Here is a 55,544-nt window from a genome sequence, read left to right on the forward strand (position 1 = left end):
CCGGCATGAAGGACAGCAAAACCATCATCGCCATCAACAAGGACGAGGATGCTCCCATCTTCCAGGTAGCCGACATCGGCCTCGTCGGGGATCTCTTCAAGATCGTCCCGGAACTCACAGAAAAACTGTAATCCGGTCATCTGCAAACGCAATCAGCCCCGGCCTAGCCCGCCGGGGCTTTTTCGTGTTTGATCATCAAGGCGATATTCGCGGTTAACGGCGTTGGCGGATATCAACGCTCCCGCTATTTTAACGAAATGTTAACTAGGATTCGCCGCCTCTTCACGATCAGGACCAAGTTCGAGGCCTTTGCCGTGATTTACGCGCTGGCTCTGGGCGCGACGGACCGGGGTATGCATTATGTTGCGCATTATCCAGGTGCAGGCGGCAAGCTGTTGTTCCTCGCCTGCTGTGCGGCGGTGATGATGGGGGGCGGCAAGATTATCGACGCGGTCGAAATGCAGGCTCAGCTCGGCTATCTGGACTGAGCAACGCTTGACAGCGCCGCCTCGGCCTGCGCCAACGCTTCCGGCGTATTGATGTTGTAAAATGCGGCCTCCACCGCCACCATGCGCGCACCGCATGCGCGCATCCAACCCCGGATCGAGCGATCCGGTTGGTCATCCAGCCACCTGTCAAGCTGCCCCGCGAGCATGGCAGGCCAATAGCCCATCAGCCAGTGCCCCTCCACCACCGCGGGGCCGGGGGCGAGCCGCAGGCCAAGGTCGGGCGGCAGGGGCATCGTGTCGCACCCTGCGCACAAAACCGCTTCATGCCCCTGTTCGTGCGCGAAATGCAGTGCAGCGTTGAGGCCACCCAATGGCCCCTCGCCGCCGCGCGGGCGATCCGGGACCGAAGGCAAGCCACCCCACTCCCGCCCGACGACGACCAGCGCATCGGTCTGGCCCCCAAGTGCCCGCGCAACATGATCGATCAGCGCCAAGCCATTGAGCCGTGCCGCCGCCTTGTCCGCACCGAAACGCCGCGCCTCCCCGCCCGCAATGATTGCGCCGAGCAGGGTCATGGTAAGCCGCTTCGCTTATTCCTCGATCGGCGCGCCCGGTCCGTTCTTGAGAATCGACTCGATGGCATTTTTTGCTGAGGCCTTGCTCTTGTAACCCTCGGTCCAGAAGATGACTTCGGCGTTGTATTTGAATTTGGCGACATATTCGCCCGCCTTGTTCTGCTCAATCACAAATTTGTGCGCCATTATCCTGACTCCAGCTGTTCAACGCGAAGAGCAGACTATCTGGCTGCCTCCGCTTCGCAAGGTCAAAAGCGCGCGGGCGCGTAAATCTTCGTATCGAGGGCTGCGATGAGCGGATCATCCCGCCCCAGGATCAGCGCCGCCCCCAGCCGCGCCGCCGCAGGAGCAGTCTGTATACCAAAGCCACCCTGCCCCGCGAACCAGAAGAAGCCAGGCGCTTCTGCATCTGGCCCATAGACCGGCAACCGATCCGGCGCGAAGCTGCGCAAGCCTGCCCATTTGCGCTCCACCGCCTCCACGCGCCAGTCCACCACCTGGCTCAGGCGGTCGATCGCGATGGCAACGTCAAGTTCGTCCGGCGCGACATCGCCCGGCTCGGCGGGCTGCTCATCATGCGGAGTCAGCCAGATGCGCCCGCCGCCAATTGGCTTGAAATACAAGCTCTCCTCCAGATCGAGCACCAGCGGCAGGTCATCAGGCACTGCCGGGGCCATCCGCAATTGCACGACTGTGCGCAACAGCGGCTGGATACCGAGTGGGCGCAGACCGCAGAGGCGCGCGACGTCATCTGCCCACGCACCCGCCGCGTTGACGAGTAGGGACGTGCGTACCTCCTCGTCACCGGACAGGCGCACCGCCCAGCCGCCATCGGATAATGCCTGTGCCCCCTTCAAGCGCGTGGAGCAGGCGACATTGCCACCGCGCTGGCGTAGCTGTTTCAGATAAGCGCTGTGCAGCGCCGCGACATCAATGTCACACATGGTGGGTTCGGCAAGGCCAGCCGTCCATTCTTCACGCAGACCGGGGATCGCATCGCGCAAGGCCGCCGCCTCCACCGGCTGAAACAACGCATCATCGGCAAAGGCGGCGATCTTGGCGTCTCTTAGCGGCGCATGCTCCACCCGCCCGATATGCAGCGCGCCGCGCGGGCTGAGGAAGCCCTGCTCGGCAAAATCCGGTGCCGGGCTGGAAAGCAACGGATAGGACGCGCGGGTGAGCGGGCGGACGTTCGGCCCGCCATAACTCTCCGACCAGAAGGCGACCGAGCGCCCGGTAGCATGATAACCCGGTTGCGCCTCGGCCTCGACCACCAGCACAGACATATGCCCGGCAAGCTCTGCGCCAAGGCTGGCGCCCGCCATCCCCGCGCCGACAATCACGGCGTCATACTGGCTGGCAAGGGCGGTCATGGGCGGGAGGCGTACTCGGCAAAGAAGGCGTCTATACGGGCCAGCGCATCATCGCGCACCGCATCTACCTCGCGCAATATTTCATGCGCAACATCGGCGCCATAGACATGAATCCGGGCGCCCGGCACCCGCGCCGCCGCACGGATGATCGCGGGGGTGGAGACCACCCGGTCCCCCGCGCTGGCGAGGATCAGCATCGGCGCGGTGATCCGTTCGAGAGTATCGGGCCGCGCCATCCACGCGAGCGAACGAAAAGCCGCGCGCAGCCATCCCCATGTCGGCGGGCCAAGCGCGACGTCCGGTCGCTCCAGCTCGAACCGTGCCTCGCGCAACAGGCGCTCCCGGTCATGGGTGAGCACTGTGGGTAAGGCAGTGCCTTCGTCAACGCTCAGAGCCTCGCGCACCCGCCCCACCGCCTTGCGCCCCAGCCCCACCGCGCACGCCGCCGCCGCGATCCCGCCCGCCAGCCATTGCGGCAGCGGCCCGGCGCGTATGCCCAGCATCGGTGCGGAGAGCGCCACTGCATCCGCCGTTATCCGCCCTTCCGCCAGCGCGCGGAGTACCAGATGGCCGCCCATGGAATGTGCGACGATGACATGCGGCGCGCTCGTGCGTGTGTGCCAGTCCTCCGCATAGGCCTCGATATCCTCCAGCCAGCAGCCGAAGTCCTCCGCATGGCCCAGCGCGCTGCCCTGTATCAACCGCCCGGATCCGCCCTGCCCCCGCCAGTCCACGCTTTCAACATCCCAGCCCTGCTCCGCCCAGCCGATCAGCGCCTCGTCATATTTCTCGATATGGTCTGCCCGCCCGCCGATGAACAGCAGGGAACCACGCGCCCCGCCCCGGCCAGACAGCCGCACGCGCCGCAATGGCCAGCCATCGGGCGCGGGCCAGCTCTCCATCATGGCGTCATCAAGGGTGGGCACTGCCAGTCGCATTAACGCGCTGTTTACGAGTTGGTAAGGCATTGCGTCTAGACCTGACGTCATGAGCGGGGAAATTATCCGGATTATCTTGCTGTGCGCACTGGCTGGCTTGCTGGTGGCCGCCGCTGTTACGGATATACGCGCGCGCATCATTTCCAACCGGCTGAACCTCGCAATTGCTTTGCTTGCGCCGCTTTATTGGCTGGCGAGCGGGATTCCCGCCTGGCCGGATATGGCTCTGCAAGTCGGGTTAGGCATCGGCATGTTCGGCATTTTCGCGGCGCTATTCGCGCTCGGCATGATGGGCGGAGGCGATGTGAAGCTGCTTGCCGCGGTCGCCTTGTGGTTCCCGTGGCAGGCACTGGTGCTGTTGCTTGTGCTGATGTCGGTCATCGGCGGCGTGGTGACACTGGTGACAGTGATCCACCACCGGATCAGCAAAAGGCTGGGCCAGCCGGAGGTGCCTTATGGCGTCGCCATCTCGCTCGCGGCGATGTGGCTGGTCGGTGAACGGATAATTAACCAATTTGCGTAACATTTACGCTCGGAAGACCCGCTTTTCCGGGCTTGGAGGACGAGGTTCGTCATGGATGTGAAAAAAGCAGTGCTGCTGGCAGGCGCGCTCATCATCGCAGTGGCAGCGGCACTAATGGCCCGCTCTATGTTCAGCGAGACACAGGCGCCAGCGCCGCAGGCAACCGCCTCCGCCGTGCCGCAGCAGGCGCTGGATGGCCCGCAGGTGCTGGTCGCGAAACGCGCGCTGCCCGTGGGCACGATCATTGATGCCGAGAGTTTCCGGTTTCAGCCCTGGCCGAAGGATCTGGTCGAGGAACCCTATTATCTTCAGGGCAAGGCAGACCCACAGTCGCTTCAGGGCGCTGTCGTCCGCAATGCCATCACCGCAGGTCAGCCTGCGACGCGCGGCGCACTCATCATGCCGGGCGAGCGCGGCTTCCTTGCCGCCGCTCTTGGCCCCGGCATGCGTGCTGTGACAGTGCCGGTCTCTATGCAAAGCTCGGTCGCGGGGTTCATCTTCCCCGGTGATCGCGTCGACGTGCTGGTGACGCAGACCGTGAACGGTGAAGACGCCAACAACCCGCTGCGAGTCACGGAAACCATTGTGCGCAACCTGCGCGTGCTTGCCACCGATCAACGCACCAATGCGCTCGATGAAACAGGCAAGCCTGATGTGCGCACCTTCTCCAACGTTACGCTGGAGGTAACACCGCGGATCGCGGAAAAGATCGCCGTATCGCAAACCATGGGCCAGATTTCGCTCACGCTGCGCGCGCTGGCAGACACCAAGCAGGATCTGGACGCAGCCATCGCCAATGGCAATGTCGCACTGCCTAACAGCAACGATCCCGCCGCTGAAAAACGCGCGCTCACCACTATTGCCTCGCGCCCAGAGGATGGCCGCTTCGGCTATTCCACCGGCGGCGATGTATCCCGCTTCGCCCGCCGCTCCATGCCGCCGCGCAAGGTTGTGCCGCAGGTCGGCGCGCTCGTCCGCGTGGCGCGGGGTACAGCGGTCGAGCAGGTAGAGATCAGGGGGAACTGAGATGAACCATACACGCTCATCGCTGCGCAAGGCAGGCGGTCTCGCCAGTGCCCTGTTGCTCGCCAGCGCCAGCCTGATCGCACCCGCCGGGATAGCTGGAGCTGCTCCGGACGCGGCAAAGTCAGCAGAAAACGGCGTCATCCTGATGTCGGTCGGCGCCAGCCGCGTCATCAACCTGCCGGGCAGCATGACCGATGTGGTCGTCGCCAATCCCGGCGTGGCGGACGTGCATGTGCGCTCGCAGAACCAGATCTATATCCTCGCGAAGAGCGCGGGGGAAACCAGCATTTCCGCCACGACTGCGGGGGGCCGCGTATTGTGGAGCGGCATGGTCCGCGTCGGCAACAACCTCACCAGCATCGATCAGATGCTGAAACTCGCGATGCCGGATTCGGACATCACCGTCTCCAAGATGAACGGGCTGATCCTGCTCACCGGCACGGTGAAAGCGCCGGAAGACGCCGCCGAGGCCGAACGGCTGGTGCAGGCGTTCTCTGCCCCGCCTCCGGGGCAGCCGGTTCCCACCGTCGTCAGCCGCTTGCGCACCGCGACGCCGCTTCAGGTCAACCTTCAGGTCAAGATCGCCGAAGTCAGCCGCAATCTGATTCACCAGATCGGCACAAACTTGAGTAGTGCCGACTTTACAAACGGTTTCAAGTTCGGGGCTGCAACGGGTCGGCAAATCGTCAGCGGCCAATGGACGCCGGGTGGATTTCTCGGCACCGGCAATGGCCTTGTGCCCGGAACTGGGGGCAGCGTCGCGTCGCAGCAGATTGGCGCTACCACGATCGCCGCGGACACCAAGCTGTTCGGCATGAACATCCTCGCCGCGCTCGATCTGGCGGAGATCAGCGGCCTCGCCACCACGCTGGCGCAGCCCAACCTCACCTCGCTTTCAGGCGAGACGGCGAGCTTCCTTGCGGGCGGCGAATATCCCTACACGGTGTTTAATGGCGCCAACAACGGCAACAGCATCGAGTTCAAGCAATATGGCGTGCAACTCGCCTTCACCCCCGTGGTGCTGGCGGATGGGCGCATCTCGATGCGCGTGCGTCCCAGCGTCTCGACGCTCGATTTTTCGATCAACAGCAGCGTTCCGGCGCTGAAAACCCGCACCGCCGAAACCACGGTGGAGCTTGGCTCCGGCCAGGCCTTCATGATCGCGGGGCTGCTGAGCAACGACACTGCCAACAATATCAACAAGGTGCCCGGCATCGGCAACGTGCCGATCTTGGGCAGCCTGTTCAAATCGCGCAAATTCCTGCGCGACGAGACCGAGCTGGTGATCGTCGTCACGCCCTATTTGGTGAAGCCGATCAACGCCAGCGACGTGCGCCTGCCGACTGACGGCTTCCGCAACGCGACGGAGCTTCAAGGCTTGCTGCTCAACAAGGGGTCAGACGGTGTGAGCGGCGCCAACCGGCCCATGCCGTCCGTCGCGCCCAAAGCGCCACCGGCCAGCCCGGCAGGCGCGCCACAAGCCGCCATAACCCCCGTTCCCGCGCCAGCGCCTACGGGTGACAAGCGCAAGCCCGCCCGCACCGCTGCTGCGGAGGCTGTCGGGCCGGGCTTCACATTCTGACGGGAAGGATCATCATCATGACTAGCTCACATACCCGCTCCTTCCTCCGCCGCTTCGCCCTCGTCGGAGCAATCGCGCTGCCACTTGGCGCGTGCGGCGCTGAAACCGCTGTCAATCGCGGCGTCGAATCCGTGCATCAGCCGGTCGTCAGCTACACCAGCTTCGTGCTGGATCTGCGCGCAGACAGCGGTGCGGGAGTTTCCACCGACGAAAAGGCACGGCTCAATGGCTGGCTCGATTCGCTTGGCATAGGCTATGGCGACAGTGTAGCTCTGGCCGGGGCATATAGCGCCGCCGCCAAGGCAGACATCGCCGACGTGCTCGGCCAGCGTGGCATGCTGGTGCGCGATGACAATGCAGTCACCGCCGGAACGCCGCCTTATGGCTCGGTTCGGATCGTCGTGCGCCGCGCGACCGCTGCCGTTCCCGGTTGCCCCGACTGGCGGACGAAACAGGAAAACACCATGTCCGGCGGCACCAGCTCCAACTTCGGATGCGCGGTCAACAGCAATATTGCCGCTATGGTCGCCAACCCGGAAGACCTCGTCCGCGGCCAGACCGAGAGCAATGGCGGCCTGCGCACCGCGACATCCAATCGCGCGATCAAGGACATGCAGGCCAAGCCGACAACCGGCTCCGGCGGCCTCGTGAGCCTGGGAGGAAACTAAGCGATGAACGCTCCCTTCAAAATGGGCATGGGCGCCGGGCGCGACATGTTTCAGGCCTATGCGTGTGACGACAACACCGCCGCCATCACCCGCTCCGTCGCGGTTGAGATGGGCTGGGATGCAGAGCGCGTCTATAAGGGCGGCCTGCGCAATGCGGTGCAGTCTCTCTCCGTCAGCGCCAGCCCGCATGTGTTGTTCGTCGACATGTCGGAATCGATCGATCCCCTGAACGACATCAATGGCCTCGCCGAAGTATGTGAGCCGGGCACCATCGTCATTGCCTGCGGGCAGGTAAACGATGTGCGGCTCTATCGCGATCTTCTGGGCAGCGGTATTCAGGATTATCTGCTCAAACCGCTCAACGCCGAACATCTGCGCGAGACATTTGCCAGTGCGCAGGCCGCGTTTCTTGCGCCCCGTCTGGAAGGCGGCGATATGCACAGCCACATCGCCACCGCCGTCATCGGCGTGCGCGGCGGCGTGGGTGCTTCGACGGTCGCAACGTCGCTCGCGTGGCTGCTCTCGGAAAATGCCAAGCGGCCGACCGCGCTTCTCGATCTAGACCTGCACTTCGGCACCGGCGCGCTGACGCTTGATCTGGAGCCGGGCCGAGGCCTGATTGACGCGATCGAAAACCCCAGCCGTATCGATGGACTTTTCATCGAGCGCGCTATGGTGCGGGCATCAGACACGCTGGCCCTTCTTTCCGCCGAAGCGCCGATCCATCAGCCGATGCTGACCGATGGCGGCGCGTTCCATCAGCTTGAGGAGGAATTCCGCAGCGTGTTCGGCGCCAGCGTCATCGATATGCCGCGCCATATGCTGATCCAGTTTCCTCATCTCATGGTAGATTATAATGTCGGTGTAGTAGTGACGGAAATCACGCTGGCCGGCGCGCGCGACACCATCCGGCTGCTGTCTTGGCTGCGCTCCAACGCGCCGCAGATGAAGGTGATCGTGGTCGCCAACAAGGTGCAGGCCAATGCGCTGGAAATATCGCGCAAGGATTTTGAACAGTCCATCGAGCGCAAGATCGACATCAGCCTGCCTTACGACATGCGCCTTGCAGCGCAGGCCGCCAAGCTGGGCAAGACGCTTGCCGAGGTATCCAAATCCAGCAAGCTAGGTGCGTCTTATGCCGAGGCGCTGAGCCAGGTTCTGGAGCTGGGCGGGGCAGATGGCACAGTGGCCGAACCCAAAAAGGGCGGCTCGCTGATCGGCAAACTGGAAGGTCTGAAAGGCATGCTGCCCAAAAAGGGCGGCAAGGCCAAGGCGGAAGCATAAGCAGGCCATGACATTTGGCAGGCGTGGATAGGACTTCATGGATCCCAAACTGATCCTCCTTGTCATGATGGTGGGCGGTGCGCTCATGCTGGCGGCGCTCGCCTTCTCCGGCCCGTCGCTTGCAAAGGCACAATCGCGCCGTCTAGCGGCCGTGCTGGGTCGCCATAGCGGTGCCGCCGAAAACCAGGTCGAGGCGCGGATGCGCAAGGCGATTGCCTCAACATCCGCCCAAAAGGCCAATGCCTTCATTTCTTTGATCCCCGATCCCGAAAAGCTGGCGAAGCGCCTGAGAATGACCGGCAAGAAATGGACGCTCAATCAATATATGATTGTCTGCGCCAGCATCATGGCGGGCATTGCGGGCTTTGGCCTGCTGCGTGGCTGGTCGCCGATCACCGCACTCCTCGTCGGCACCGCCGCTGGACTCGGCCTGCCGCATAAATATGTGAGTATGGTCATCGCCAAGCGCATCAAGAAATTCACGCAGAACTTCCCTGACGCGCTGGAGCTGATGGTGCGCGGTCTGCGCTCCGGCCTGCCTATTGCCGAAACGCTCAACATCGTCTCGACCGAGGTGCCTGCGCCGGTGGGGGAAGAATTCAAACTGGTGACGGAGCGGATCAAGATCGGCAAGACAATGGATCAGGCGCTGATCGAAACCGCCGAGCGGCTGGGGACAGCGGAGTTCCAGTTTTTCTGCATCACGCTCAATATCCAGCGCGAGACAGGCGGCAACCTTGCCGAAACCCTCTCTAACCTCGCCACCGTGCTGCGCCAGCGCGCGCAGATGAAGCTCAAAATCAATGCTATGTCGTCAGAATCCAAGGCATCGGCCTGGATCATCGGCTCTCTGCCGTTCATCGTGTTCGGCCTCATCAGCTGGATCAATTTCAATTACATGGCAGCATTTTTCACGCCCGATCCCAACGGGCTGTTCGGACTCAGCCTGATGCAGCTCATCGGCCTGGGCGGCATGGGATGGATGGGCATTGGCGTGTTCATCATGGCCCAGATGATAAACTTCGAGATCTGACGCACCATGCCCGGCAAAACCCTCTTTGGTATGACTGGCGCGGACCTCGCGACCCTGCTCGCCGCCGTGGCGACGCTGGCTGTTCTGTATGCCATGTATATGGCCACGACGGCGCGCGATCCGATGACCAAGCGGGTCAAGGCCCTCAACGAGCGGCGCGAACAGCTGAAGGCGGGCATTACCGCTTCCACCGCCAAGCGCCGCGCCAAGCTGGTGCACCAGCGCGAGAGCACAGACCTGATGCGCACGCTGCTCAAAAAGCTGCAGGTGCTTCAGGACGATCAGCTCCAGGTGGCGCAGAAGAAACTGGCGCAGGCAGGTATCCGCTCAAAGGATCTGGCGGTTGCCGTCATTTTCGGGCGTCTGGTGATGCCCATCGCTGTCGGGGGCCTTGCGGCCTTCATGCTCTATGTCGTTCGCGCCTACCCGGAATGGAGCGATTTCAAGCGCTTCATGGCGTTCGCCACCTGCTTGCTCGCCGCCTACAAGGCACCGGACATCTATATCTCCAACCTCATCTCCAAGCGCGCTGCCGCGATCCGCAAGGGTCTTCCCGATGCGCTTGATCTGCTGGTGATCTGCGCCGAGGCGGGGTTGACCGTCGACGCCGCCTTTGGCCGTGTTTCCAAGGAACTGGGCCGCGCCTACCCTGAGCTGGGTGACGAGTTTCAGCTCACCGCCATCGAGCTGAGCTTCCTCACCGAGCGGCGGCAGGCTTTTGAAAACCTCGCTACCCGCGTAAACCTCGACGCACTGAAGGGCGTGGTCACGACAATGATCCAGACCGAGAAATACGGCACGCCGCTTGCGTCGGCATTGCGCGTACTCTCTGCCGAGTTCCGCCACGAGCGCATGATGCGCGCAGAGGAAAAGGCCGCGCGCTTGCCCGCGATTATGACCGTGCCGCTGATCCTCTTCATCTTGCCGACGCTGTTCGTCGTCATCCTCGGCCCGGCTGCCTGCTCGATCAGCAAGAATCTGTAAAATTCTTCCATTGCGTCGAACGCAGCGCTCCGGCCATAACCGGAGCGGGGAGACATGCGCATGTTTGAGGAAGTGATCGAGACCCGCTGCCCACTCATCAAGTGGAGCGGCGACAAGGCGAGCTGGTTCTTCATCATACTGTCTGGCGATGTGGTGGGCGAGATCCACTATGCCGCGATGGGCCGCACCGGCGGCTTCGGCTCGGTCAAGGTGCGCGCAACCATTGGCGATACAACTTGGGAAACATCGCTATTCCCCAGCAAGGAAATGGGCGGCTTTATGCTGCCGGTAAAGGCGGCGGTGCGCAAGGCGGAGGGGCTGGCCGAGGGTGACGAAGTAGCGCTAACCCTCCGGATTTAATCCACGTCTTCGACATCGACCTTCTCGCCCGTCACCTTCTGGCTCAATGCTGCCGCCATATAGGGATCGAGCGCGCCGTCGAGCACATCATCGGGCGAGGACGAGACGACCCCGGTGCGCAAATCCTTCACCATCTGATAGGGTTGCAGCACATAGGAGCGGATCTGGTGGCCCCAGCCTATCTCGGTCTTGGCGGCATATTCGCCGCTGGCCGCCGCCTCCCGCTCGGCCAGCTCCTTTTCGTAGAGCCGGGCCTTCAGCATGTTCATCGCGGTGGCGCGGTTCTTGTGCTGGCTGCGGTCATTCTGGCAGGCGACGATGATGTTGGTGGGCACATGGGTGATGCGCACCGCCGAGTCGGTGGTGTTGACGTGCTGCCCGCCCGCACCGGATGCGCGATAGGTGTCGATCTTCAGGTCCGCCGGATTGATCTCGATGTCGATATTGTCATCGATCACCGGATAGACCCACACCGAGCTGAAGCTCGTGTGCCGCCGGGCCGAGCTGTCATAGGGCGAGATGCGCACCAGGCGGTGCACACCGCTCTCGGTCTTGGCATAGCCATAGGCGTTCTCGCCCTTGATCAGCAGCGTCGCGGACTTGATGCCCGCCTGCTCGCCTGCCTGATAATCGACCAGCTCGACCTTGTAGCCGCGCTTCTCCGCCCAGCGCTGATACATGCGCTGAAGCATTTCGGCCCAGTCCTGGCTCTCGGTGCCGCCCGCCCCGGCATGAATTTCGAGGTACGTGTCGGAGGCGTCCGCTTCGCCGGCAAGCAGCGCCTTGATCTTGTCTTCGTCGGCCTTGTCGGCCAGCACCGCTAGGCTGGCGACCGCCTCATCACCCAGCGCGCTGTCTCCTTCGGCATCCGCCATTTCCAGCAGCTCAACGGTATCGAGTTTATCTTTCTCGATAGCACGGGTGGCAGAAATAGCGGTGTCGAGCCGGGTGCGCTCGCGCATCACTTCCTGCGCCTTTTTCTGGTCGTTCCACAGGCTTGGGTCTTCGACGCGCGCGTTCAGCTCGTCGAGCCGGCGCAACGCGCGGTCCCAATCAAGGAAGCGGCGCAACAGATCCAGCGCGGCATCGATACGGTCACAATAGGCTTGCGCTTCGGCGCGCATGATTCTTTCTCCAATCGGGGCTGGGGGGTGCCCCTAGTATATTCCGCCCTCGCGCTGCAAGAAATCACTGTCTTTGTTCGCCGCAGGCCCACGCGCAGCGCGTGCCCGCTCTGCCTTGGCCTGCGCATCCAGCTCCTCCTTGCGGATGGTGCGGCGCGGCTCCGTCTCTGGCTTGAAGGCTTCCCAGATCACGGCGGGCTTGGGATCGCTCGTCGGCCACGCGCCATAGACGCGCTTGCCGGAGCGCCGGTCTATCCGCACCATGCGGATTCCCGCAGGCGCGACGAACGGTTCCTTGGGCATGTCCTTCAATATCGGCGCCATCGCCTCTTTCCAGATCGGCGCGGAAATCCGGCCACCTTGCGCATAGCCGCCCAGCGAACGCGGCGTATCATAGCCCAGATAGACCCCTGCCACGAGATCGGGCGATCCGCCGACGAACCACACATTGGTCGGGCCGTTAGTCGTGCCGGTTTTGCCGAACAACGGGCGGCCAAGGTCCGCCAGTACGGTTGCGGTGCCGCGCTGGATCACGCCCTCGGTGATGTGCACCATCTGATAGGCGGTCATCGGGTTCATCGCCTGTTTGCCGGAGCGACCAAAGCGCGGCATAGCCTTGCCGTCCCAGTCCGCCGCGTTGCACGCGGCACAAGCGCGCCATTTGTCGGGCCAGATCACTGTGCCATGCCGGTCCTGCACATAGTCTATCACGCGCGGGCTATTGAGGCGGCCATGGTTGGCGAGCGCCGCATAGGCATTGACCATTTTTTCCACCGTCGTCTCGCCCGCGCCAAGCGCGTAGGCAAGATAGGGCTGGTAATCGCCGATGTTCATCGCCTTGATCGTGCGCACCACGCGGTCCATGCCGGTCTGCGATGCGGTGCGCACCGTCATCAGGTTGCGCGATTGCTCTATGCCCCAGCGCATCGTGTGCGGCCCGCCGCCGCCCGCATCGAAATTCTTGAAGCATTTCTGACCGAGGGAGGCGGACTGCCACACGCAGAACGGCCCGTCGACAATGATCGTCGCGGGCGTCATGCCATTGTCCAGTGCCGCAGCATAGACAAACGGCTTGATCGTCGATCCCGGCTGGCGCTGCGCCTGTGTTACGCGGTTGTAGGAGGAGAGGCTGGAGTCGAACCCGCCCTGCATCGCGTAGATGCGCCCGGTGCGCACCGCCTGCACCATCATACCGCCCGATACTTCCGGCACGCTGCGCAGGGCATAGGTGCTGCCGCCCATCGGCTTGACGACGATCATGTCGCCAGGTTTCAGCGCGTTGAACGCCGGGCCGCCGATTTTGCGATAAGGCGTCTGCGCGAGGCTGGCGGGCAGTGTGCCGGTCTTGCCGCCGGACAGCCCCAGCTCCGCCGCGCCCCGGTCCTTCGACACCACCACCGCCACGCGCCAGTCCTGATAGTCGATGCTCTTGAAGCTGCTGGCGAAGCGGCTGCGCCACTGGTCGTCCATCTCGATCGTGGCAATGGGGCCGGACCAGCCATGCCCACCCGAATAGCGCAGCAGGCCATTGCGCAGCGCATCGCGCGTGCGGCCCTGAATCTCGGCATCATAAGGCGTGCGTATCCACAGGCCACCGGCATAGACGCTGTTGGGGCCATCCTCTTCAGTGTCGCCGAATTTCTCGATCAGGCGGCGGCGCACTTCTTCCATATAATAGCCACCCGCATCAGCGCGCGCGCTGTCAAACAATGTGCCGAGCTGGTTTACAGCGTCGATCGGGCGGGAGGTGGCGTCGCGATATTGCGTATCGGTGATCCAGCCGTTCTGCTTCATCTCGCCCAGCGCCCAGTTGCGCCGTTCGAGCGCACGGGCATAGCCCTTTTCCGTCTCCGGGCGATAGTTGGCCGGACCCTTGGGGAGGATTGCGAGGAAGGCGAACTGGTGCAGCTTGAGCTCGCCCACATCCTTGTTGAAATAGGCGCGCGACGCCGCCTGTACGCCATAGGCGTTGCGGCCAAGGAATATCTGGTTGAGATAGAGTTCGAGGATCTGCTGCTTGGTCATCGCCCGTTCGATGCGGTAGGCGAGGATCATCTCCCTGATCTTGCGGGTGGGGGAATATTCGTCACCCAGCAGCAGGTTCTTCGCCACCTGCTGCGTGATGGTGGAGCCGCCCTTGGCGCGCTCGCCGGAACCGATCTTCGATGCATAATCGATCACCGCGCCTGCAAGCCCAGTGAAATCCACACCATGGTGCGAAAAGAAGGTCTTGTCTTCGGCCGAGAGAACGGCGCGGATCAGCTGGGGCGGGAAATCATTGTAGCTGAGCTGTACCCGCCGCTCGCGCGCATAGCTATAGACCGGCTCGCCGTTGACGTCCCGCACCACGCTCGGCAGCGAGGGTTCATAATCTGCCAGCGCCTCGGCATTGGGCAGATCGCGCGCAAAAATGGCCCAGAATAGCGCAAAGAACACCAGAACCGCGCCAAAAACATAGGTCGCGCGGCGGACCCAGCGCTTCTGCCACCAACCGGCCAGCGTCAGCCGTGCGTCGCTCACACCTCTGGTCACGCGATAGCTGAAGCGATCCTCGCTCGTGTTTTCGGCTCCGGCATCATTCATGGCACCCGCCTGTAGAAAAATATGGCAGGCTTGGCCAGTCCATAACCATGCGTCTCATCGGCTGATCTGTGCGCGGGCAAAATGGATCTCTATGGCGCGGGCAAGCCCTTCGGCCGCCTGAGCGCGCCCCTTGACGGAGGATAGCCGCGCCACATCCTGCGCGCTGGTGATATAGCCCGCCTCGAACAACACCGAGGGAATATCCGGCGCCTTCAGCACTACCAGCGAAGCAAAACGGTGCCATGTGCTGCGGAACGGCACAAAGGGCGCCGCCTCGCGATAAAGCAGGCGCGCAAACTCGACCGATTGCGCCATCGCCTCGCGCTGTGACAGGTCTATAAGTATCGAGCTGACCGTGCCTTCCTGCGCGCCGACATCGACCCCGTTTATAATGTCGGCCCGGTTTTCTCGCATCGCGAGGCGGGCGGCCTCGCGGTCCGACGCGGTTTCAGAGAGCGTATAAATGGTCGCGCCCTGTGCCCCATCATTTTCCGCCGCATCCGCGTGGATCGAGAGGAACAGATCAGCCCCCAGCCTGCGCGCGATATCATAGCGCTCCTGCAACAGCAGAAAGCGATCGTCGCTGCGCGTCAGCGCCACGCGCGTGCGCCCGCCGCGCACCAGCCGGTCACGCAGGGCAATGGCGAGCGCCAGCGTCACCTCTTTTTCCTGCTGCCCATGCGCCCGGTTGGCCGCGCCGGGATCGTGCCCGCCATGCCCGGCGTCGATCACCACCAGCGGGCGGGCAGGATCGGCAGGGCCATATATGGGCGGCAGGGCAAGGCCTTTGGCGGGCGGCGCGACATGGACGGTAATGCTGTGGCTGCGCCGGGGCGGGCGGGCATAGTCTGACGATAGTGCATCGGGTGCACCGCCGAGCGATGCGAATAATGCAGGTAGCCATAGAAAATGCGCGCTCATCACGCTGACTATTCGCCGCTATCGCGCGCGCCGTCCAGCCGCGTTAACACAATATTTACCATGTCGGGCGGAATATCCCCCTGAGCAACCAACAAAAGATCGGGGGGCTGTTGCTCCCGATGACCAGTGGTGCTAGCTCATGATGCGCGCAATGCCGTCGGCTGTTTGAAGTCATGACGCAGGGCGCGCTTGCAGGGTGGCCGAGGGTATGTACCCGATTCCATCCGTTCTAAACAGGTTGACGTTGTAATGAGGCATTTTTCCCACTCCGTTCAAGGCCGCAATGCCGGCCTTGACGCGCGGTCGGGAGTTTCGGGTTCCGGCACAATGACCGGCCATGCCCATGCAACAGACACATATATCGCAAATCCATTGAACCCTATCCACCAGAACCGGGTACGCCCCGGCCACGCCGTTTTGGCATGGCAGCGCGGCGCGCCCCTCATCAATCGCATGGCCCGCCGGAGAGATTTGATCCGGCCGCCCCATGCCCGGAGTAATCTGAATGAACATGCGCATGCTAATCGACGCGCGCCACCGGGAAGAAACCCGTGTCGCGGTCGTCAAGGGAAACCGAATCGAGGAATTTGACTTCGAATCCGCAGAGCACAAGCAGCTCAAAGGCAATATCTATCTGGCAAAGGTAACGCGGGTCGAACCCTCGTTGCAGGCTGCGTTCGTCGATTACGGCGGCAACCGCCACGGCTTCCTCGCCTTTTCGGAAATCCACCCGGATTATTACCAGATCCCGCGTGAGGACCGCGAGGCGCTGCTGCGTGAGGAAGCAGAACACGCCGCGCAGGAAGCCGCGCTGCGCGATGAGGACGACGACTATGCCACCGAGGCAGATGCCGAGGGCACAGACGCCGACGACGACCACACCGATCATGCCGCTGAAGAAGCCGAGGAAGAGGGTGAAAACGGTGCCCCCCCTCCGCGCCGCCGCAAGGGCGGGCAGAGCGAGGATCATAACGACGAGCTGCGCCGCAAGCGCATGGCTTTGCGCCGCCGCTACAAGATCCAGGATGTCATCAAGCGCCGCCAGGTGCTGCTGATCCAGGTAGTAAAGGAAGAGCGCGGCAACAAGGGCGCGGCGCTGACCACCTATCTCAGCCTCGCGGGCCGCTATTGCGTGCTGATGCCCAACACCAGCCATGGCGGCGGTATTTCACGCAAGATCAGCAACTCGGCCGACCGCAAGCGCTTGAAGTCCATCATCGCCGAGATGAACCTGCCTTCGACCATGGGCTGCATCGTCCGCACGGCGGGGCTGGAGCGCACCCGCACCGAAATCAAGCGCGACTTCGATTATCTTGCCCGCCTGTGGGACGAGATCCGCGAAAACACGCTGAAAAGTTCGGCCCCCGCGCTGATCCACAACGACAGCGACCTTATCAAGCGCGCGATCCGTGACATCTATAACCGCGATATCGACGAAATCATGATCGAAGGCGACGAGGGCTATCGCGCCGCCAAGGATTTCATGAAGCTGCTGATGCCGAGCCACGCACGCAAGGTAAAGCAATATGCCGACCCCGTCTCGCTGTTCCAGCGGCACGGCGTGGAGGATCAGCTCGCCGCAATGTATCACCCGGTGGTACAGCTGAAATCCGGTGGCTATCTCGTCATCAACCCGACCGAGGCTCTGGTGTCGATAGACATCAACTCCGGCCGCTCCACGCGCGAACATAATATCGAGCAGACCGCGCTCAACACCAACCTTGAGGCTGCGCGGGAAATTGCGCGTCAGCTCCGCCTGCGCGACATGGCGGGCCTCGTCGTCATCGACTTTATCGACATGGAGCACGGCTCCAACGTCCGCAAGGTTGAGAAGGCGATGAAGGACGCGCTGAAGGACGACCGGGCGCGGATCCAGGTGGGCCGCATATCGGGCTTCGGTCTGATGGAGATGAGCCGCCAGCGCCTGCGCACCGGCGTGCTGGAGGCATCGACCCGCGCCTGCCCGCATTGCGAGGGCACCGGGCTTGTCCGCACTGCATCCTCCGCCGGGCTTTCCGCGCTGCGTATGCTGGAAGAAGAGGCTGCGCGCGGCCGGGGCAGCATCATCACGCTGCGCGCCAGCCAGGAAGCCGCCTTCTATGTGCTCAACAACAAGCGGCGCGAGCTGGACGAGATCGAGCAGCGCTATGGCGTGACGATCATTATCCTCCCGGATGGCGAGGTTGAGGGCGCGCGCATGTCTGTCGAGGCAAGCGGGCCAAGGCCGCTGGTTCAGGTCAGCTATGCGCCGATCGCCGATGTGGAGGAGGATGACGACCTGCCTCTTGAGGAAGCCGAGGACGAGGAAGACATCCCGGAAAACGAGACCCGCGACGAGCGTCAGGCCCGCGAAGACAGGGAAGACCGCGAGGATCGCGAAGGTGGTCGTCGCCGTCGCAGGCGCCGCCGCCGCCGTGGCGGCCGTCGCGAAGAGGGCGAGGCGCAGGGAGCCGAGCGCGAGGCAGGTGATGAAGCCGGTGAGGCTGAGTCAGACGCCGCGTCTGGCGAGGAGCAGGACGCCCCCACCGCAGTAACAGCCGATGATGGCGAGGAAACCCGCCGCCGCAGCCGCCGTGGCCGCAGGGGCGGTCGCCGCAGGCGTGGCGAGGGCGATAGCGAGGCACCGGCAGGCGAAGCACAAGTGCCCGATGCCGCATCCGAGGAAACAGGCAGCGAAGCCATAGCGACCGAGCAGCCTGCCGAAGCGCCAGAAGCGATGGAGGCCGAGGCCCAGGCTGAGGCAGCGCCCAAGCCAAAAACCCGCCGCACCCGCAAGCCCAAGGCGGCTGTTGCGGCGGATGAAGCAGCATCGTCTGCTGAGGCCGCCCCGGCAGGCGTGGAGGCACCTGCCGAGAGCGTACCTGCTGCTGCGGAACCAGAGGCAGAAGCAGCACCCGCAGCCAAGCCCAAGCGCACCCGCCGCAAGAAGGCGGATATCGAAGCGGAAGCAGCCACAGGTGCGGCAACCGAGGATGTCGCGTCAGAGGCAGGCGCAGCCTCTGCCCCCGCTGCCGCATCGGCCGCAGCACCCGAAGCCACGATCGAAGCGCCTGCGCCTGTCTCCGCCGATGCCGCAGAGCCGGAAGAGGACAATGGCGAGCCGCGGCGCGGCTGGTGGCAGCGCACTTTCGGCGCGTAAGGGCTTTACCGGGGCGCGGGTCAATAGCCCGCGCCCTGTTCGTCCTGTGTGTCATCTTGTGTTCAGCAAGACGGGAGCAGTGAGAGCGGCATGCACAGTCTTTGTCTCTTTCGCTTCACCGCTCCGGCCCGCGCATTACTGGGGCTGCTGCTCAGCCTTGCGCTGCTCATCCAGCCCGCCAACGCGCAGCAAGTGCTGCGGGATGCGGAAACCGAAGCCTTCCTCAATGAAATCTCTGCCCCACTTATCAAGGCGGCAGGCCTCAGCCCCAATAATGTGCAGGTGTTGCTGATCAACGATCGCTCCATCAACGCCTTTGTCGCGGGCGGGCAGATCGTGTGGATTCATTCCGGCCTCATCACCGCAGCGGACAACGCCAATCAGCTTCAGGGGGTGATTGCGCATGAGCTGGGCCATATCGAGGGCGGGCACATCATCCGCTCCGGTGAGGGCATTAAAGCTGCGACAGGCATCACCCTGCTCTCGCTGTTGCTCGGCGCAGCGGCGATCGCAGCGGGCGGCGCCGAGGCGGGCATGGGCATCATCTCGGCAGGCCAGCAGGCAGCGCTCGGCAAATATCTCGCCTTCTCGCGCACGCAGGAGAGCAGCGCTGATCTAGCGGGCGCACGCTATCTGCACGCCGCCGGGATCAGCGGCAAGGGCAGCATCGCCTTCTTCAAAAAGCTGCAAAATCTCGAATATCGCTATCGACTGCGCGAGGAAGCAGACGATGGCTATGCCACCACCCACCCGCTCTCGACAGATCGTATTTCCTACCTCACAGAGGTCTATCAGAAAGACGCCGCCTGGAACGCCAAAACCCCGCCAGAGCTGGAGGCGCGCTTTGCCCGCATCAAGGCCAAGCTTTCGGGCTTCGTCGATGATCCGGCGCAAACCCTGCGCACCTATCCCGAAACGGACCAATCGCTCCCCGCCCATTATGCCCGCGCTTATGCCTGGCATAAAAGCGCCTACCCGGACAAAGCGCTGAGCGAAGCCGCCAAGCTGGTGAAGGCCCAGCCGCATGATCCATATTTTCTGGAGCTGCAAGGGCAAGTGATGCTGGAGAGCGGGCGAGCGGAAGCAGCGATTCCCCCACTGCGCGAAGCCGTACGCCTCACCAACAGCCAGCCACTGATCGCCACCCTGCTGGGCCATGCGCTGATCGCGACCGAGAAGGAAGCGAACTATGCCGAGGCGGAGCGTGTGCTGCGCGCAGCAGTGGCGAAGGACAGGGAAAATCCCTTCGCCTGGTATCAGCTTGGCGTGGTTTACGCCAACCGGGGCGACAGCGCGCGCGCGGCACTGGCGACGGCGGAGCGCTATGCGCTGGAGGGCAACACGCCACTCGCGTTGCGCAATGCCGAGGCGGCGCTGGCAGGCATAGACAAGGCTAGCCCGGATTATCTGCGTGCGCAGGACATTGCACTGGCCGCGCGCGGCGAGATGGACAATGCACGCAAGGGCCGTAAGAAAGACAAAGGGGGCAACGACGAAGCCCCTGAAGGAAAGCCCGCCACTTGACCAGCCACCCTGCCCCGCCCGGCCTGCGCGCAGCGCTCAGCAACAGAAAGATACAGATGCTCCTCGGATTCTTGACGGCTGCGGCCGTCGCATCGACAACGGCAGCGGTGGCAGTCGGCGCCTCCAGCGGGGCACAAGCGGTGGACCCGGCAGAGCGGGCGCGCATCGAACAGATCGTGCATGACTATATTCTGGCTCACCCGGAAATTCTGCCAGAGGCCATGGAACGCCTGAAGGACAAGCGCATGGCCGAGGCGGTGAATACCCATCGCAAGGAGCTGGAGACCCCCTATGCGGGGGCATGGGAAGGCGCAAAGGACGGCGACGTTACGGTCGTCGAGTTTTTCGACTATAATTGCAGCTATTGCCGGGCTTCCCTGGCGGACATCACAAAGCTGGTGGCCAGCGATTCGAGGGTGAAGATCGTCTATCGCGAGCTGCCGATCCTGTCTGAAGAGAGCACTCTTGCCGCGCGTGTTTCCCTGCTCGCCGCTGAGCAGGGCAAATATGCCGCCTTCCACAAGGCGTTGTTTGCGGGTGGCCGCGCCAGCAAGGACAGCATCCTCGCCGCAGCTACCAAGGCCGGGATAGACCGCAAGGCAGCCGAAACCGCGATCATCAGCAACCGTTATGACCCGGAGATCGAAGCGAACCTCAAGCTGGCACAGGAGCTGGGCGCAAGCGGCACGCCAACCTTCGTGGTGGGCGGCAAGGTGTTGGGCGGTGCAGTGGGCTATGAAGCGCTTAAGGAAGCGGTAGCTGCCGCGCGCTCAAAAGAAAAATAACGGGAAGGCTGCGTATCAGCTTCCGTTCGGTCCGGTATTGTCGCTACCGCCGCCACCGCCAGCACCAGCCGCACCCACGGCGCCGATATTGCCGAAAATATCCTCCAGCAGGGTGCGCTCGCGGCCAAGGGTTGGCGTCTTGCCAGACTTGGGCGAAATGTCCGCCACCTTGTCCAGTCCAGCCTTGTCTATGCCTGCGACATTGCCCGCCGGGTCAAACCGCACACGCAGCACCGTTTGCTCAGCGGCCTTGGGGTTGGCGAACGCAAGCTGCTTCATGTCGCGCGAGACATAATACCAGTCCTGATTGCCGAACTGACTGACGAAGGTGGGGCGGCCAAGCGTCCCCTCGACCGACTGTCGATTATCCACACCCGGCTGAATTGAATCGACCAGCAGGCTATCGACCAGATAGCCCTGATGCGTGCGCATCCGCGCGCAGCCGGAAAGCGCAACCGTAGCGCCGGTCAGCGCGATCATCAGGGCAACAGTCTTGAAACGCATTATACTCTCCCACGGGCGGCCCCGCTGCCTGGCACCATTGCATATCGGGTGCCTTGCCTCCAATATGGGATTGCATCGCGCCGCACAAGCCATAGTGAGAAGCTGGCCGCGCAAGCCGTGCTCCAGAGAGGTTGTTTATCCGTCATGTCGTTGCTTGATCGTCTTTTTCACCGCCAGCCAGACCCGCGCACCACGATGCAGCCGCTCTATCAGGCCATCGTGCATCGCGGGCGGGCGGTGCACTGGTATGTCGAGGGGGCAGTGCCGGATACGCTCGACGGGCGGTTTGACATGATCGCCGCCATTCTCTCGCTGGTGTTGTTACGGCTGGAGCAGGCAGACCTGCGGCACGAGAGCGTATGGCTGACCGAGCTGTTCGTCGATGACATGGAGGCGCAGCTTCGGCAAATCGGCATCGGCGACGTGATTGTCGGCAAGCATATCGGGCGGATGATGAGCGCGCTTGGTGGGCGGCTTTCCGCTTATAGAGACGGGCTGACGCCAGGCGGGGATTTCAATGCGGCGCTGCGCCGCAACCTCTATCGCGGCGAGCCTGTGGCCAACGAGGCGGTGGCGGATGTCGAGGCGCGGCTGCGCAGCTTTGCAGCCGGGCTTGAGGGGCTTGACCCCGCCCGTCTGCTTGCGGGAGAGCTGCCTGCATGACCCAGCCTGCGCCGGAATTTTCCCGCATCGTCCGGCTAGACGAAATCGGGCGGATGCGCTGGCCCGCACATATCGCTGCGGAGGCGGAAGAGCGCGCCGCATTGGCCCGCCGCTTCGGCTTTGTGGAAATAGCGTCGCTGGAGGCGGACTACACCCTCACTCGCGAGAATGAGGGCATCATGGCGACAGGCGAAATCCGCGCCGCCCTTTCCCAGCCCTGTGTCGCAACTGCCGAGCCGGTGGCGGAACAGGTGCGCGAGGCGTTTTCGATCCGCTTTACGCCGGAAGGGGAAGCCCCGGTTCAGGGGAACGAAGACGAGATCGAGATCGAGATCGACGCCGATGGCATCGATATCGTGACCTATGCGGACGAACGCATCGACATTGGCGAGGCGATAGCGGAAACGCTGGCGCTCAGCGTCACCCCCTACCCTCGTTCACCCGATGCCGACACAATACTCAAAGCCGCCGGTGTGTTGAGCGAGGATCAGGCCGGGCCATTCGCTGCGCTGGCGGCGCTCCGCACCAAGGAAGAATAGGCGGACGGTTTAAGAGCCTGTTGGGAAACGGACTGTCAGAACGGAATGATGCGGGATTTCTCAGTGAATTTCATATAGCCCGCATTGATGCCTGCGCGCCAGCCGACACCGAGGCGAATGGGGATCAGCACGACATCGCCGCGCCGCAGATAGGTGGCCGTAAACCCGCCTACAACATAGAGCGCGCCTTCTGCCTGCGGATAGCGTTTGAACAGATCCTGAGAATCATAAAGGTTATAGACCAGCACAAACACCTTGGACGCGTTGCCGCCAACATCGAACCCCACAGACGGTCCGGTCCAATAGACTTTACGCTCGCCCTCGACCTTGTGATTCATCGTGCCGGAGCCATAGCGCAGCCCCACCACCACCGCGCCAGATGCCTCTCGCCCGGCGATATAGGCATTGGGCCGCCCGCGATCTTTCAGTATCTTTTCCAGCAGGCTTGCGAGGCCTTCCGCACCCTTGCCGAACACGCCCTCCGCCGCGCTGACGACATCGTCTTCCTGATAGGCGCTCTTGGGATCAGGCGAAGCGGGAACTGTCGTCGTGCCAGAGGTTGGCGCGGCGGCAACAGGGGCAGGTGGCGGCAGGGGTATCGGGGCATCCGCTCCGCCAGCGGGGGCAAGATCAGCATCTATCGCCTGATTGGGATCGACGCTCTGTACCTGTGCCAAACCCGGTGCAGACGATAGCGCCAGCCCGCAAGCCGCGAGGGTGCCCACTACGGCCAGCCGCATCCGCCCGATGAAATGCCCGAAATACGCCATCTTGCTTTATACCCTCACCCTATTTCGCGCCCGATCATTGCATATTCGGCCCACAACATGAAACAGCAATGAACGAACGGCGACCTGAGTCGATTCTGCGCCGAACCGAATCAGTTGCGCCCGCCCCGCTGTCTTCCCCCGCTATTTTTGCAGCCAGCGCGTCGCCTTGAACCAGATGCCAACGCCGCCGCCCGTCACCACACAAAAAGCCACCACGCCCCAGAACGCCCAAGGCTCGTGTGCGAACGGAATACCCGCCACATTCATGCCGATAAGGCCTGTGATGAAGGTGAGCGGCAGGAAAATGAGCGCGACGATGGCAAGTACCAGCGCCTGTTTGTTCATATGCTCGGCGCGAAGGTCCGTGAGCGCCTCGTGCGTCAATGCCGCGCGCTCGCGCACCGATTCCAGCTCCTCCACCATCCGTGCGCATCGGTCTGCCGCTTCCTGAAGGTGCAAGCGGTCGTCCGGCTCCAGCCAGTTGGCGGGCATCGTCATCAACCGCTCGGTCGCCTGCCGTTGGGGCGCGAGGAAGCGGCGGTAGGCAATGGCCTGCGCGCGCAACTGCGCCACCTTGCGCCGCTCGACCGTGCTGCCATCCTCCAGCACGCTGCTTTCGATGCCGTCCAGCGCGTCACCAAGGTCCGCGATTTCCGGGTCCAGCGCGTCGGTGATTTCCATTGCTGTGGCAGAGAGCAGATCGCCGGGGTCCGCAAGCTCGCCCGCCAGCATCCGCGCAATCAGCCGGTCCATCACGCCCAACTCGCGGTAAGACAGGCTGACCACCAGGCCACGCTGCGCCCAGAAGCGGATGGAGACCAGCGGGTCGCCATCAATCGCCGAGGGTGCGCCCAGCCCACGCATGTTGACAAGCGCACCCTCGTCGAACTGCGCGCTGCGTGGGCGGGTTTCGTGCGCCTTCAGGGCAGCGACGGCAGGCGGAGGTATGTCCGCAAACTGCGCGAGTATTCCGTCAACATCGTCGCTCTTGCCATCAAGGTGGACCCACAGAAACTCATGCGCGGGATCATGCGTAAGGCAGGCGGGCAGATCGGCCTCACGAGTGGTTCCGCCCATATGGAGGAAAAAGCGGCTCATGCTTGATCATCTCTATGAAAAAGCCACAGCGCAAGCCCTGGCCCCGCCCATAGCGGCGCTTGGGGAGCAGCGATCCGCACGGCATCGGCACGGGCACGGTTGAGGATGGCGGGCGCTATACCCGGCGCATGATACACCGCGTCCGCTTGCCCCAGCAGCCGGGCGGCGCGCAGGGTGAGGTCGTCCGGATCGTCAGAGGTGACAGCGATCGCTTCAAGCCAGGGCTGGGCCTGATCGCTACCGGCCTCCTTTAACCAATCTGCCACCGCGTTCGCATCCTTGCCGGAAAATGGATCGAGCAGGCCGCCCTCGGCCAGCCCGGCATCGAGCGCGCGGCGGCGGGCGGCGGCATCTGGCCAGCGCGCGCGCATCCCCTCCCGCGCTCTGCCCAACGCCGCAGCCAGCGGCCCCAGTGTAGCCGGCATCAGCGCCTCCAGACGCTGGCGCAGCGCCTTGGCAAGGCCAGCCGACGCACCGCCGGTGCCAATGGCAATCAGTACCGGGTCACGATCCACAATCGCGGGCAGAGTGAAATCACATAGCGCCGGGCGGTCCACCGCGTTCACCGGCAGACCCCGTGCCTTCAGCCGCGCAACGGCGGCCTGCGCATCGGCTTCATCCTCAATCGCAACAATAGCAAGCACCGCTTCCGCCGCTTCATCGGTGCGGACATCGGCACCTGCGCGCTCCAGCAACCGGCGCTTGGCATCCGCTGCCTCGCCCTCGCCCAGCAAGATCACGGGCCGCCCTTCCAGCTTCATGAAGAGCGGGAGACTGTGCATAACCGCTTAGTTCCTCAACCAGCCCGGCACATGCTCAGCCGCGATCAGCGCTTCGGGCAGCACCCGCTCTGCCACCACCGCAAATCTCTCGCCATCCACCATCACTTCAGGCACCAGCGCACGGCTGTTATATGTGCTCGCCATCGTCGCGCCATAGGCGCCTGCCGTGCGGAAGATAGCGAGATCGCCGGACAAAACCGCGTCGATCTCGCGCCCCATGGCGAAGGTATCACCCGTTTCGCATACCGGTCCGGCGATGTTTGCAACCATGCGTTCGCCGGTAGGACGCACGGCCTCAAAGTCATGAAACGCATCATACATAGCGGGGCGCGCGAGGTCGTTCATCGCGGCGTCGACTATGACATAAGGCCGCGCCACGCCAGGCTTCACCCAGATGACGCGGGTGAGCAACACGCCGGCATTGCCGACGATCACGCGTCCCGGCTCGAACATCAATGTCACGTCCCAGCCACGTGTTACCCGCTCAACCATGGCGCCATAGTCCGCAGGGCTGGGTGGCACCTTGTCCCGCTCGTAAGGCACGCCGAGGCCGCCGCCCAAGTCCACCCGGTCGATGCCATGCCCCGCCGCGCGCAATTCGCTCACCAACTCGCCGATACGGGCATAGGCTGCCTCCAGCGGCGCGAGATCGAACAACTGGCTGCCGATGTGGCACGCCACCCCGCGCAAATTGAGGGCGGGCAAGCCAGATAGGCGCGCAAAGATGCCCATCGCCTCGCTGATCGGTACGCCGAACTTGTTTTCCGATTTGCCGGTAGAGATTTTGGCATGGGTGCCCGCATCGACATCAGGGTTGACGCGCAACACAGCGGATGCCGTCTTGCCCATCTGCGCCGCCATCTCCGCCAGCACGGCGCCTTCTTCCTCCAGCTCGATATTGAACTGGCCGATCCCGGCATCAAGCGCCTGCGCCAGCTCGGCCCGTGTCTTGCCGACACCTGAGAAAACAATGTCCTGCGCCTTCATCCCCGCCGCCAGCGCGCGCGAAATTTCACCGCCAGACACTACATCGGCGCCAAAGCCCTGCCGCGCCAGTACGTTGAGCACCGCCAGATTGGGGTTCGCCTTGATCGCGAAGGCGATGTGGGTGCGGGGCAAGGCGGAAAGCGCCGCCTTGAATACCTGCGCATGCCGCTCCAGCGTGGCGCGGGAATAGATATAGACAGGCGTACCAACCGCCTCTGCGATCATCGCCAGCGACACATCCTCGGCGTGGAGCACACCATTCTTGTATGTAAAATGATCCATGATTTCAGCTTCTGGATGAGAGGGTGTCAGCGCGGCGGGAGATCGAATGGATCTTCACTGCGTTCATACGACCGATACAGTGGTTCGGCGCTGCGATCCGGCCGGGCCTGCGTTTCGAAGCGGGTCATTTCGCCCGGCGTCTCTGCCCGCTCTGCCCCGCGCGCAACCGGCGCTGGCGTCATGCCCGGTTTCTGCTCCAATTCCTTACGCACACCGCAGGCCGAGAGCGCCAGTAGCGCCAGGATCATCATCTTTTTCATGCGCCGCCCTCCGCCAGTTCGGCCTTGGCCTGGGCGATGCGCAGCCGCACCTGCGCCGGGGCGGTTCCGCCGTGGCTCACCCGGCTCGCGACCGAGGCATCGACCGTCAGCACCGAATAGACCCGTTCATCGATGCGCGCGTCGATCATCTGCAGATCGGCCAGCGGCAGCTCAGAGAGCGGCACGGCCCTCTCCTCCGCCAGTTTCACCGCCCGCCCGGTGATATGATGCGCCTCGCGGAACGGGATGTCCGCCTCGCGCACCAGCCAGTCGGCAAGATCCGTCGCGGTGGCAAAGCCGCTCTCGGCCAAGCTACGCATCCGGTCGGTGCGAAATGTCACTGTGTCCACCATCCCCGTCATCGCCGCAAGGCACAGGCCCAGCAGGTCATGCGCCTCGAACACAGGCGGCTTGTCGTCCTGCATATCTTTAGAGTACGCGAGCGGCAGGCCTTTCATCGTCACGCACAGCGCCGTCATGCAACCCATGATCCGCCCGGCATGGCCGCGCACCAGCTCGGCCGCATCGGGGTTGCGCTTTTGCGGCATGATCGAACTGCCGGTCGAATAGGCATCGGGCAGCTTCACGAAGCCAAAGGGCTGGCTCGCCCAGATGATGAACTCTTCCGCTAGGCGCGAGAGGTGGAGCGCGCATTGCGTCGCCGCCATCAGATAATCGAGCGCGAAGTCCCGGTCAGACACCGAATCGAGGCTATTGTCAGTCGGCGCGGCAAAGCCCAGCGTCGATGCCGTCATATGCCGATCGATCGGGAAGCCAGTTCCCGCGAGCGCCGCTGCGCCCAGCGGGCATTGGTTGAGCCGTGCGCGCGCATCGGCAAAGCGCGATACATCCCGCTTCAGCATCTCGTAATAGGCCATCAGGTGATGGCCGAGCGTCACCGGCTGCGCGCTCTGCAGGTGCGTAAAGCCGGGCATGACACTGTCGGCATGTTCCTCTGCCCGCGTCACCAGCGCCCGTGCCAAGCCTTTCAGCCCGGCCAGCACCTCGTCCATCGCGTCGCGCACCCACAGGCGAAAGTCGGTCGCCACCTGATCGTTGCGGCTGCGCGCGGTGTGCAGCCTGCCCGCCGCACCGCCGATCAGCTCGGCAAGGCGCGACTCAGTGACCATATGGATGTCTTCCAGCGCCATATTGACGGGTACGCCATCACGCGCATACTCATCCGCAACCCGGCTCAGCCCTTCGGTAATCGCCTGTGCATCCTCGCCGGAAACGATCCCCTGCACCGCGAGCATGGCCACATGCGCCTTCGACCCGGCGATATCCTGCTTCCACAAGCGCTTGTCGAACGGGATCGAGGCGTTTATCTCGCGCATGACCGCGGCTGGCCCTTCGGCGAAGCGCCCGCCCCACATGCTGTTGGAGCCTGCCGTCATGTCTGTTTCGTCCCGCACGCTGATCGCTCTGCTCCTGACCGGGGTTTTCCTTGGGGCCTGCGATAAGCAATCCGCGCCGCATGAGCAAGACAATGCGGTGACAAATGGCGCAGTGACCAGCGGTGAGGCCACCGCGTCCGCGTCGAGTGAAGCCAAATATATCCTCGATCGCAGCAAGGCGGGCAGCGAACTGCCCGATTATGTGTTTCGCGATGCAACGGGCAAGGCGATGACGCTGGACCGGTTCAAGGGCAAGCCCATCCTCGTCAATCTGTGGGCAACATGGTGCGCGCCATGCGTGGCGGAGATGCCCCAGCTTGACAGGATAGCCGCGAGCTATGCCAGCAGCGGCCTGCAAGTGCTCCCTATCTCGCAGGATAGTATGGAGCCACAGAAGGTGCTGGACTTTTTTAACGGCAAGGGCTTTCGCCACATGAAGCCCTGGCTGGACGCGGACAACGCCTTCGGTTTCGGCTATGGCGGCGGGGTGTTACCGATGAGCGTGCTTTATTCTGCGGAGGGCGTTGAAATCGCCCGCATCACCGGCGCGCCGGACTGGGAAGGGGCGGAAATGCGCGCGCTGATTGAAGAAACCATCAATGAATAATCGCCGGATCGCGCCACTCGCCGTGCTGATGCTGCTCGGTGCCTGCGAGAGTGCAGACGTACAACAGAACCTGGCCACGCTGGAGGCGAAGGTTGCGCATAATGCCGTGGATCCCGCGCTGCGCGAGGCGCTGGAAGCGTCGATAGCGACCGACCCGGACCTGCGGCGTGAGGGCAACCGCGATAGCCTGAAGCCCGCCGACAAGCCTCTGGATGGGGCAGTGCCTGTCGGCCTTACAGTGCGCGACGCACAGGCGCGCGCGCTCAGGTTGGCGGGTGGCAAGCTGCTCCCTACGCCGCCTGCAACAAAGACCGTAACGACCACCGGCGGCGCGATCACCCTGGCCGGTATCGCGCGCGAGCAGGGCTTGAGCGCAGCCTGCGAAGATCCGCGCCTCAACTATGCATTGGGCTGGGCCAACCGCCTGCCAGCCTACCTGCCGCTCTATCCCGGCGCGGCGCTGAAAGACGCGGCGGGCGCAGACGATCCGAAATGCACGATCCGCGCCGCGACCTTCGCGACTGATACCGACGTTGGCCCGGTGCTCGATTTTTACTACACGCTTGCGCGGCGCGCAGGTTTCTCGGTTGAGCATGTCGAGCAGGATGGCGGCCATGCGCTTAAAGGCGCCCGGACAAAGGATGGCGCGGCGTTTCACCTCGCGCTCCGTTCCGCGCCCGATGGCGGCGTAGAGGGCGATCTTATCTCTAGCCAGCGCCGCTGATCGCGCGCTTTTCTGCCCCTTCCCTTGCTCTTGCGCGCTTTGGCGCATAGGGGAGGCCATATGAACAGCCTTCTTGTCATGATCGGCGGCGCATTGGGTGCGCTCGCCCGCTATCAGTTCGGCTATATGGCGGGAAGGCTGATGGGCAGTGGCTGGCCGTGGGGTACGCTGGGCGTCAACATCATCGGCGGGCTGGCGATGGGACTGCTGGCGGGCTGGCTCGCGCGCCATGGCTCTGTCGGCGGGGAACAGGCGCGGTTGCTGCTCGGCGTCGGCGTGCTGGGCGGCTTCACAACCTTTTCCGCGTTCAGCCTCGAAACTGCGCTGATGATTGAGCGCGGCCAGTTGGGCGGGGCGGCGGCCTATGCCGGATTGTCCGTACTGCTATCCGTCGGTGCGCTGTTCGGCGGTCTGTTCACAATGCGGGCGCTGGCATGAGCGCGCCCAGGGCCGATAGCGGCAACGCCCGCACCGCTATCATCAGCGCCGAGGATGACGGCATCCGGCTCGACCGCTGGTTCAAGCGCCACATGCCGGACGTGAGCTTCGCCATCGTCTCGCGCTGGGCGCGCACCGGGCAGCTTCGCCTCGATGGCGCGCGCGCGACACCGGGCGACCGGGTAGCGGAGGGCCAGTCTCTGCGCATCCCTCCCCTCCCCGCGCCGACAGCCGCCAAGCCCGCGCGCCCGGCCCGCCCGACACGGCCCCGCCTCTCGGACGAGGAGATGGACTTCGCGCAGAGCCTCGTCATCCACCGTGACGAGCACGCCATCGTCATCAACAAGCCGCCCGGCCTCGCAACGCAGGGCGGCACGAAGACGGACTCTCACGTCGATGGCCTGCTCGATGCGCTTATGTATGAGCGGGACGACCGGCCCAAGCTCGTCCACCGGCTAGACAAGGATACGTCGGGCGCGTTGCTGCTCGCGCGCACGCCCAAAGCCGCCGCCTATTTCGCCAAGGCCTTTTCCAGCCGCACCGCGCGCAAGGTCTATTGGGCGCTCGTCGTCGGCGTACCCAGCATCGAGCAGGGCATGATCGACCTTCCGCTCGCCAAGCAGCCCGGCTCCGGCGGCGAGAAAATGCATGTCGACGAGGAGGAAGGCCTGCCCTCGCGCACCCGCTATCGCGTGATCGAGCGGGCGGGCAACCGCGCCTGCTGGATGGAGCTGCAACCCTATACCGGCCGCACCCACCAGATCCGCGTGCACCTCGCTGCCATCGGCTTCCCGATCGTGGGCGACGGCAAATATGGCGGCAAGGATGCCTTCCTTTCCGGCACGATCAGCCGCAAGATGCACCTCCACGCCCGCCGCATCCGGGTGGACAGCCCCGATGGCGGACGGGTGGATGTGAAGGCAGAGCTGCCCTCGCATTTCGCCGAGAGTCTCGACGATCTGGGCTTTGACCTCGCCAAGGGCGAGCTGCTGCTCGATGACGAGATCGATACCGGCCCCACCAAGGACGACATCAAGCGCGTTGCCAAACAGCACGCCAAGCAGGTGCGCAAGGACAAGCGCGGGGAGCGGCGCGAACGCGGGCAGCCGCAGGCGAAGAAGCCCGCCCCGCGCAAGCCTCGCCCCAAGGCTTCCCCCCGCAAGCCATGACCACCGCCAACCGCCTCGCCCTGTTCGATTGCGATGGCACGCTGGTCGATAGCCAGCACGACATCGTCGAGGCGATGAACCGCTGTTTCGACGCGGTGAAGCTTACCCCGCCAACGCGGCTCCAGACGCTCGCAGTCATCGGCCTGTCGCTGCCTCAGGCGATGGCGCGGCTGTTGCCGGATGCGGAAGGGCATTTCCACGATCATCTGGCCGAGCAATACAAGCTCGCCTTCCAGCATATGCGCCGCACCAATGGCGTGTCCGAGCCGCTCTACCCCGGCGTGGCGGAGCTGATCGGCAGGCTGGCGGACACTGGCTGGATGCTCGGCGTCGCGACCGGTAAATCCGACCGCGGCTTGCAGCTTTGCCTCACGACCCACGGCATCCTCTCCCATTTCATCACGCTGCAAACTGCAGACCGCCACCCCTCCAAGCCGCACCCGTCGATGGCGCTGCAAGCGATGGCGGATGCGGGCGCGGCGCCGGAAACCACAGTGATGATCGGCGACACGAGCTATGACATGGAGATGGCGCACAATGCGGGCATCCGTGCGCTGGGCGTCAACTGGGGCTATCACAGCGTATCCGAACTCAGGCAAGCCGGCGCGCATGCCGTGGCGGTAGACATGGCGGAGCTGGAGCGCCATATCACCGCATCATGAGCACCGAGACCGAAGACCAGAAAGCCGCGCGAGAGGCCGCCGCCAAGGGCCGCTTCATCGCGCTCAACCTGTTTCGCCTGTCCGGCGTGGCGATCGTGCTGTTCGGCTTCCTCATCATGGCGCAGAAATTCGGCTTCGTTGCCGGGCAGAAGGCCAAGATCATGGGCGCGATCATCGCCACGGTCGGCCTGTTTCAGGCGCTGATCGTTCCCCGCATATTGGGCCGCGCATGGCGCACGCCGCCGGAATGACATTGGCCCGATGAAGCGGTTCTACAAGGAAGCCACGGCAGTCGCGGCAGACGGCGGATGGAGCATCCTGCTCGATGGCCGCCCCGTCCGCACGCCCGCGCGCGCATTACTCGTGCTGCCCACGGCAGCGCTCGGCAACGCGGTGGCGCAGGAGTGGGCGAACCAGGGCGACGAGATCGACCCCGCCGCCATGACCATGACCGGCATCGCCAACGCCGCGATCGACCATGTGATGCCGGACCCCGCAGCCTTCGCCGCGCCGATCGCCGCCTATGGGGAAAGCGACCTCACCTGCTATCGCGCAGACGGGCCGGAGCCGCTGGCCGCGCGGCAGGCGGACCAATGGCAGCCGCTGATCGACTGGGCGCAGGCGCGCTATGATGTCATCTTTCGCGTTACGAGCGGCATCGTCCATGTGCCGCAGCCGCCGGAGACGGTCGCGCGGCTGGGCGAGGCGGTGCGCGCGCTCGACCCCTTCCTGCTCGCGCCGCTTTCTCCGCTGGTGAGCATGAGCGGCTCGCTCATCATCGGCCTGGCGGCGGTGGAGCGCGCCTTCCCGCTCGCGCAGCTGTGGCAGGCGGCGGAGCTGGACGAGCTGTGGCAGGCCGAGCAATGGGGCGACGACGATCAAGCCCTCCTCCGCCGCGCGCAACGGCATGAGGCGTTCATGGCGGCTGCGGGCTTTGCGGAGCTGGCGGCTCGCAAGTAGGTCAACTGGCGGGAGGCGCGGTTCTACTCCCCCCGCTTCCCCAGCCCCCGGATAAACCCGATCAGCCCGGTCTGGCGGCTGCGTTTCAGGCGTTCGGCGTGGAGGATCGTCCGCACTTTTTCGAAGCAGCTTTGGGCGTCGTCGTTGACCAGCACATAGTCATAGCCGTCCCAGTGCGCGATTTCGTTGGCGGCGCGATCCATGCGGCCGCGGATCACCTCTTCGCTGTCTGTACCGCGCGCGCGCAGGCGTCGTTCCAGCTCCTCTATCGATGGCGGCAGGATGAACACGCGGACCACATCCCCGCCCGCGATCTGGTGAAGCTGTTGCGCGCCCTGCCAGTCGATATCGAACAATACGTCGCGCCCGGCCTCCAGCATCGCGTCGACCGGCGCCTTGGGTGTGCCATAGCGGTTGCCGAACACATGCGCCCATTCGAGAAAGGCGTTATCCGCCACCATATCGCGGAATTGATCGACCGAGACGAAATGATAGTCCTTGCCGTCCACCTCGCCGGGGCGAATGGGCCGCGTGGTGGCGGAGACGGACATCTGAAGATTGTCCTCCGCTGCCAATAGCATGCGCGAGATGGTCGATTTGCCCGCGCCAGATGGCGAGGACAGCACGAACAGAAGCCCACGCCGTTTGAATTTATAGGGATCGTTTGTGGTGCTGTCGGCCATGCCCGCTAGTGCCGCGAGCAAGGCGCACAGTCAAGCCTTGGTGCTAGTCTCGCTGCCTGTCGGTGAGGGTTTCGGCGACATCACTTTCGCGGGCTTGGCCGCTCGCGCCGCCGCTTCCAGCTTGCGCTCCTCGTTTCGCTTGTAGAGCTTGTGCCCCAGCCACGCGCCACCAATGATCAGCGCACCGATGGGGGATTTCCGAACGAAATTGCTGGCGATCAACCCGGCGGCAGCCCCCATTGCGCCTGAGTTGCCAGAGCGCTCTGCAATGCGTGATCCCATCACGCCACCTAATAGTTTCCCGATCATTCTGACATGGCTCCGTTTGGACTGTTTCGCCATATCAACCTCCTGTGCCCGGCATTGGTTCCATCCGTGCCGCGCGTTAAAACCCTATTTGCGCTTGCCGAAATCGACCGTCACGACGTTGGAGCCATCCGCCGGAGGAGCGGGCGGCGGCGTCGCGTCATTCTCTGCCTCCTCATGCGGCTCTGGCTCGTCCGCCTCGTCCTGCGCCTGAAATTGCAGCGCAAAGTTGACGGCTGGATCGACAAAGGCGGTGATCGCGCCGAAGGGGATAACGAGCTGCGCCGGGACCTGATTGAACGTCAGGCTCACGCGGAACAGCGTCTCTTCCACCTTCAAGTCCCAGAACTTGTTTTGCAGCACGATCGTCATCTCGTCCGGAAAGCGCTCGGTCAGGTGTTTCGGTACGGAAACGCCGGGCGCCTGCGTCTTGAACGTGATGTAGAAATGATGCGCGCCGGGCAGATCGCCACCCGTTGTCTCCACCTGGCCCAGCACCCGGCCCACAACCGCGCGCAGGGCTTCCTGCACGATCTCGTCGTAGGGAATCAGGCTGTCTGGCAGTTCATCGCTCATGCCTCCTACCTAACGCGCGCGAAAGGCGGGTCAAGCCGAACCGCACTTGCCGCGCAAAACATTGCGCGCCCGCAAAACCGCGCTATAGGGGCGTCATGCGCACGGCTGAAATACAAAGGACAACGGCGGAAACGTCGATTTTCGTCTCCGTCAACCTTGACGGTACGGGGAGCTATACTGTCTCGACCGGCATCGGCTTTCTGGATCATATGCTGGAGCAGCTTTCACGCCACTCGCTGATCGACCTGAAGGTGGATTGCAAGGGCGACCTGCATGTCGACCAGCACCACACCACCGAAGACACAGGCATCGCCATCGGAGAGGCGGTGGCAAAAGCGCTGGGGGACAAGCGCGGCATCGCGCGCTATGGCAGCGCCTATTCGCCGATGGACGAGACCCTCTCGCGCGTGGCGCTGGACATTTCCGGGCGGCCCTACCTCGTGTGGAAGGCGGAGTTCACCACGCCGCGGCTGGGCGAGATGGATACCGAGCTGTTTCAGCACTGGTTCCACAGCTTCGCGGGCGCGGCGGGCATCACGCTGCATGCCGAATGCCTCTATGGCGAGAACAACCACCATGTGATCGAGAGCCTGTTCAAGGGGCTGGCGCGCGCGCTGCGCATCGCGGTAGAGATCGACCCGCGCAAGGGCGATGCCATCCCCTCGACCAAGGGGACGCTGGGGGGATGAGCATCGCGCTGATCGATTATGGCGCGGGCAATCTTCATTCGGTTCATAATGCGCTGGTAAAGGCGGGGGCGCGGGATGTGGTGCTCGCCGCCGATGGCGAGGTGGTGCGCCGGGCGGATCGCATCGTGCTGCCCGGCGTGGGTGCTTTTCGCGCCTGCCGGGATGGCCTTTATGCCCTGCCCGGCGTGGTGGAGGCGATGGGTGAAGCCGTGCAGGCGCGCGGCGTGCCGTTCCTCGGCATCTGCGTCGGCATGCAATTGCTGGCGGATGAAGGCGAAGAATTCGGCAGCCATGACGGGCTGGGCTGGGTGCCCGGCACGGTTCGCCTGATCGAGCCTGCCGACGCAAGCATCAAGGTGCCGCACATGGGCTGGAACGATGTGACGCCTGCCACGCCGCATCCCCTTATCGTGCCGGGCGAGGCCTATTTCCTGCACAGCTATCATTTCGCGGCCAAAGACCCCGCGCATGTCCTCGCGACCACCGATCATGGCGGGCCGATCGTCGCCGCCGTGGGGCGGGACACTATCGTCGGCGTGCAGTTTCACCCGGAAAAGAGCCAGAGCTATGGCCTTTCCTTCCTCTCCCGCTTTCTGGAATGGCGCCCGTGAGCATTATCGTTTTCCCCGCGATTGACCTTAAGGGCGGGCAGGTCGTCCGTCTCGCCGAGGGCGATATGGACCGCGCGACCGTCTATGGCGACGATCCCGCCGCGCAGGCGCTGTTGTTTGCGCAAGCTGGCGCGCAGCATCTGCATGTCGTCGATCTGGATGGCAGCTTTGTCGGCAAGGCCGTGAACGGCGCGGCGGTGGAGAGCATCGTCTCCGCCTTCCCCGGCCATGTGCAGCTGGGCGGCGGCATCCGCAACCGCGAGGCGGTGGAGCGCTGGTTCGATCTTGGCGTCTCGCGCATCGTGATCGGCACGGCGGCGCTGAAGGATCCGGAGTTCGTGAAGGCGGCGGCGCGCGACTTTCCCGGCGGCATCGTGGTGGCGGTGGACGCGCGCGACGGCTTTGTCGCGACCGAGGGCTGGGCCGAAAAGTCCGACATGGAAGTGATCGATCTTGCCCGCCGGTTCGAGGACGCCGGAGTGGCGAGCCTGCTGTTCACCGATGTCGGCCGCGACGGGATGTTGAAAGGCTGCAACATCGACGCGACCGTCAGTCTTGCGCGCGCCTGCTCGATCCCGGTGATCGCCAGCGGCGGCGTGGCGGGCATATCCGACATCCGCATCCTCTCGCTCCACGCGCAGGATGGGATCGAGGGCGTCATCACCGGCCGCGCGCTCTATGACGGGCGGCTGGACTTGAAGGCCGCGCTGGCCGTGGCGGCGGCGGAGTGAGAGTCATGTGCATTGAAATGCGCGGTGCCAGCCCGCTCCCCCGCCCAACCGCCCGACAGGGTATTATATCGGGCGGTTGGGCGGGGGAGCGGGCCGGTGCCGTAACCGAGCGTGAGCGAGGCCAACAATGACAGTACGAGTCCGCGTCATTCCCTGCCTCGATGTCGCCAATGGCCGCGTGGTCAAGGGCGTGAACTTTGTCGATCTGGCCGACGCGGGCGACCCGGTAGAGCAGGCGCGGCTGTATGACAGCATGGGCGCGGACGAGCTGTGTTTCCTCGACATTACCGCCAGCCATGAGGATCGCGGCACCATCCTCGATATCGTTAGGCGCACCGCCGAGGTCTGCTTCATGCCCGTCACCGTGGGCGGCGGAGTGCGGAGCGCGGAAGACGCGCGCGCGCTGCTGCTCGCGGGCGCAGACAAGGTTGCGGTCAACAGCGCCGCCGTCGCCCGGCCGGAAGTGGTGGCGGACATCGCCGACCGCTTCGGCAGCCAGTGCGTTGTCGCCAGTGTCGACGCGCGCCGGGTGGCCGAGGGACGCTGGGAAATATTCACCCACGGTGGCCGCCGGGCGACCGGGATCGATGCGCTGGAGCATGCGACACGGCTGGCGCAGCTGGGCGCGGGCGAGCTGCTCGTCACGTCTATGGACGGCGACGGCACCAAACAAGGCTATGACCTTGCTCTCACCCGCGCGATTGCCGACGCGGTATCCGTGCCCGTCATCGCCAGCGGCGGGGTGGGCACGCTCGATCATCTGGTGGAGGGCGTGGTGCAAGGCCATGCCAGCGCCGTGCTTGCCGCCTCGATCTTTCACTTCGGCCAGCACACGATCGCCGAGGCGCATCAGGCGCTCAGCAAAGCGGGTATCGCGGTGCGGCATCCGATCTCCCTTCAGACCCTCTGATCCCGATCACCCCTTCGCCGAGTGAGCCAAATAGCCCATGTCGCTAACATCCCTCCTCGTTCCTACTTTCACGCAAATGCTCGGCGCGATGTCAGGCTGGCTGAACAAGGCGCAGGCGCAGATGCCGGGGCAGGAAGCCGAGGCGCTGTTGTCGGCGCGGCTCGCGCCCGACATGTTTCCCTTGTCCACGCAAATTCGCTTTGCCTGTGTGCAGGTTCACGAGGCAAGCTGTCGCCTGAGAGGGATGGCCTTTTCCGATACCGTGCAGGAACTTCTCGATGAGGGGCGCAACGGTGGAGAAGTGCCAGGTTCAATGGATGATGCGCAAGGGCGCATCGCCGCAACCCTGGCGCTGCTGAACAGCCTCGCCCCCGACGCTCTGGATTTGGACTATGGCGCGCCCATTGCACACACACTGCCCAACGGCATGATATTCGATCTGAGTGCAGAGCAATATGCGCGGGACTGGGCGCTGGCGCAGTTCTATTTCCACATCATGTCCGCTTATGCGATCCTACGCAGCCAAGGGGTAGACCTCGGCAAGGCTGACTATATCCCCCACATGCTGCCTTTTCTTCGCGCTTAGGGGTAGACGGGCGGTCACTGGCCATTTCGTGCGCGACACTAGTTTCGCACCTGCAACAAAAAAGGTGAACGCGGTTGCCTTATAATATTCGGTAACGGTAATAGGCCTTTAAGGTGCGGCTGCTAAGGGCCTTGCACGCACTAATGGGCATATAATCAGTTTGGGGGCTATGATGCGGACAGTGGATCCGGCGACGGCAAGCGGCACAGCGGCAGCATCGGCTGCCCCGGCAATCTCTGTCGTCATTCCCGCCTATAACGAGGAAAACGCCGTCATCCCGACGATCGAGCGGGTGCGGCAGGTGCTGAACGACGCGAATATCCCGTTCGAGCTGGTGGTCGTCAATGACGGTTCCAAGGACGGCACCGCCGCCGCGGCCAAATCGACCGGCGTGCACGTCGTCGATTTTCCGCACAATGGCGGCTACGGGCGCGCGCTTAAGGCTGGCATCGCCGTCACCAAGGCCCCGCTGGTCGCGATCATCGACGCGGATGGCACCTATCCGCCTGAAATGCTGCCCCAGATGATCGAGATGGCCGCCTATAACCAGATGGTGGTGGGAGATCGCGGCGCGGCGATGAAGGGCGTGCCGATGATCCGCAAACCCGCCAAATGGGTGCTGAACAATCTTGCGAGCTATCTTGCAGGCCACAAGATCACCGATCTCAATTCCGGCCTGCGCGTGTTTCAGCGGCCAGAGCTGGAGCGGTTCATTCACCTGCTGCCCAATGCCTTTTCGTTCACGACCACGATCACCTTGTGCATGCTGGCATCGGGCTTCAACGTCTCGTACCTGCCGATTTCCTACGGCAAGCGCGTGGGCACATCGAAGATCAAGGCGGTCGATTTCTTCCGCTTCATGATGCTGGTGTTCCGCCTCACCGTCTATTTCCAGCCGCTGCGCATCTTCATGCCGCTGGGCGCGTTCCTGTTCCTGCTCGGCGTGGGCAAGGCGGTGTATGACGTCTATCTCGACAACCTCTCCGAAACGGCGGTGTTCGGGATGCTTGGCGCGGTGGTCGTCTGGTCCTTCGGCCTGATTGCCGACATGATGGCGCGCATGCAGCTGCGCCCGCCCGGCACGCGCTGATGGCCCCATCGCGCAAGCGATATCTTGTCTGGGCGGTGCAGATCGCGGTCAGCGCGGTGCTGCTGGCCTTCATCTTTCATTTCGTTCCGCTGGCGCAGGTATGGGGCGCGGCCAAGCGCTTGTCGCCGCAGCTCTGGCTGGCGGGGTTTGTGCTGTTCCTGATCGGCCATGCATTGACCGCCGCGAAATGGTGGATGCTGATCGGCCATGATGTGCCGTTCGCCCGCGCCTTTCGCGCGCATCTGGCCGGGCTGGGCGCCAACCTCGCGCTGCCCGGCGTGGCGGGTGGAGACGTCGTGCGCGCCGCGCTGGTTATGGGCGAAACGAAGGACAAGGGTCGCCTCGCGGTCGGATCGCTGGTCGACCGGCTGATCGACACAGCCTCGCTGGCGCTGGTGGCGCTGGTGGGCGCGTGGTTCGCGTTCAACACCGATGGGCGCACGACCGGGCTGGTCGTCGGCGGGATTGCGGTTGTCGTGGCGATAAAGCTCACCCTTCTTCGCCTGCTTTCCACGCGCATCGCCGCGTTTGCCGCGTGGCTCGGCACCAAGGGCAAGGCAGGCCGCATCCTAGGCAAGATCATCGCCGCCAGCGCGGAGATGGGCCGCAAGCCGGGCCTGCTGCTCGGCTGCTTCATCCTCTCGCTTGCCGTGCAGTGCCTGTTCGTGCTGATCAACATCGCGTTCGCCCTCGCGCTGGGCGTGATGATCCCCGCCGCCGCGTGGTTCTATGCCTGGGCGGGGGCGAAGATCATCGCGATCCTGCCCATCAGCCTTGGCGGCCTCGGCCTGCGCGAGGCGAGCATGGCGGCGCTGCTCCAGCCCTTTGGCGCAGAGACCGGCGCGGTGATCGCCATCGGCCTGATCTGGCAGACAGTCCTCTATGCCAGCGGCATCCTGGGGCTGATCGTGCAGGCAGGCTTTGCCGCTCTGCCGGGCAAGAGTGCCCCACCCTTAGACCCCAAACCCCATATAGGCTGATCCCCCATGACCTCCGCTTCCTCCCCTTCCTTCCCCGCAGACGCCGGCCCGCGCGTAACGATATTGGGCGGCGGCCCGGCGGGCGTCGGCGCGGCTTACATGCTCAGCCAAAGCGGCAAGGCGAAGCCGATCCTGCTGGAACGCGGCGCAACCGTCGGCGGCAATTCCGGCAGCTTCCTGCATGACGGCGTGCATTGCGATTATGGCAGCCACCGCCTTCACCCGGCGAGCGACCCCGCAATTCTCGCCATGATCCGTGGCCTGCTGGGCGATGACCTGCTCACCCGCCCGCGCCATGGCCGCATCCGCCTCAAGGGCAGCTGGATTCATTTTCCGCTGAAGCCCGCGGACCTGCTGATGAAAATGCCCAAGGGCTTTGCACTCTCGCTGCTCATGGACATGGCGACCAAGCCCTTCCGCAAGGGCGCGGCGACACCGGAAGCGGAAACCTTCGCCACCATCCTGCACAAGGAGCTTGGCCCCGCGATGTGCGAGGGGTTTTACTATCCCTATATGAAGAAGCTGTGGGCCTTGCCGCCGGAGCAACTGGCGGTAACGCTCGCCCGCCGCCGCATTTCCGGCAGCTCGATCACCAAGATCATCAAGAAGGTGCTGGGCCAGCTTCCCGGCATCAAGAAGCCGCAGACCGGCATTTTTTATTATCCCAAGACGGGCTTCGGCCTCATTAGTGAGGCGCTGAAGGCTGGGGCGGAAAGACAAGGTACGCAGGCGCAAATGGGCGCTTCCGTAAGCGCGATAGAGCATGAGGGCGGCAAGGTGCGCGCGGTGCGCTATGCCACTGCGCAAGGCGAGCAGCGGATCGAGACCGACCATGTCTGGTCGACCATCCCGCTGTCCCAACTGGTGCGCATGATGGAACCGGCCGCGCCCGCCGCTGTTCTCTCTGCGGCGGACAGGATGCGCTATCGCGGCATGATCCTGATCTACATCACGCTGGATCAGGACCAGTACACCGAATATGACGCGCATTATTTCCCGGAATTGAATGTGCCGATCTCGCGCCTGTCGGAACCGAAGAACTATTCGGCATCGTCTGAGCCGAAGGGCCAGACCGTGCTGTGCGCCGAGCTGCCGTGCGATCCGCATGAAGACCTGTGGGCGATGACCGACGATCAGTTGGGCCAGAAGCTGTGCGACTGGCTGGTGGCGACGGGGCTGCCCAAGCCGAAGCTCAAGGCCTCGCTCACCCGTCGCCTGTCCCACGCTTATCCGGTCTATGACCGCGATTTCGAGACGCACTTCGCGGTGCTGGACAACTATGTCGGCTCTGTCGACGGGCTGCTGACCTTCGGGCGGCAGGGTCTGTTCGCGCATGATAACACCCACCACGCGCTCGCCATGTCCGCCGCCGCTGTCGAGTGCATCGATGCTGCGGGCCGGTTCGATCATGCGCGCTGGGCCGAGCATCGCAAGGAATTCGAGCATCACGTCGTGGAAGACTGATGGCGGAAAGCGCACTCGTCCTCACCTATCATTCCATCTCGCACGCGCCGGGGCCGACCAACATCGCGTCCGCCACTTTCGCGATGCAGATGGAGATGCTGGGCCGGTGCGGATATACGAGCGCGCGGCTGGACGAGTTTCTCGCCTGGCATCAGGGCAAGGGCACTATGGCGCGCAAGGTGCTGATCACCTTCGACGACGCCTTCGCCGATTTCGCCGAGACCGCCGTGCCGATCCTTGCTTCTCATGGGCTTAGCGCGCTGATGTTTGTGCCGACGCGCAAGCTCGGCGGGCTGGAGGACTGGTACACCGCCCCGCCCACCAACCGGCCGCTGATGACGCGCGAGCAAGTGGTGGCATTGAGCGCGCAAGGCATGGAATTCGGCGCGCACGGCCGCACCCATGTTCCCCTGCCCTCGGTGTCCGGCCAGGCCCGCACAGACGAGATTGCGGGCAGCGGCGCGGACCTTGGCGCGTGGCTGGGAACGCCCCCGGCCTCCTTCGCCGCCCCCTATGGCGCGGTGGACGCCGACGTGATCCGCGAGATCGGCGCCCATTACGCTGTCGCTTTTGGCACCCGCTTTGCCGAGGCGCGCCGCACCGATGACCGGCATGACATATCGCGCATAGACATGCATTATTTTCGCTCTCCCCGCGTCTGGCGTAACTTTCTGGAAGGGGGAAGGCTGTATTTCCGGGCGCGGCAGGCGTTGCGAACGATTGGGCAAGCGGTGCGGGGCTGACAGGCAACGGTAAAGATTATCGTCTATGCTTAATGGCTTAACGCGCTTGATCCATACTGCAATGCAGCACATACTATAGGCTAAATCTGTTTTCAGAGGAATGTGGGCAATGACGAAATTCGCCAAAGTTGGCCAGAATATCGAGGCACAGAACGCTGGCTGGACCTTCGACGGCAAGGTCGCCGATACGTTTGTCGATCATGTCCGCCAGTCCGTGCCGCTCTATGAGGCGGGCCATGAGCTGGTCTGCCAGCTTTCCGATTATTTCGTGGACAAGACCAGCACTGTTTACGAGATCGGCACCTCGACCGGCGAGCTGATCCGCAAGGTGGCGCGGCACAACGCCCACCGCGATGGCGCGCGCTTCGTCGGCATAGATCCGGTGGGACCGATGGTTGAAAAAGCGCGGCAGCATTGCGCCGATACGCCGTCCGTCACAATCATCGAGGACGATGCCCGCCATTTCGATTTCGAGCCGGCAGACCTCATCATCTCCTACTACACAATCCAGTTCATCCCCCCGCGCGACCGGCAGCAGCTGTTCGACAAGCTGTATAACGCGCTTAACTGGGGCGGCGCGCTGATCATGTTTGAGAAGGTCCGCGCACCCGACGCCCGCTTTCAGGACATGGCCGTCGGCATGTATAACGAGTTCAAGCTGAGCCAGGGGTTCGACTGCGAGGAAATCGTCACCAAGACGCGCAGCCTCAAGGGCGTGCTGGAGCCGTTCTCGACGCAGGGCAACCTCGATCTGTTCGCGCGCGCGGGCTTCAAGGATGTGACGACGGTGATGAAATATATCTGCTTCGAAGGCTTCGTCGCGATCAAATAAGCGGCCGCACGGTTGCGGCCATGCACGGGCCGGGGTGTCAATCCTTGGCCAGCCACCTTTCGCCTGTTTCATATTGCACTGCACCCTTTTGAGTCGTATCCGACTGAAAACGTGCTTCAAGGGAAAGAGAATGGTTCAGCTTGGGATGGCAGCGGTTGCCCGCCGCAAACTGCGTAATGCCTTGATGAACGTGCGCCGCCTCTATTTCAACACGATCTGGGGCATGAAGATCGCTGAGGGCTGCGCCATCTCCTTCTCCGCCAAGCTGGACAAGACCAACCCGCGCGGCATCGTCATCGGCAAGGACAGCGCCGTGGTGTTCGGCGCATCGATCCTCTCGCATGACACCGTGCGCGGCGTGCACGTGGAAACCCGCATCGGCGAGCGGTGCAACATCGGGGCACATTCGCTCATCATGCCGGGCGTGACGATCGGCGATGGCAGCGTGGTCGCCGCAGGCAGCGTGGTGTTGCGCGATGTGCCGCCGGGCGTGATCGTGTTCGGCAATCCCGCGCGCGTGCTGGAAACCGGCATCGTCACCGGCAAATGGGGCATCATCAAATCGCGCGCGTCGACCGAGCCGGAAGCAGCCGCGGAAAAGCCCGCGAGTTAACCCGTCATTTCCTCGTTTTGAGTATGAGGCGCATAGAAAAGCGCACAACCGGAGACCAGAATGGATAAGCTTGTTGAAATCGTCGCCAAATCGTTGATGTTACCGGCGGAAAAGATCACCGAGGAGCTGAAATACAACTCCATTCCCGAATGGGATTCGGTTGCCCACATGGCGCTGGTGACGGAGCTGGAAGACGCCTACGGCATCATGCTGGAGACGGACGACATCGTCGGCATGTCTTCGGTCGCGAAAATTCGGGAAATCCTAAGCAAATATGATGCTGCGGCCTGACGCACTCGAAGGGCGCATCGCGCTCGTTACCGGCGCGGGGCGCGGCATCGGCCTCGCCACGGCAAAGATGCTGGCGGAAGCGGGCGCGACCGTGTGGCTGAACGCTCGCACGGTAGGTTCGCTGGAGCAGACCTGCGCCGAGATCGGCAATGGCGCGCGCGCCGTCTATTTCGATGTGACCGATCCCGCCGCCGTGCGCGAGGGGTTCGTTACCATCCAGAAAGAATGCAAAAAGCTGGACATCCTCGTGAACAACGCTGGGATCTTGCGTGACGCAGTGATCGAGATGGCCTCGGTCGAGCTGATGGACGACATCTGGCGCACCAACCTGCGCGGCGTGCTGCTGTGCGCACAATATGGCGCGCGGCTGATGGCGCGGGCGGGCGGCGGCAGCATCGTCAACGTCGCGTCCTATATCGGCCGGTTCGGCAACACCGGGCAGGCTGTCTATGGGGCGAGCAAGGCAGGCGTGATCGGCGCCACGCTCTCTCTGGCCAAGGAGTTGGCCGCACGGCAGATCCGCGTCAACGCGGTCGCTCCCGGCGTGATCGATACCGACATGATCGCCGATCTCCCCGCCGACAAGCGCGAGAAGCTGCTCGGCTCCATCGGCATGGGCCGGCCCGGCACGGCGGAAGATGTGGCAAAGCTTATCACCTTCCTCGCCTCTGATATGGCGGGCTATGTTACGGGCCAGGTGGTTGGCGTCGACGGAGGCCTGGTTATTTGACAGGCTTCGCTGACGCCTTTTCGATCCACGCCAGCCGCCCCTGCCTGCGCGAGCCGGACCGCACCCTCACTTATGCGGAGGCGCTGGCGCTGGGGCGGGAAATCGTTGGCCCACTGCCGCGCGACCGCGCGCTCGTGATGCTGCGCTGCTCGCTCACTATCCCCTCCGTCGCCGCCTATATGTCCCTGCTGGCAGACGGGCATGTGCCGCTGCTGCTCGAAAGCTCACTGGCCCAGCCGCTGCTCGATGGACTGGCGGAGCTGTATCGCCCGGATGTGATCCTCGATCCCGCAAGCGGTGAGCGCACCGTTTCCACCGATGCGCCGGGCGCGCTCCATTCCGACCTCGGCCTGCTGCTCACCACATCGGGCAGCACCGGCTCGCCCAAGCTGGTGCGCCTCAAGACCAGCGGCGTGGTAGCCAACGCGCAGGCCATCGCCGCGTATCTGGGGTTGAGCGAAACCGAGCGCCCGCTGCTCCACCTGCCGATGAGCTATTCCTACGGCATGTCGATCATCAACTCGCACCTGATGGCGGGCGCCAGCATCTGCCTCACGCAAAAAAGCGTGATGGAGCCGGGCTATTGGGAAGAGCTGCGCAGCCATGAGGCGACCTCGATCGCGGGCGTGCCGTTTCACTATATGGCGATCCGCCGCCTGGGCGAGAAAGGGCTGGATATCCCCAGCCTCAAGACGCTGACGCAGGCGGGCGGCAGGCTCGATCCCAGGATCATCGCCTTCTTCGCGGACTGGGCAGGGCGCACGGGCCGCCAGTTCTTCGTCATGTATGGCCAGACCGAGGCCGGGCCACGCATCGCCTATCTGCCGCCGGAACAGGCCGCCACTGCGCCCGAAGCGATTGGCGTGCCGATAGATGGCGTGACCATCGACCTGCTCGACGATAGCGGCGCGCCCGTGGCCGAGGGCGAAGAAGGCGAGATGGTCGTGCGCGGGCCATCGGTGATGATGGGCTATGCGCTGGCGGCAGAAGACCTTGCGCGCGGGGATGATCTCGGCGGCGTGCTCAAGACCGGAGATCTCGCCAAGCGCGGCGAAGACGGCCTGCTGCGCATCACCGGGCGCGCGGCGCGGATGCTCAAGATATACGGCCTGCGCGTCAACCTTGAGGAAATCGACCGCAGGTTGGCGGACCTCGGCCATAGCGCCGTCGCCTTCGGCACGGACGATAGTTTGCGCATCCTGATCGAGGGAGAGGCGGACGCGCAAAGCGTGCGCGAACAGGTGGTAGAGCTGTTCTCCCTCCCCCCGCGCGGCATAGAGGTGCGCTGCTGCCCCGGCATCACGCGCTCCGCCACCGGCAAGGTCACGGCCACCGCGCTCAGCGAGGCGTGGGAGGCTGCCGGGCAACCCGCCACTGCCGGGAGCGCCGCATGATCGAGGAGTTTTTCGAGCAACCGGTTTATGGCCTCGCGAAGGCGGAGAAGGCGGCGCTGCTCAGCCGCGAACTCGGTGAACTTACCCGCCATCATGACGCCGCCTGCGCGCCCTATCACAGCATCCTCTCCGCCTATCCGCCGGATGCGCTGCCCGGTGGCTCGGTCGCGCCGTTCCTGCCGGTCAGCATGTTCAAGATGCACAGCCTCTCCTCCGTGCCGCAGGAACAGATCTTCAAGACGATGACCTCCTCCGGCACGACCGGGCAGGCGCCCTCACGCATCTTCCTCGATGCCGAGACCGCGCAGCTCCAGACGCGTGCCCTCACCCGCATCGTCACCTCGTTCATAGGGCCAAAGCGCCTGCCGATGCTGATCATAGACCACCCCAGCGTGGTTAAAGACCGCCGCACCTTCAGCGCGCGCGGCGCAGGGATCTTGGGCCTGATGACCTTTGGGCGCGACCATCGCTTTGCGCTGAAAGATGAAACGATGGAGCTGGACTGGGAGTCGATAGAATATTTCGCGCAGAAATATCCCGATTCGCCGATCTTCGCCTTCGGCTTCACGTTTATGGTGTGGCAGCATTTCCTCCAGCAACTGAAAGCAGCGGGGCGCAAGCTGCCGTTCGCCGACGCGATCCTGATCCACAGCGGCGGGTGGAAGAAGCTGGAGGCCGAGAAGGTCTCGAACGACATTTTCAAGGGCGTGGCGAAGGATATCGCAGGCTTTTCCCGCGTCCATAATTTCTACGGCATGGTCGAGCAGACCGGCTCCGTGTTCATGGAGTGTGAGGCAGGCAGGCTGCACGCGCCCCTGTTTGCCGACATCATCATCCGCGATCCGCAGGACTGGCGCGAATGTGCGATCGGCGAGGCGGGCGTAATCCAGGTGCTGTCCGTCCTGCCGCGCAGCTACCCCGGCCATTCGCTGTTGACCGAGGATCGCGGCCGCCTGCTGGGTGAGGATGATTGCCCATGCGGGCGCATGGGCAAGACGTTCGAGGTGCTGGGCCGCCTGCCCAAGGCCGAGGTGCGCGGATGCAGCGACACCTTTGCCCAGCCGGTTCCGCAGGGCGCCGCCGCATGAGCCACGAGGCCGTTACTGCCAACCCGCTCGATGCGGTTTCCGTTGTCCTGCCGCAGGGCACAAGTCTTGCCGAGCTGTTCGCGCGCACCCCCGCCCCGCCCTTCGCGCCCGATGCGCTGAGCTTCATGGAGAGCTTTAGCCGACGCCTGCTGCGTGATCCCGCTGTGAGGCAATATCCGGAGCTGGTGGCGCTGGGCTTCTGGGCGCGGGCGGCGAGCATCAAGCGGCTCAACACCCGCTTTGCCGAGGCCTATCCGGAGGCGGTGCGCCTGGCGCGTGGCCTCGCCTTTCATGTCGCGCCGTCCAACGTCGATACGATCTTCGTCTATTCGCTGCTGCTTTCGCTGCTCGCGGGTAATGTCAACGTCATCCGCGTCTCCTCGCGCGGGGGTGATCAGGCCGATGCGCTGATGCGCGTCCTCTCCGGCGCGCTGGAGGAAACGGAGGACAGCGTGCGGGCGCGCATCGCGATCATCCGCTATGCGCATGATCGCACGGTGACGGACGCGCTGTGCGCCCGCTGCCACATCCGCGTGGTGTGGGGTGGAGACGCCACCGTTTCGACCATCCGCCAAAGCCCGCTCGCGCCCGCTGGCACAGAGCTTGTCTTTCCCAACAAATATTCCGTCTCGGTGTTCGACGCCGCCGCGTGGCTCGCCGCCGACGACAAGGCGGCGGTGGCGAAGGACTTCGTCAACGACTCGCTGTGGTTCGGGCAGGCGGCATGTTCGTCGCCCCGCGCGGTGATCTGGCGCGGGGATGAAGAGGCCACGAACGCGGCGAGCGCCAGCTTCTGGGCCGAGGTGCGCGGCGCGGCGCTGGCGGCAAATTTCCCGCTGGAAGGGGCCGATGCAGTGGCCAAGCTGCTCGCCGAACAGACCGCAGCGATCGAAGTCGGCGCTGAAGTTGTCGGCGGATCGGCGGACAATCATGTGCGCGTCATCCGCCCGCCCCTGAGCAGGCTCGGCGGCGCGCCTTTGGCCTCGGCCGGGTTTTTCGAGGATTACCGCATAGGGGGGCTGGCAGATCTGCTGCCCCACATCGCGGAAAACTGGCAGACCGTCACCAGCTTCGGCATCGCGCGCGAGGATTGGGCGGGCTTCCTTGGCCAGCATCAGCCGCGCGGCATCGCCCGCATCGTAAAGCCCGGCCACGCGCTCAATTTCGACAGCCTGTGGGACGGAGTCGACCTGCTCGCCCAGATGACGCGGCTGGTCGTTATCGAATAGGGGCTATTCCCAGCCTGCCGCATCGCGTGGACAGGCAGGATAGTGCGTGGAAGAGGCCTTGGGCTGTTCGGTCAACGTGGCGACATCGCCGCCCCGCAACAGAACCCGTCCCCCGCCCCCCGCCGTCGCGATGATCACCTCGCAACGCAAAATGCGACCCGCCAACCCGTTGGACCGCTGGAGATGATAATGGCCCGCCCGGCCCATGCGCAGCGTCACCCACTCCCCGCCCCGTGGCTCCGGCATAGGCGTGTTGAGGCGGCGATGCACCTTGTCCAGCAGCTTCATCACCGGGCCAAGATCGGCCTTTACGGCCAGCACCAGCCGCCCATCAGGGTTACGAAAAGCGACCGAGTTAAGCCATGTCTGGTCGCTCTTGCTGCCGATGCGCACTGCGCCGGGGTCCACCACGCGGAACACTGACGCAAGCGCCGTCGCTTCGGGCAGCAGCTCCACTTCCGCATCGGCCTTGCCCGGCTCCGTCACCCGCAGCATATTGCCCGGAGCTGTCGCCACTCGGCCAAGATCAGGCGTGGCGATGTCATGCTTCTGAAAACTGCTGATGTTCGCCTGTGTCAGATCCTCGAACAGGATGTTGGCGTCTGCGCGCGCGAATTCGAGCATCGCCGTCTGCGCCTTGATGCCGGCGGCGCTTTCACGGATGCGGCTGTAAGCCTGTTCGGTCGGCTGGATGCCATAGCGGTGGTAAGCCAGCACCGACACCTTCTCCGCCGCGCCGGGAATGCTCGCAATTTCCTCCATATAGCGTGGCGCGCGGCGCGCCACGGTGGTTGAAGGCGCGATGATGCGCGGGGTGACGCCCTGTTCTTCCAGCCTACGCGACACAGCGATGATCGCGGAGCCGATACGCCGCCCCACCCATTCCTCGGTGTTGTCAGGCTCCAGCACGATCTCCAGCGCATCCGGCGTCAGACCATATTTCTGCTTGAGATGTATATAAGCAGCGGCGATCAGCTCGGCATATTCCTCCGGGTTGGTGGCATGCGAGAGCTTGCCCTGCCGGTCGCTCCATTTCGAATCGACATAGCTCAATGAAAATCGCATCGGGCGCCCCAGCCCTTTGGCGATCCGTATCGATGGCAGGACGAAATTCTCCACCCGGAAATCCAGCTCGGAGAACTGGAAGCCCTTGGGGTTCAGCACTTTGGGGTCGGCGTTGTCGTTGATCTTCTCGTAGGCGTGCTTCTTGAAATCGCTGTAGGAGAGGGCCCCGTTGCGGAATTGCGACCAGTAATCGACCGGATTTTCCGCCCCACTCCGCAGTTCCAGCCGCAGGCGATTAATGCCGCCTTCCACGATCATCTCAGTGAGAATCCGGTCGCGCGCGGGCATCCAGCTATCATCAAAGCGGTTTGCGCGCCGGTTGAATTCCCACATTTTCGCGTTGGCTTCCCACGCGTCCATCGTCTGAAACGATTCTGTGGGAACCAATGTCACGCTGGCGGGTTTACGCGCATTGCAGCTGCATAGTGCGAGCACTGCTGCTGCCAAAGCGGAAAAACGTGATATACCCCAGCCCATCATGGGCTTTCTAGCCCTATCTTGGCCCCGCGTCAAAAGCAGAGCGGCGAATCGTGGCGGGCTATTGCGCGCGCCGCAAACCGAGACGGGTCTGCACTACCACCAGCACATAGGCGAGCGGCGCGTAGATATGATAGCAGAAGTGCATCGCCATCGCGCCCAATGACCGGACAAAGCCGAGGCGCTTGGCGAGAAAGCCGAAAAATGCGCGGTTCAGCCAGATATAGAGCAACGCGATCAATCCGCATCCGATGGCTATGGGTTGCGTCAGAGGCGGCATAACCAGCGCCGCCAGCCCCGTGGCCAGAAGGCCCGCAACCACCAGCAACGCCAACAACGACTTCAGCCGCTCGATATGGCTGATGTTGAGATCGGCCTCGCCGGTCTTGCCATCGACGATCAGCCGCGCCCACGGCAGCGCGCGGCGCACGACATCGGTGTGCCAGACGCGCCAGAGGCTCCAGTCTTTCCAGTGCTTGCACAAGGCTTCGGGCACAAGGCGGATACGATGCCCGGCGGCGACCACGCGCGCACCCAGCTCGATATCCTCGATGCTAGGATGCTTGAACATCACCACATCAAAACCGCCCGCATCGAGAAAGACTTTGCGGTCAATGAGGCCGAGACCGGACCAGAAGGTCTTGGCCTCGCGCTTGCCGCGCTGATGCACGAAATGGTGGCGCAAATTGGCGTAAAGGCTCGTCACCCGCTGAGACCATGGCGCATCGTCATAGGAACCAAAGGCCGCCTTCGCGCCGTGGGCCTGCATATCCGTCACCAGCTGCTCCAGCGCATTGTGCGAGATCACCACATCGGCATCCACGAACAACAGCAGGTCTGACTTGGCAGCCTTGGCGGCCTCGTTGCGGCCATGCCCCGGCCCCTTGGGCTTGCCATCGTTGCGAATGACAGTGGCGCCAGCCGCGCGGGCCATGTCGTCGGTCGCGTCGGTAGAGCCGTCGCTGAACAGGATCAGCTCGTCCGGCTTCCAGCCCATCGCGTTGATCGCGTCAAGGCAGCCGGGCAGGGTCGCTACCGCATTATAGGCAGGGATGATGACGGCAACGGTCGGGCGCGGCGCGGCAGACATGGCGCAGATCAGGCCACTTCGCGGATCGGCGGTGTGGCAGGGGCATCGGCAGCATCGGCGATCTCCGCAGACGCCTCGACATCCTCATTATGCTCCTGATCGACATCGACTGCCCACAGATCATGCGATGCGCCGAGGATATTATCCACCGCCAGCGTTGCCGTGAGGACCGAATGATCCATGTTGTTATAGCTGTGCATGCCGTTGCGGCCGACAACCTGAAGATTGCTCATGTCCGACAGCCAGCCGCGAATCATATTGAGCGCCTCGCGATATTCGTCGTCGTAAACCGGGTAGGCCTTGTGCTGGCGGATGACCGCACCGTCCTTGACAGAGGCCGCCTTCGCCAGCCCCAGCATCTCTATTTCCTTGGCGGCGAGCTTGATGAGGTCTGCGTCGTCCGCACTCCACATTTCGTCGCCTTCTTCGCAGAAATACTCCATTCCGATGCTCGATTTGCCGGCTTCTGGCACCATATCCTCGGACCAGGACCGGAAATTCTGGATGCGGGCAGCCTTCACCTCAGGGTCGTGAATATAGATCCAGTTGTCCGGGAATGGGTCAGGACCGTCGACAATCAGCGCCACAACCATGAATGCCCGATAGCGCAGCCGCTTCGCCGCAGCCTGAATCGCAGGCGGGGCGGGTGGCACCATCCCCAGTATCATCGTGGAAATAGGCATGGACGAAATGAAGTGATCCGCCTCCAGCCGGGTCGTCACCGTCTCGCCATCCTGAACCGACTCGACTTCAATCGCTGTCACCATATTGCCTTCGCGATGGACGCGCATGGCAGCCGAATTCATCCAGATCTCGCCGCCCTTTTCCTCGATCTTGTCGCGGAAGGCCTCCCACATCATGCCGGGGCCAAGGCGCGGATAATCAAAGCTCTCGACGATGTTGCTCGTTTCGTGCGAACCGGAGAGCGCCCGCACAACGGCCTTGCGCAGCGACATATTGCGGATGCGCTGGATCGCCCAGTCGGCGCGGATCGCCTTGAACTGCTTGCCCCATACCTTCTGTGTGTAAGGGCGGAAGAAATACCAGAACAGACGGCCGCCAAAGCGGTTGGTGATCCACTGCTGGAAATTCTCCTCTTCCTTATGCGGCATGAAGTTCCATTTGGCATAGCTGGCGAGAATCAGCGCGGACTCATAGATGCCCATGTTCTTGAGCGCATTGAACAGGCGCAACGGATAGTCGAAATATTTGCCGCGGAAGAAGATTCTGGTTTGACGCGTACGGCGCAGGAACGGCTCCGGCATGACCTCGTTCCACAGAGCTTCCACCCTGCCTACACGCGTGACAAAGCGGTGGCCGCCAATGTCAAAGCGGAAATTCTTGTAGCTCTCTGTGCGGGAAATGCCGCCAACCTTGTCGCTTTCTTCCACCACAATGACATGATGCAGGTTGCTGTGCTTCTGCATCCAGTAAGCAGCAGACAGACCGGCAGGCCCACCGCCGATGATAGCGAGTGTCTGGCGACCATCGGCGCTATCCTTGGTCCGAACCTTGGAGGTTGCCGCAAGGCGCGTCTGATACCATGCGATGGTGGGGCCCAGCCCCTCGCGCAGCTTCAGTGTCGGCGCCCAGCTTAGAAGCTCGCGCGCACGGCTGATATCTGGCCTGCGGATATGCGGATCGTCCTGCGGCAGATCTTTATACACCACCGGCGATTTGGAATTGGTCATCGTCGTGACGATCTCGGCCAGCTCACGCACCGAAAATTCTTCGTCATTGCCGATATTGACCGGCCCGACCACGGAGCCTTCAGAGTTCATCAGGCGTATCAGGCCATCGACCGTGTCATCGACATAACAGAAAGAGCGAGTCTGCGAGCCGGAGCCATAAACGGTCAAGCCCTTGCCGGTCATCGCCTGCGTCACGAAATTGGGCACGACACGGCCATCGCCTACGCTCATGCGGGGGCCATAGGTGTTGAAGATGCGCGCAACGCGGATTTCGACATTATATTGCCGGTTGAAATCGAAGCAGGCGGTCTCGGCAGCGCGCTTGCCTTCATCATAGCAGGCGCGCGGGCCGGTGCAGCTTACCGCGCCGACATATTTTTCCGGCTGCGGGTGAACTGTGGGATCGCCATAAACCTCGCTGGTGGAAGCCTGAAGCAGGCGCGCGCCCTTCTTCTGGCAGAATTCCAGCGCGTTAAGCGTTCCGACCACGCAGGTGCGCAGCGTACCAATCGGGTCCGCCTGATAGTGGATCGGCGCCGCAGGGCAGGCGAGGTTATAAAACTGGTCGCAATCCAGATCCGGCAGCGGATCACGAATGTCACTCTGGAGAAAGTGAAAATTGGGATGCGTCGAAAGCTCTGCCAAATTGGAGAGCGCGCCGGTTTGCAGATTGTCGATGCACCAAACCTGATGCCCTTCGGCGACCAGCCGGTCGCACAGATGCGAACCGATAAATCCCGCGCCGCCCGCGACAATGATCTTCACGCTTTCACCCCTGTAAACCCTGACTTGTCGTCCAAACGGCAATCAATCCGCTCGCCCCTCCCTATCGCTGAAAGGTTAACGCTTGTGCTAACGCTGCTAATTCAGACGAAATGGAGAATCACTTCATATTGCTGAACTATCGGGCAAATCAAATACGAAGCAAGTTCGTTTATCATGATTGGCAACCATGGGTCCGACAGAGTGCCGTCGCCTATACTGTCATTTCCAGAACCATGTTGCACGAGTGCCCCGTCTCACTCGCTCGCGGCGCATAATCCACCATATCCATAAGCCGGTTCCGCCCAGCACTGCCATCAACACACCGGCAACGCCGCCCACCACATGCCCTGCCATGCCCGCGATGCCGAGGGTATGGAGCATCAGTACCAGAAGGCGTATCTTCTCAATCGTGCTGCCGCCCGGTTTAGGCGCATCGCTGCCCGGCTTTTGCGCGCCCGTTTCAAGATCGATTTGGACCGGGCGCTCAGCTCCGGCAAATTGGACAACTGCGATAGGCGCTCCTTTGCGCGACTCCAATCTCAACATCTCAACCGCCCGCCCGCCGGAAAGCAACTCCACCCGCGCGGAAAGTCCCACCATATCGAGGGGCGGCACAGGGCCACGACGAGCCGCCGCCGCCTGGCGCGCCTTTTCGCTGAAGCCGCCCACTTCATCAATCTGGAGCAGTACTCCCGTTCCCGCCATCAGGACCAGCAACACGCCAGCAACTACACCAAGCCAGCGGTGCCAGCGGCGCCAAAAATTCATCTGATCACTCCCTGCTCTGTAATATGGCTCGCGCGATACCGCGCCCATCCTATCGCCAGTGCCAGCCATGGAATCAGCCATACCACCCGTGCCTGATACCGCGGCGCCACGCCTGAAAAAATTGCGCAGACAGCTGCATTGGCCAGCAAACCAGTCAACATGATGACGATTACAGACCGCTGCGCGCTGCTCATGCCCCGCCACATCCAGAGCAACGCGAGTAAGCCCAACGCCACCATAGCATCATTCACAGCCTCCAGGCCAGCATAGAGCGCAGATTGCCGCGCCTCTCCAGGCGGTGTACGCAGAATGATATCGCCAGCGGCATTGCGAACGATCTCGCTATCATAGCGAAAATAATTCAGCCGGAAGACGATGAGTTGCTCCGGCACGTCATGCGCCACAAGATAGAGCTGCTGAAGCGGGTATCGCTTGGTCGTCTCTATGATTATCGTGCGCTCTTCGGCTCTCACCCTGTCGAGTTGCCTCGGTGTGGCGCGGACAATGAGACTGTCTTTGCTCCACAGCATCTCCTGCACCGTTAGCGGGATACGTGTGCCGTATACCTCACAGATTGCATAGCGTCGGGGATTTTTGCACTCTTCCTCCAGATACCAGCGTGCCGGGCCGTTATCCACTGCGCGCGCCAGCGCCAGTGGATAATGTTTGGGGGAGATGCTGGCCTTGCCGAAGCCGATCAAGCCGGAGAGCATGACCAGTGCAACGCCAAGCAGTGCAGGCGTCCACAGGATCGTCAACGTCTGCCCCAGCTTTGTTGGCCCCCAGCGACGCAGCAAGACGAGTAGCGGGGTGATTGCGAGAGCGGTGCCAAGAGCAATCGGGGGATGGCTGGTGTGGAGAGATACGCCCAAGGTGGCGATGCCAAGCAACAGCAACCGCATCGCTCCGCTGAATCGCGCCCAGAAAAACGGCAATATTGCCATTACCCCGATCATTACCGGGGCATAACAATCCGGCATGATGAAGGTGATAATGGGCGCCAGCGGGCTGGCAAAGCCGCACAGCCCCGCCATAAGGACAAAGGGGCGCCAGCCCGGCCCGGCCACCCCCTCAAACAGTGCCACGAGCGCCAGCGCGGTAGTGGCTGCCTGAAACACCGCCAGCCATGCCATCGTCATGCCCGGCCCGCCCAGCACATATCCAAGCACGCTGTACGGGATAGACCGTGCGACCTTGGTATCCTTGCCGCCCTCAGCCGCGGGGGCGGCAACAGGGCGAGCCTCTTTGCCTGCACCCAATGCAGCGGGCATCTTTCGGGCTTCAGGCGCTGCCATATGCAATTTGCGCAGCATAAAGCTTACAGCCTGCTCACCGCCATTTTGATAGGCTGCGCTGTCATCCATATAAGCCGGGCGACCAAAGAGCAGCAGCGGCCATAGCAGGAGCAGCGCGAACAGGGCGCTGCGCA

The 55,544-nt window shown here is 63.4% G+C and carries 58 protein-coding genes and 2 pseudogenes (1 of these 60 running past the window's edge); 38 read left to right on the forward strand and 22 right to left on the reverse strand.

Annotated features, from left to right (window positions below; genetic code table 11):
• A pseudogene (locus EQG66_RS15620) lies at window positions 1–131 on the forward strand (electron transfer flavoprotein subunit alpha/FixB family protein); the annotation flags it as partial.
• A gap of 126 nt (window positions 132–257) precedes the next feature.
• Window positions 258–488 (forward strand): hypothetical protein, encoded by a 231-nt coding sequence (locus EQG66_RS12430; protein WP_129404988.1) that lies wholly within the window; start codon window positions 258–260, stop codon window positions 486–488.
• On the opposite strand, the gene mobA is transcribed toward EQG66_RS12430, so the two are convergent.
• The 4 genes from mobA to EQG66_RS12450 form a co-directional block, all read right to left on the reverse strand.
• Window positions 476–1,024, reverse strand: a complete 549-nt coding sequence (gene mobA / locus EQG66_RS12435; protein WP_129404921.1) for a molybdenum cofactor guanylyltransferase — start codon at window positions 1,022–1,024, stop codon at window positions 476–478. The genes EQG66_RS12430 and mobA overlap by 13 nt on opposite strands.
• A 15-nt stretch (window positions 1,025–1,039) precedes the next feature.
• The gene (locus tag EQG66_RS12440) at window positions 1,040–1,210 is read right to left on the reverse strand and encodes a YegP family protein (RefSeq protein ID WP_129404922.1); all 171 of its coding nucleotides are present in this window, start codon (window positions 1,208–1,210) and stop codon (window positions 1,040–1,042) included.
• Window positions 1,211–1,272: 62 nt separating this feature from the next.
• A complete protein-coding gene (locus EQG66_RS12445; protein ID WP_129404923.1) occupies window positions 1,273–2,397 on the reverse strand; it encodes an NAD(P)/FAD-dependent oxidoreductase in 1,125 nt (374 codons plus the stop codon).
• Window positions 2,394–3,323 carry an alpha/beta fold hydrolase gene (locus EQG66_RS12450; protein ID WP_245988082.1) on the reverse strand — a complete coding sequence of 310 codons (930 nt, stop codon included), beginning with the start codon at window positions 3,321–3,323 and terminating at the stop codon, window positions 2,394–2,396. The genes EQG66_RS12445 and EQG66_RS12450 overlap by 4 nt, the downstream gene beginning before the upstream one ends.
• 61 nt (window positions 3,324–3,384) lie before the next feature.
• On the opposite strand from EQG66_RS12450, the gene EQG66_RS12455 reads away from it, so the two are divergent.
• From EQG66_RS12455 to EQG66_RS12490, 8 genes are read left to right on the forward strand one after another with little or no spacing between them, the layout of a single operon-like run.
• A complete protein-coding gene (locus EQG66_RS12455; protein WP_129404924.1) occupies window positions 3,385–3,858 on the forward strand; it encodes an A24 family peptidase in 474 nt (157 codons plus the stop codon).
• A gap of 51 nt (window positions 3,859–3,909) precedes the next feature.
• Window positions 3,910–4,884 carry a Flp pilus assembly protein CpaB gene (gene cpaB / locus EQG66_RS12460; RefSeq protein WP_129404925.1) on the forward strand — a complete coding sequence of 325 codons (975 nt, stop codon included), beginning with the start codon at window positions 3,910–3,912 and terminating at the stop codon, window positions 4,882–4,884.
• Between the two features lies 1 nt (window position 4,885).
• Entirely contained in the window at window positions 4,886–6,466 is a 1,581-nt protein-coding gene (locus EQG66_RS12465; protein ID WP_129404926.1) for a type II and III secretion system protein family protein, read from the forward strand.
• 17 nt (window positions 6,467–6,483) lie between these two features.
• Window positions 6,484–7,134, forward strand: a complete 651-nt coding sequence (locus EQG66_RS12470; protein WP_129404927.1) for a CpaD family pilus assembly lipoprotein — start codon at window positions 6,484–6,486, stop codon at window positions 7,132–7,134.
• A 3-nt stretch (window positions 7,135–7,137) separates the two neighbouring features.
• Window positions 7,138–8,418: a P-loop NTPase family protein gene (locus EQG66_RS12475; RefSeq protein ID WP_129404928.1), complete on the forward strand. Its 1,281-nt coding sequence runs from the start codon at window positions 7,138–7,140 to the stop codon at window positions 8,416–8,418.
• A gap of 37 nt (window positions 8,419–8,455) precedes the next feature.
• Window positions 8,456–9,451, forward strand: a complete 996-nt coding sequence (locus tag EQG66_RS12480; RefSeq protein ID WP_129404929.1) for a type II secretion system F family protein — start codon at window positions 8,456–8,458, stop codon at window positions 9,449–9,451.
• Window positions 9,452–9,457: 6 nt separating this feature from the next.
• A complete protein-coding gene (locus EQG66_RS12485) occupies window positions 9,458–10,435 on the forward strand; it encodes a type II secretion system F family protein (protein WP_129404930.1) in 978 nt (325 codons plus the stop codon).
• Between the two features lie 54 nt (window positions 10,436–10,489).
• Window positions 10,490–10,795, forward strand: coding sequence for a DUF1905 domain-containing protein (locus EQG66_RS12490; RefSeq protein ID WP_129404931.1), 306 nt, complete (start codon window positions 10,490–10,492; stop codon window positions 10,793–10,795).
• Here EQG66_RS12490 and prfB read toward each other — a convergent pair.
• The 3 genes and pseudogenes from prfB to EQG66_RS12505 all read right to left on the reverse strand — a co-directional run.
• Complete coding sequence (prfB, locus tag EQG66_RS12495; RefSeq protein ID WP_129404932.1) at window positions 10,792–11,919, reverse strand: peptide chain release factor 2; 1,128 nt, start codon at window positions 11,917–11,919, stop codon at window positions 10,792–10,794. The genes EQG66_RS12490 and prfB overlap by 4 nt on opposite strands.
• A gap of 33 nt (window positions 11,920–11,952) precedes the next feature.
• Window positions 11,953–14,502 carry a penicillin-binding protein 1A gene (locus EQG66_RS12500; protein ID WP_129404933.1) on the reverse strand — a complete coding sequence of 850 codons (2,550 nt, stop codon included), beginning with the start codon at window positions 14,500–14,502 and terminating at the stop codon, window positions 11,953–11,955.
• 54 nt (window positions 14,503–14,556) lie between these two features.
• A pseudogene (locus tag EQG66_RS12505) lies at window positions 14,557–15,348 on the reverse strand (N-acetylmuramoyl-L-alanine amidase family protein); the annotation flags it as partial.
• A gap of 580 nt (window positions 15,349–15,928) precedes the next feature.
• Between EQG66_RS12505 and EQG66_RS12510 the strand changes: the two are divergent.
• The 3 genes from EQG66_RS12510 (at window position 15,929) to EQG66_RS12520 (ending at window position 20,871) form a co-directional block, all read left to right on the forward strand.
• On the forward strand, window positions 15,929–18,562 hold the full coding sequence (locus tag EQG66_RS12510; protein ID WP_245988083.1) for an Rne/Rng family ribonuclease: 2,634 nt from the start codon (window positions 15,929–15,931) through the stop codon (window positions 18,560–18,562).
• Between the two features lie 90 nt (window positions 18,563–18,652).
• Window positions 18,653–20,086 (forward strand): M48 family metalloprotease, encoded by a 1,434-nt coding sequence (locus EQG66_RS12515; RefSeq protein WP_129404935.1) that lies wholly within the window; start codon window positions 18,653–18,655, stop codon window positions 20,084–20,086.
• A gap of 56 nt (window positions 20,087–20,142) precedes the next feature.
• Window positions 20,143–20,871 (forward strand): DsbA family protein, encoded by a 729-nt coding sequence (locus EQG66_RS12520; protein ID WP_129404936.1) that lies wholly within the window; start codon window positions 20,143–20,145, stop codon window positions 20,869–20,871.
• Between the two features lie 15 nt (window positions 20,872–20,886).
• Here EQG66_RS12520 and EQG66_RS12525 read toward each other — a convergent pair whose 3' ends face one another.
• A complete protein-coding gene (locus tag EQG66_RS12525; RefSeq protein WP_129404937.1) occupies window positions 20,887–21,375 on the reverse strand; it encodes an outer membrane protein assembly factor BamE in 489 nt (162 codons plus the stop codon).
• A 144-nt stretch (window positions 21,376–21,519) separates the two neighbouring features.
• Between EQG66_RS12525 and EQG66_RS12530 the strand changes: the two genes are divergently transcribed.
• Both EQG66_RS12530 and EQG66_RS12535 read left to right on the forward strand, forming a co-directional pair.
• On the forward strand, window positions 21,520–22,038 hold the full coding sequence (locus EQG66_RS12530; RefSeq protein WP_129404938.1) for a ubiquinol-cytochrome C chaperone family protein: 519 nt from the start codon (window positions 21,520–21,522) through the stop codon (window positions 22,036–22,038).
• Window positions 22,035–22,577 carry a YceD family protein gene (locus EQG66_RS12535; protein WP_129404939.1) on the forward strand — a complete coding sequence of 181 codons (543 nt, stop codon included), beginning with the start codon at window positions 22,035–22,037 and terminating at the stop codon, window positions 22,575–22,577. Before EQG66_RS12530 ends, EQG66_RS12535 begins: the two co-directional genes overlap by 4 nt.
• A 35-nt stretch (window positions 22,578–22,612) precedes the next feature.
• Here EQG66_RS12535 and EQG66_RS12540 read toward each other — a convergent pair whose 3' ends face one another.
• From EQG66_RS12540 to argH, 6 genes are all read right to left on the reverse strand, one after another.
• Entirely contained in the window at window positions 22,613–23,347 is a 735-nt protein-coding gene (locus EQG66_RS12540; protein WP_129404940.1) for a DUF1134 domain-containing protein, read from the reverse strand.
• Between the two features lie 141 nt (window positions 23,348–23,488).
• Window positions 23,489–24,445 carry a zinc transporter ZntB gene (locus EQG66_RS12545; RefSeq protein WP_129404941.1) on the reverse strand — a complete coding sequence of 319 codons (957 nt, stop codon included), beginning with the start codon at window positions 24,443–24,445 and terminating at the stop codon, window positions 23,489–23,491.
• Window positions 24,442–25,227 (reverse strand): precorrin-2 dehydrogenase/sirohydrochlorin ferrochelatase family protein, encoded by a 786-nt coding sequence (locus EQG66_RS12550; RefSeq protein WP_129404942.1) that lies wholly within the window; start codon window positions 25,225–25,227, stop codon window positions 24,442–24,444. Before EQG66_RS12550 ends, EQG66_RS12545 begins: the two co-directional genes overlap by 4 nt.
• 6 nt (window positions 25,228–25,233) lie before the next feature.
• Window positions 25,234–26,496 (reverse strand): diaminopimelate decarboxylase, encoded by a 1,263-nt coding sequence (gene lysA, locus EQG66_RS12555; RefSeq protein WP_129404943.1) that lies wholly within the window; start codon window positions 26,494–26,496, stop codon window positions 25,234–25,236.
• 26 nt (window positions 26,497–26,522) lie between these two features.
• On the reverse strand, window positions 26,523–26,756 hold the full coding sequence (locus tag EQG66_RS12560; protein WP_129404944.1) for a hypothetical protein: 234 nt from the start codon (window positions 26,754–26,756) through the stop codon (window positions 26,523–26,525).
• A complete protein-coding gene (argH, locus tag EQG66_RS12565; RefSeq protein WP_129404991.1) occupies window positions 26,753–28,132 on the reverse strand; it encodes an argininosuccinate lyase in 1,380 nt (459 codons plus the stop codon). The genes EQG66_RS12560 and argH overlap by 4 nt, the downstream gene beginning before the upstream one ends.
• Window positions 28,133–28,151: 19 nt before the next feature.
• Between argH and EQG66_RS12570 the strand changes: the two genes are divergently transcribed.
• From EQG66_RS12570 to EQG66_RS12600, 7 genes are read left to right on the forward strand one after another with little or no spacing between them, the layout of a single operon-like run.
• On the forward strand, window positions 28,152–28,760 hold the full coding sequence (locus tag EQG66_RS12570; protein WP_129404945.1) for a TlpA family protein disulfide reductase: 609 nt from the start codon (window positions 28,152–28,154) through the stop codon (window positions 28,758–28,760).
• The gene (locus tag EQG66_RS12575; protein WP_129404946.1) at window positions 28,753–29,484 is read left to right on the forward strand and encodes a hypothetical protein; all 732 of its coding nucleotides are present in this window, start codon (window positions 28,753–28,755) and stop codon (window positions 29,482–29,484) included. Before EQG66_RS12570 ends, EQG66_RS12575 begins: the two co-directional genes overlap by 8 nt.
• Window positions 29,485–29,544: 60 nt before the next feature.
• Window positions 29,545–29,922: a fluoride efflux transporter CrcB gene (gene crcB / locus EQG66_RS12580; protein ID WP_129404947.1), complete on the forward strand. Its 378-nt coding sequence runs from the start codon at window positions 29,545–29,547 to the stop codon at window positions 29,920–29,922.
• Window positions 29,919–31,091 (forward strand): RluA family pseudouridine synthase, encoded by a 1,173-nt coding sequence (locus EQG66_RS12585; RefSeq protein WP_129404948.1) that lies wholly within the window; start codon window positions 29,919–29,921, stop codon window positions 31,089–31,091. Before crcB ends, EQG66_RS12585 begins: the two co-directional genes overlap by 4 nt.
• A complete protein-coding gene (locus tag EQG66_RS12590; RefSeq protein ID WP_129404949.1) occupies window positions 31,088–31,753 on the forward strand; it encodes an HAD-IA family hydrolase in 666 nt (221 codons plus the stop codon). The genes EQG66_RS12585 and EQG66_RS12590 overlap by 4 nt, the downstream gene beginning before the upstream one ends.
• Window positions 31,750–32,004, forward strand: a complete 255-nt coding sequence (locus tag EQG66_RS12595; RefSeq protein ID WP_129404950.1) for a hypothetical protein — start codon at window positions 31,750–31,752, stop codon at window positions 32,002–32,004. Before EQG66_RS12590 ends, EQG66_RS12595 begins: the two co-directional genes overlap by 4 nt.
• Window positions 32,005–32,014: 10 nt before the next feature.
• Complete coding sequence (locus EQG66_RS12600) at window positions 32,015–32,713, forward strand: ATP12 family chaperone protein (protein ID WP_129404951.1); 699 nt, start codon at window positions 32,015–32,017, stop codon at window positions 32,711–32,713.
• Window positions 32,714–32,736: 23 nt separating this feature from the next.
• Here EQG66_RS12600 and gmk read toward each other — a convergent pair whose 3' ends face one another.
• The 3 genes from gmk to EQG66_RS12615 are packed head-to-tail and all read right to left on the reverse strand — an operon-like array spanning window position 32,737 to window position 34,278.
• Window positions 32,737–33,396, reverse strand: a complete 660-nt coding sequence (gene gmk / locus EQG66_RS12605; RefSeq protein WP_129404992.1) for a guanylate kinase — start codon at window positions 33,394–33,396, stop codon at window positions 32,737–32,739.
• Between the two features lie 30 nt (window positions 33,397–33,426).
• Window positions 33,427–33,738 (reverse strand): hypothetical protein, encoded by a 312-nt coding sequence (locus EQG66_RS12610; protein WP_129404952.1) that lies wholly within the window; start codon window positions 33,736–33,738, stop codon window positions 33,427–33,429.
• A 51-nt stretch (window positions 33,739–33,789) separates the two neighbouring features.
• A complete protein-coding gene (locus EQG66_RS12615) occupies window positions 33,790–34,278 on the reverse strand; it encodes an SspB family protein (protein ID WP_129404953.1) in 489 nt (162 codons plus the stop codon).
• 95 nt (window positions 34,279–34,373) lie between these two features.
• Here EQG66_RS12615 and hisB point away from each other — a divergent pair, with 95 nt between their 5' ends.
• The 16 genes from hisB (at window position 34,374) to EQG66_RS12695 (ending at window position 48,259) form a co-directional block, all read left to right on the forward strand.
• On the forward strand, window positions 34,374–34,967 hold the full coding sequence (gene hisB / locus EQG66_RS12620; RefSeq protein ID WP_129404954.1) for an imidazoleglycerol-phosphate dehydratase HisB: 594 nt from the start codon (window positions 34,374–34,376) through the stop codon (window positions 34,965–34,967).
• Window positions 34,964–35,578, forward strand: a complete 615-nt coding sequence (gene hisH / locus EQG66_RS12625) for an imidazole glycerol phosphate synthase subunit HisH (RefSeq protein WP_129404955.1) — start codon at window positions 34,964–34,966, stop codon at window positions 35,576–35,578. The genes hisB and hisH overlap by 4 nt, the downstream gene beginning before the upstream one ends.
• Window positions 35,575–36,309: a 1-(5-phosphoribosyl)-5-[(5-phosphoribosylamino)methylideneamino]imidazole-4-carboxamide isomerase gene (hisA, locus tag EQG66_RS12630; RefSeq protein WP_129404956.1), complete on the forward strand. Its 735-nt coding sequence runs from the start codon at window positions 35,575–35,577 to the stop codon at window positions 36,307–36,309. Before hisH ends, hisA begins: the two co-directional genes overlap by 4 nt.
• A gap of 127 nt (window positions 36,310–36,436) precedes the next feature.
• A complete protein-coding gene (gene hisF, locus EQG66_RS12635; protein ID WP_129404957.1) occupies window positions 36,437–37,219 on the forward strand; it encodes an imidazole glycerol phosphate synthase subunit HisF in 783 nt (260 codons plus the stop codon).
• Window positions 37,220–37,256: 37 nt separating this feature from the next.
• Window positions 37,257–37,805 (forward strand): DUF1993 domain-containing protein, encoded by a 549-nt coding sequence (locus EQG66_RS12640; protein WP_129404958.1) that lies wholly within the window; start codon window positions 37,257–37,259, stop codon window positions 37,803–37,805.
• Window positions 37,806–37,974: 169 nt separating this feature from the next.
• Entirely contained in the window at window positions 37,975–38,895 is a 921-nt protein-coding gene (locus EQG66_RS12645; protein ID WP_129404959.1) for a glycosyltransferase family 2 protein, read from the forward strand.
• Complete coding sequence (locus EQG66_RS12650) at window positions 38,895–39,875, forward strand: lysylphosphatidylglycerol synthase transmembrane domain-containing protein (protein ID WP_129404960.1); 981 nt, start codon at window positions 38,895–38,897, stop codon at window positions 39,873–39,875. The genes EQG66_RS12645 and EQG66_RS12650 overlap by 1 nt, the downstream gene beginning before the upstream one ends.
• A gap of 6 nt (window positions 39,876–39,881) precedes the next feature.
• Window positions 39,882–41,339: an FAD-dependent oxidoreductase gene (locus tag EQG66_RS12655; RefSeq protein WP_129404961.1), complete on the forward strand. Its 1,458-nt coding sequence runs from the start codon at window positions 39,882–39,884 to the stop codon at window positions 41,337–41,339.
• Entirely contained in the window at window positions 41,339–42,082 is a 744-nt protein-coding gene (locus EQG66_RS12660) for a polysaccharide deacetylase family protein (protein WP_129404962.1), read from the forward strand. The genes EQG66_RS12655 and EQG66_RS12660 overlap by 1 nt, the downstream gene beginning before the upstream one ends.
• A gap of 109 nt (window positions 42,083–42,191) precedes the next feature.
• Window positions 42,192–42,914 carry a methyltransferase domain-containing protein gene (locus EQG66_RS12665; protein ID WP_129404963.1) on the forward strand — a complete coding sequence of 241 codons (723 nt, stop codon included), beginning with the start codon at window positions 42,192–42,194 and terminating at the stop codon, window positions 42,912–42,914.
• Window positions 42,915–43,044: 130 nt separating this feature from the next.
• On the forward strand, window positions 43,045–43,527 hold the full coding sequence (locus tag EQG66_RS15720) for an acyltransferase (protein WP_164975676.1): 483 nt from the start codon (window positions 43,045–43,047) through the stop codon (window positions 43,525–43,527).
• A gap of 60 nt (window positions 43,528–43,587) precedes the next feature.
• Window positions 43,588–43,818, forward strand: coding sequence for an acyl carrier protein (locus EQG66_RS12675; RefSeq protein ID WP_129404964.1), 231 nt, complete (start codon window positions 43,588–43,590; stop codon window positions 43,816–43,818).
• Complete coding sequence (locus EQG66_RS12680; RefSeq protein ID WP_220428667.1) at window positions 43,802–44,548, forward strand: SDR family NAD(P)-dependent oxidoreductase; 747 nt, start codon at window positions 43,802–43,804, stop codon at window positions 44,546–44,548. Before EQG66_RS12675 ends, EQG66_RS12680 begins: the two co-directional genes overlap by 17 nt.
• Complete coding sequence (locus tag EQG66_RS12685; RefSeq protein WP_129404965.1) at window positions 44,545–45,942, forward strand: AMP-binding protein; 1,398 nt, start codon at window positions 44,545–44,547, stop codon at window positions 45,940–45,942. The genes EQG66_RS12680 and EQG66_RS12685 overlap by 4 nt, the downstream gene beginning before the upstream one ends.
• Window positions 45,939–47,030, forward strand: a complete 1,092-nt coding sequence (locus EQG66_RS12690) for a LuxE/PaaK family acyltransferase (RefSeq protein ID WP_129404966.1) — start codon at window positions 45,939–45,941, stop codon at window positions 47,028–47,030. The genes EQG66_RS12685 and EQG66_RS12690 overlap by 4 nt, the downstream gene beginning before the upstream one ends.
• A complete protein-coding gene (locus EQG66_RS12695; RefSeq protein ID WP_164975677.1) occupies window positions 47,027–48,259 on the forward strand; it encodes an acyl-CoA reductase in 1,233 nt (410 codons plus the stop codon). Before EQG66_RS12690 ends, EQG66_RS12695 begins: the two co-directional genes overlap by 4 nt.
• A gap of 3 nt (window positions 48,260–48,262) precedes the next feature.
• Here EQG66_RS12695 and EQG66_RS12700 read toward each other — a convergent pair whose 3' ends face one another.
• From EQG66_RS12700 to EQG66_RS12720, 5 genes are all read right to left on the reverse strand, one after another.
• Window positions 48,263–49,684, reverse strand: a complete 1,422-nt coding sequence (locus EQG66_RS12700; protein WP_164975678.1) for a glycoside hydrolase family 30 beta sandwich domain-containing protein — start codon at window positions 49,682–49,684, stop codon at window positions 48,263–48,265.
• A 178-nt stretch (window positions 49,685–49,862) separates the two neighbouring features.
• Entirely contained in the window at window positions 49,863–50,891 is a 1,029-nt protein-coding gene (locus EQG66_RS12705; protein ID WP_129404969.1) for a glycosyltransferase family 2 protein, read from the reverse strand.
• A gap of 8 nt (window positions 50,892–50,899) precedes the next feature.
• Window positions 50,900–53,347: an NAD-dependent epimerase/dehydratase family protein gene (locus EQG66_RS12710; RefSeq protein WP_164975679.1), complete on the reverse strand. Its 2,448-nt coding sequence runs from the start codon at window positions 53,345–53,347 to the stop codon at window positions 50,900–50,902.
• A gap of 219 nt (window positions 53,348–53,566) precedes the next feature.
• Complete coding sequence (locus tag EQG66_RS12715) at window positions 53,567–54,115, reverse strand: PepSY domain-containing protein (protein ID WP_164975680.1); 549 nt, start codon at window positions 54,113–54,115, stop codon at window positions 53,567–53,569.
• On the reverse strand, window positions 54,112–55,544 hold the 3' portion of the coding sequence (locus tag EQG66_RS12720) for a hypothetical protein (RefSeq protein WP_220428668.1). Its footprint extends 34 nt past the window's final position; the window shows 1,433 of its 1,467 coding nt (coding positions 35–1,467); its start codon lies off the right edge, out of view — the gene reads right to left on this strand; the stop codon is at window positions 54,112–54,114. Before EQG66_RS12720 ends, EQG66_RS12715 begins: the two co-directional genes overlap by 4 nt.

The organism is Sphingobium fluviale (genome assembly GCF_004122115.1).
In the GTDB taxonomy this organism is placed as follows: domain Bacteria; phylum Pseudomonadota; class Alphaproteobacteria; order Sphingomonadales; family Sphingomonadaceae; genus Sphingobium; species Sphingobium fluviale.

Bases quoted from the DNA above. Each gene is read 5' to 3' on its own strand.
- EQG66_RS12645 (WP_129404959.1), top strand. From the start codon at position 37,975: ATGATGCGGACAGTGGATCCGGCGACGGCAAGCGGCACAGCGGCAGCA.
- EQG66_RS12550 (WP_129404942.1), bottom strand. From the start codon at position 25,227: ATGCACAGTCTCCCGCTCTTCATGAAGCTGGAAGGGCGGCCCGTGATC.
- EQG66_RS12690 (WP_129404966.1), top strand. From the start codon at position 45,939: ATGATCGAGGAGTTTTTCGAGCAACCGGTTTATGGCCTCGCGAAGGCG.
- EQG66_RS12610 (WP_129404952.1), bottom strand. From the start codon at position 33,738: ATGGCGAAACAGTCCAAACGGAGCCATGTCAGAATGATCGGGAAACTA.
- EQG66_RS12595 (WP_129404950.1), top strand. From the start codon at position 31,750: ATGAGCACCGAGACCGAAGACCAGAAAGCCGCGCGAGAGGCCGCCGCC.
- EQG66_RS12715 (WP_164975680.1), bottom strand. From the start codon at position 54,115: ATGAATTTTTGGCGCCGCTGGCACCGCTGGCTTGGTGTAGTTGCTGGC.
- EQG66_RS12440 (WP_129404922.1), bottom strand. From the start codon at position 1,210: ATGGCGCACAAATTTGTGATTGAGCAGAACAAGGCGGGCGAATATGTC.
- EQG66_RS12430 (WP_129404988.1), top strand. From the start codon at position 258: ATGTTAACTAGGATTCGCCGCCTCTTCACGATCAGGACCAAGTTCGAG.
- EQG66_RS12465 (WP_129404926.1), top strand. From the start codon at position 4,886: ATGAACCATACACGCTCATCGCTGCGCAAGGCAGGCGGTCTCGCCAGT.
- EQG66_RS12445 (WP_129404923.1), bottom strand. From the start codon at position 2,397: ATGACCGCCCTTGCCAGCCAGTATGACGCCGTGATTGTCGGCGCGGGG.
- EQG66_RS12490 (WP_129404931.1), top strand. From the start codon at position 10,490: ATGCGCATGTTTGAGGAAGTGATCGAGACCCGCTGCCCACTCATCAAG.
- mobA (WP_129404921.1), bottom strand. From the start codon at position 1,024: ATGACCCTGCTCGGCGCAATCATTGCGGGCGGGGAGGCGCGGCGTTTC.
- EQG66_RS12475 (WP_129404928.1), top strand. From the start codon at position 7,138: ATGAACGCTCCCTTCAAAATGGGCATGGGCGCCGGGCGCGACATGTTT.
- EQG66_RS12485 (WP_129404930.1), top strand. From the start codon at position 9,458: ATGCCCGGCAAAACCCTCTTTGGTATGACTGGCGCGGACCTCGCGACC.
- EQG66_RS12675 (WP_129404964.1), top strand. From the start codon at position 43,588: ATGGATAAGCTTGTTGAAATCGTCGCCAAATCGTTGATGTTACCGGCG.
- EQG66_RS12700 (WP_164975678.1), bottom strand. From the start codon at position 49,684: ATGGACGCGTGGGAAGCCAACGCGAAAATGTGGGAATTCAACCGGCGC.
- EQG66_RS12575 (WP_129404946.1), top strand. From the start codon at position 28,753: ATGAATAATCGCCGGATCGCGCCACTCGCCGTGCTGATGCTGCTCGGT.
- EQG66_RS12680 (WP_220428667.1), top strand. From the start codon at position 43,802: ATGATGCTGCGGCCTGACGCACTCGAAGGGCGCATCGCGCTCGTTACC.
- EQG66_RS12500 (WP_129404933.1), bottom strand. From the start codon at position 14,502: ATGAATGATGCCGGAGCCGAAAACACGAGCGAGGATCGCTTCAGCTAT.
- EQG66_RS12665 (WP_129404963.1), top strand. From the start codon at position 42,192: ATGACGAAATTCGCCAAAGTTGGCCAGAATATCGAGGCACAGAACGCT.
- EQG66_RS12520 (WP_129404936.1), top strand. From the start codon at position 20,143: ATGCTCCTCGGATTCTTGACGGCTGCGGCCGTCGCATCGACAACGGCA.
- EQG66_RS12615 (WP_129404953.1), bottom strand. From the start codon at position 34,278: ATGAGCGATGAACTGCCAGACAGCCTGATTCCCTACGACGAGATCGTG.
- EQG66_RS12545 (WP_129404941.1), bottom strand. From the start codon at position 24,445: ATGAGCCGCTTTTTCCTCCATATGGGCGGAACCACTCGTGAGGCCGAT.
- EQG66_RS12695 (WP_164975677.1), top strand. From the start codon at position 47,027: ATGAGCCACGAGGCCGTTACTGCCAACCCGCTCGATGCGGTTTCCGTT.
- crcB (WP_129404947.1), top strand. From the start codon at position 29,545: ATGAACAGCCTTCTTGTCATGATCGGCGGCGCATTGGGTGCGCTCGCC.
- gmk (WP_129404992.1), bottom strand. From the start codon at position 33,396: ATGGCCGACAGCACCACAAACGATCCCTATAAATTCAAACGGCGTGGG.
- prfB (WP_129404932.1), bottom strand. From the start codon at position 11,919: ATGCGCGCCGAAGCGCAAGCCTATTGTGACCGTATCGATGCCGCGCTG.
- hisH (WP_129404955.1), top strand. From the start codon at position 34,964: ATGAGCATCGCGCTGATCGATTATGGCGCGGGCAATCTTCATTCGGTT.
- EQG66_RS12560 (WP_129404944.1), bottom strand. From the start codon at position 26,756: ATGAAAAAGATGATGATCCTGGCGCTACTGGCGCTCTCGGCCTGCGGT.
- EQG66_RS12585 (WP_129404948.1), top strand. From the start codon at position 29,919: ATGAGCGCGCCCAGGGCCGATAGCGGCAACGCCCGCACCGCTATCATC.
- lysA (WP_129404943.1), bottom strand. From the start codon at position 26,496: ATGGATCATTTTACATACAAGAATGGTGTGCTCCACGCCGAGGATGTG.
- cpaB (WP_129404925.1), top strand. From the start codon at position 3,910: ATGGATGTGAAAAAAGCAGTGCTGCTGGCAGGCGCGCTCATCATCGCA.
- EQG66_RS12570 (WP_129404945.1), top strand. From the start codon at position 28,152: ATGTCTGTTTCGTCCCGCACGCTGATCGCTCTGCTCCTGACCGGGGTT.
- EQG66_RS12655 (WP_129404961.1), top strand. From the start codon at position 39,882: ATGACCTCCGCTTCCTCCCCTTCCTTCCCCGCAGACGCCGGCCCGCGC.
- EQG66_RS12650 (WP_129404960.1), top strand. From the start codon at position 38,895: ATGGCCCCATCGCGCAAGCGATATCTTGTCTGGGCGGTGCAGATCGCG.
- EQG66_RS12480 (WP_129404929.1), top strand. From the start codon at position 8,456: ATGGATCCCAAACTGATCCTCCTTGTCATGATGGTGGGCGGTGCGCTC.
- EQG66_RS12510 (WP_245988083.1), top strand. From the start codon at position 15,929: ATGAACATGCGCATGCTAATCGACGCGCGCCACCGGGAAGAAACCCGT.
- hisF (WP_129404957.1), top strand. From the start codon at position 36,437: ATGACAGTACGAGTCCGCGTCATTCCCTGCCTCGATGTCGCCAATGGC.
- EQG66_RS15720 (WP_164975676.1), top strand. From the start codon at position 43,045: ATGGTTCAGCTTGGGATGGCAGCGGTTGCCCGCCGCAAACTGCGTAAT.
- EQG66_RS12525 (WP_129404937.1), bottom strand. From the start codon at position 21,375: ATGCGTTTCAAGACTGTTGCCCTGATGATCGCGCTGACCGGCGCTACG.
- argH (WP_129404991.1), bottom strand. From the start codon at position 28,132: ATGTGGGGCGGGCGCTTCGCCGAAGGGCCAGCCGCGGTCATGCGCGAG.
- EQG66_RS12640 (WP_129404958.1), top strand. From the start codon at position 37,257: ATGTCGCTAACATCCCTCCTCGTTCCTACTTTCACGCAAATGCTCGGC.
- hisB (WP_129404954.1), top strand. From the start codon at position 34,374: ATGCGCACGGCTGAAATACAAAGGACAACGGCGGAAACGTCGATTTTC.
- EQG66_RS12530 (WP_129404938.1), top strand. From the start codon at position 21,520: ATGTCGTTGCTTGATCGTCTTTTTCACCGCCAGCCAGACCCGCGCACC.
- EQG66_RS12590 (WP_129404949.1), top strand. From the start codon at position 31,088: ATGACCACCGCCAACCGCCTCGCCCTGTTCGATTGCGATGGCACGCTG.
- EQG66_RS12705 (WP_129404969.1), bottom strand. From the start codon at position 50,891: ATGTCTGCCGCGCCGCGCCCGACCGTTGCCGTCATCATCCCTGCCTAT.
- EQG66_RS12660 (WP_129404962.1), top strand. From the start codon at position 41,339: ATGGCGGAAAGCGCACTCGTCCTCACCTATCATTCCATCTCGCACGCG.
- EQG66_RS12600 (WP_129404951.1), top strand. From the start codon at position 32,015: ATGAAGCGGTTCTACAAGGAAGCCACGGCAGTCGCGGCAGACGGCGGA.
- EQG66_RS12470 (WP_129404927.1), top strand. From the start codon at position 6,484: ATGACTAGCTCACATACCCGCTCCTTCCTCCGCCGCTTCGCCCTCGTC.
- EQG66_RS12540 (WP_129404940.1), bottom strand. From the start codon at position 23,347: ATGGCGTATTTCGGGCATTTCATCGGGCGGATGCGGCTGGCCGTAGTG.
- EQG66_RS12535 (WP_129404939.1), top strand. From the start codon at position 22,035: ATGACCCAGCCTGCGCCGGAATTTTCCCGCATCGTCCGGCTAGACGAA.
- EQG66_RS12455 (WP_129404924.1), top strand. From the start codon at position 3,385: ATGAGCGGGGAAATTATCCGGATTATCTTGCTGTGCGCACTGGCTGGC.
- EQG66_RS12515 (WP_129404935.1), top strand. From the start codon at position 18,653: ATGCACAGTCTTTGTCTCTTTCGCTTCACCGCTCCGGCCCGCGCATTA.